46 protein-coding genes and 1 tRNA gene (2 of these 47 cut by a window edge) are annotated in these 57671 nt (G+C 66.7%); 15 read left to right on the top strand and 32 right to left on the bottom strand.

The genetic code is table 11. The features are described from left to right. From prfB to ACT2FV_RS27425, 3 genes are all read left to right on the top strand, one after another. Positions 1-435 (top strand): peptide chain release factor 2 gene (gene prfB / locus ACT2FV_RS27415; RefSeq protein ID WP_105787638.1) (it extends 670 nt beyond the left edge of the window). Within the gene, positions 1-435 belong to an annotated coding region that runs on past the window's edge; the region does not span the whole gene. A 75-nt stretch (positions 436-510) separates the two neighbouring features. After that, positions 511-2037, top strand: a complete 1527-nt coding sequence (gene lysS, locus ACT2FV_RS27420; protein ID WP_124622328.1) for a lysine--tRNA ligase — start codon at positions 511-513, stop codon at positions 2035-2037. Positions 2038-2377: 340 nt separating this feature from the next. After that, positions 2378-3121: a glycine zipper 2TM domain-containing protein gene (locus ACT2FV_RS27425; RefSeq protein ID WP_124622326.1), complete on the top strand. Its 744-nt coding sequence runs from the start codon at positions 2378-2380 to the stop codon at positions 3119-3121. Between the two features lie 128 nt (positions 3122-3249). Here ACT2FV_RS27425 and iscX read toward each other — a convergent pair whose 3' ends face one another. The 12 genes from iscX to ACT2FV_RS27485 form a co-directional block, all read right to left on the bottom strand. Next, complete coding sequence (iscX, locus tag ACT2FV_RS27430) at positions 3250-3459, bottom strand: Fe-S cluster assembly protein IscX (protein WP_059608404.1); 210 nt, start codon at positions 3457-3459, stop codon at positions 3250-3252. Positions 3460-3503: 44 nt separating this feature from the next. Continuing rightward, positions 3504-3845 carry an ISC system 2Fe-2S type ferredoxin gene (fdx, locus tag ACT2FV_RS27435; protein WP_059464189.1) on the bottom strand — a complete coding sequence of 114 codons (342 nt, stop codon included), beginning with the start codon at positions 3843-3845 and terminating at the stop codon, positions 3504-3506. An 84-nt stretch (positions 3846-3929) separates the two neighbouring features. After that, positions 3930-5798, bottom strand: a complete 1869-nt coding sequence (gene hscA, locus ACT2FV_RS27440) for a Fe-S protein assembly chaperone HscA (protein WP_124903495.1) — start codon at positions 5796-5798, stop codon at positions 3930-3932. Between the two features lie 54 nt (positions 5799-5852). Continuing rightward, entirely contained in the window at positions 5853-6380 is a 528-nt protein-coding gene (gene hscB / locus ACT2FV_RS27445; RefSeq protein WP_034176899.1) for a Fe-S protein assembly co-chaperone HscB, read from the bottom strand. Positions 6381-6474: 94 nt separating this feature from the next. Further along, positions 6475-6798: an iron-sulfur cluster assembly protein IscA gene (iscA, locus tag ACT2FV_RS27450; protein ID WP_011885413.1), complete on the bottom strand. Its 324-nt coding sequence runs from the start codon at positions 6796-6798 to the stop codon at positions 6475-6477. A gap of 64 nt (positions 6799-6862) precedes the next feature. Next, on the bottom strand, positions 6863-7270 hold the full coding sequence (iscU, locus tag ACT2FV_RS27455) for a Fe-S cluster assembly scaffold IscU (protein WP_009691729.1): 408 nt from the start codon (positions 7268-7270) through the stop codon (positions 6863-6865). Between the two features lie 68 nt (positions 7271-7338). After that, complete coding sequence (locus ACT2FV_RS27460) at positions 7339-8562, bottom strand: IscS subfamily cysteine desulfurase (protein WP_124622322.1); 1224 nt, start codon at positions 8560-8562, stop codon at positions 7339-7341. Positions 8563-8625: 63 nt separating this feature from the next. Continuing rightward, positions 8626-9165 carry a Fe-S cluster assembly transcriptional regulator IscR gene (iscR, locus tag ACT2FV_RS27465; protein ID WP_009691731.1) on the bottom strand — a complete coding sequence of 180 codons (540 nt, stop codon included), beginning with the start codon at positions 9163-9165 and terminating at the stop codon, positions 8626-8628. Between the two features lie 117 nt (positions 9166-9282). Next, entirely contained in the window at positions 9283-9765 is a 483-nt protein-coding gene (locus ACT2FV_RS27470; protein WP_124903497.1) for a low molecular weight protein-tyrosine-phosphatase, read from the bottom strand. Positions 9766-9866: 101 nt separating this feature from the next. Further along, positions 9867-10094, bottom strand: a complete 228-nt coding sequence (locus ACT2FV_RS27475; RefSeq protein WP_059608408.1) for a hypothetical protein — start codon at positions 10092-10094, stop codon at positions 9867-9869. A 127-nt stretch (positions 10095-10221) separates the two neighbouring features. Then, positions 10222-11634, bottom strand: a complete 1413-nt coding sequence (locus ACT2FV_RS27480; RefSeq protein ID WP_444505167.1) for a lactate utilization protein B — start codon at positions 11632-11634, stop codon at positions 10222-10224. A gap of 34 nt (positions 11635-11668) precedes the next feature. Continuing rightward, positions 11669-12391: a (Fe-S)-binding protein gene (locus ACT2FV_RS27485; protein WP_059535864.1), complete on the bottom strand. Its 723-nt coding sequence runs from the start codon at positions 12389-12391 to the stop codon at positions 11669-11671. 183 nt (positions 12392-12574) lie between these two features. On the opposite strand from ACT2FV_RS27485, the gene ACT2FV_RS27490 reads away from it, so the two are divergent. Next, complete coding sequence (locus tag ACT2FV_RS27490) at positions 12575-13384, top strand: IclR family transcriptional regulator (protein WP_059608410.1); 810 nt, start codon at positions 12575-12577, stop codon at positions 13382-13384. Positions 13385-13485: 101 nt separating this feature from the next. Here the strand turns inward: ACT2FV_RS27490 and pbpG are convergent, their stop codons facing one another. Then, positions 13486-14634, bottom strand: coding sequence for a D-alanyl-D-alanine endopeptidase (gene pbpG / locus ACT2FV_RS27495; RefSeq protein ID WP_059608411.1), 1149 nt, complete (start codon positions 14632-14634; stop codon positions 13486-13488). 656 nt (positions 14635-15290) lie between these two features. On the opposite strand from pbpG, the gene ACT2FV_RS27500 reads away from it, so the two are divergent. Then, on the top strand, positions 15291-15857 hold the full coding sequence (locus ACT2FV_RS27500; RefSeq protein WP_059608412.1) for a phasin family protein: 567 nt from the start codon (positions 15291-15293) through the stop codon (positions 15855-15857). Positions 15858-16063: 206 nt separating this feature from the next. Here ACT2FV_RS27500 and lpdA read toward each other — a convergent pair whose 3' ends face one another. From lpdA to aceE, 3 genes are all read right to left on the bottom strand, one after another. Continuing rightward, positions 16064-17833 (bottom strand): dihydrolipoyl dehydrogenase, encoded by a 1770-nt coding sequence (lpdA, locus tag ACT2FV_RS27505; protein ID WP_444505168.1) that lies wholly within the window; start codon positions 17831-17833, stop codon positions 16064-16066. 272 nt (positions 17834-18105) lie between these two features. Next, positions 18106-19752 (bottom strand): dihydrolipoyllysine-residue acetyltransferase, encoded by a 1647-nt coding sequence (aceF, locus tag ACT2FV_RS27510; RefSeq protein ID WP_444505169.1) that lies wholly within the window; start codon positions 19750-19752, stop codon positions 18106-18108. Between the two features lie 70 nt (positions 19753-19822). Then, positions 19823-22519, bottom strand: coding sequence for a pyruvate dehydrogenase (acetyl-transferring), homodimeric type (gene aceE, locus ACT2FV_RS27515; protein ID WP_151051006.1), 2697 nt, complete (start codon positions 22517-22519; stop codon positions 19823-19825). A 273-nt stretch (positions 22520-22792) separates the two neighbouring features. Here aceE and fixL point away from each other — a divergent pair, with 273 nt between their 5' ends. The 4 genes from fixL to ACT2FV_RS27535 all read left to right on the top strand — a co-directional run bounded on the left by fixL (position 22793) and on the right by ACT2FV_RS27535 (position 29387). Next, a complete protein-coding gene (fixL, locus tag ACT2FV_RS27520) occupies positions 22793-25309 on the top strand; it encodes an oxygen sensor histidine kinase FixL (RefSeq protein ID WP_124903507.1) in 2517 nt (838 codons plus the stop codon). After that, on the top strand, positions 25306-25944 hold the full coding sequence (gene fixJ / locus ACT2FV_RS27525; protein ID WP_006493245.1) for an oxygen response regulator transcription factor FixJ: 639 nt from the start codon (positions 25306-25308) through the stop codon (positions 25942-25944). The genes fixL and fixJ overlap by 4 nt, the downstream gene beginning before the upstream one ends. Positions 25945-26187: 243 nt before the next feature. Then, positions 26188-27045 (top strand): bifunctional methylenetetrahydrofolate dehydrogenase/methenyltetrahydrofolate cyclohydrolase FolD, encoded by an 858-nt coding sequence (gene folD, locus ACT2FV_RS27530; RefSeq protein ID WP_124903509.1) that lies wholly within the window; start codon positions 26188-26190, stop codon positions 27043-27045. Positions 27046-27299: 254 nt separating this feature from the next. After that, the gene (locus ACT2FV_RS27535) at positions 27300-29387 is read left to right on the top strand and encodes a M3 family metallopeptidase (protein ID WP_444505170.1); all 2088 of its coding nucleotides are present in this window, start codon (positions 27300-27302) and stop codon (positions 29385-29387) included. Between the two features lie 63 nt (positions 29388-29450). Here ACT2FV_RS27535 and dinB read toward each other — a convergent pair whose 3' ends face one another. Further along, positions 29451-30656 carry a DNA polymerase IV gene (gene dinB / locus ACT2FV_RS27540; protein WP_444505171.1) on the bottom strand — a complete coding sequence of 402 codons (1206 nt, stop codon included), beginning with the start codon at positions 30654-30656 and terminating at the stop codon, positions 29451-29453. A gap of 166 nt (positions 30657-30822) precedes the next feature. Here dinB and ACT2FV_RS27545 point away from each other — a divergent pair, with 166 nt between their 5' ends. Further along, complete coding sequence (locus ACT2FV_RS27545) at positions 30823-31515, top strand: aspartate/glutamate racemase family protein (RefSeq protein ID WP_059608420.1); 693 nt, start codon at positions 30823-30825, stop codon at positions 31513-31515. Between the two features lie 82 nt (positions 31516-31597). Here the strand turns inward: ACT2FV_RS27545 and ACT2FV_RS27550 are convergent. After that, a tRNA-Met gene (locus ACT2FV_RS27550) sits at positions 31598-31674 on the bottom strand. Positions 31675-31855: 181 nt separating this feature from the next. Here ACT2FV_RS27550 and xth point away from each other — a divergent pair. Beyond that, complete coding sequence (xth, locus tag ACT2FV_RS27555) at positions 31856-32632, top strand: exodeoxyribonuclease III (RefSeq protein WP_203249536.1); 777 nt, start codon at positions 31856-31858, stop codon at positions 32630-32632. 26 nt (positions 32633-32658) lie between these two features. Here xth and ACT2FV_RS27560 read toward each other — a convergent pair whose 3' ends face one another. The 4 genes from ACT2FV_RS27560 to glnA all read right to left on the bottom strand — a co-directional run bounded on the left by ACT2FV_RS27560 (position 32659) and on the right by glnA (position 39160). Beyond that, a complete protein-coding gene (locus ACT2FV_RS27560) occupies positions 32659-34785 on the bottom strand; it encodes a prolyl oligopeptidase family serine peptidase (protein ID WP_444505172.1) in 2127 nt (708 codons plus the stop codon). A gap of 79 nt (positions 34786-34864) precedes the next feature. After that, positions 34865-36394, bottom strand: coding sequence for a nitrogen regulation protein NR(I) (ntrC, locus tag ACT2FV_RS27565; protein ID WP_226115670.1), 1530 nt, complete (start codon positions 36392-36394; stop codon positions 34865-34867). Between the two features lie 46 nt (positions 36395-36440). Continuing rightward, complete coding sequence (gene glnL, locus ACT2FV_RS27570; protein ID WP_059608424.1) at positions 36441-37583, bottom strand: nitrogen regulation protein NR(II); 1143 nt, start codon at positions 37581-37583, stop codon at positions 36441-36443. A 161-nt stretch (positions 37584-37744) separates the two neighbouring features. Continuing rightward, the gene (gene glnA / locus ACT2FV_RS27575) at positions 37745-39160 is read right to left on the bottom strand and encodes a type I glutamate--ammonia ligase (RefSeq protein WP_059608425.1); all 1416 of its coding nucleotides are present in this window, start codon (positions 39158-39160) and stop codon (positions 37745-37747) included. A 406-nt stretch (positions 39161-39566) separates the two neighbouring features. On the opposite strand from glnA, the gene ACT2FV_RS27580 reads away from it, so the two are divergent. Beyond that, complete coding sequence (locus ACT2FV_RS27580) at positions 39567-40031, top strand: rhodanese-like domain-containing protein (RefSeq protein ID WP_124622293.1); 465 nt, start codon at positions 39567-39569, stop codon at positions 40029-40031. Between the two features lie 137 nt (positions 40032-40168). On the opposite strand, the gene ACT2FV_RS27585 is transcribed toward ACT2FV_RS27580, so the two are convergent. From ACT2FV_RS27585 to hrpA, 5 genes are all read right to left on the bottom strand, one after another. Further along, entirely contained in the window at positions 40169-40984 is an 816-nt protein-coding gene (locus ACT2FV_RS27585) for a competence/damage-inducible protein A (RefSeq protein ID WP_124903519.1), read from the bottom strand. Next, positions 40981-41808, bottom strand: a complete 828-nt coding sequence (locus tag ACT2FV_RS27590) for an EI24 domain-containing protein (protein WP_059608428.1) — start codon at positions 41806-41808, stop codon at positions 40981-40983. Before ACT2FV_RS27590 ends, ACT2FV_RS27585 begins: the two co-directional genes overlap by 4 nt. 111 nt (positions 41809-41919) lie before the next feature. Then, positions 41920-42894, bottom strand: a complete 975-nt coding sequence (locus ACT2FV_RS27595; RefSeq protein ID WP_444505173.1) for a sterol desaturase family protein — start codon at positions 42892-42894, stop codon at positions 41920-41922. A 16-nt stretch (positions 42895-42910) separates the two neighbouring features. Then, complete coding sequence (locus ACT2FV_RS27600; RefSeq protein WP_059608430.1) at positions 42911-43900, bottom strand: YVTN family beta-propeller repeat protein; 990 nt, start codon at positions 43898-43900, stop codon at positions 42911-42913. A 169-nt stretch (positions 43901-44069) separates the two neighbouring features. After that, positions 44070-48254 (bottom strand): ATP-dependent RNA helicase HrpA, encoded by a 4185-nt coding sequence (gene hrpA / locus ACT2FV_RS27605; RefSeq protein WP_444505174.1) that lies wholly within the window; start codon positions 48252-48254, stop codon positions 44070-44072. Positions 48255-48277: 23 nt separating this feature from the next. Between hrpA and argA the strand changes: the two genes are divergently transcribed. Continuing rightward, positions 48278-49657, top strand: coding sequence for an amino-acid N-acetyltransferase (gene argA, locus ACT2FV_RS27610; RefSeq protein ID WP_044847668.1), 1380 nt, complete (start codon positions 48278-48280; stop codon positions 49655-49657). Positions 49658-49710: 53 nt separating this feature from the next. Next, positions 49711-49986: an oxidative damage protection protein gene (locus tag ACT2FV_RS27615; RefSeq protein ID WP_006478357.1), complete on the top strand. Its 276-nt coding sequence runs from the start codon at positions 49711-49713 to the stop codon at positions 49984-49986. A 170-nt stretch (positions 49987-50156) separates the two neighbouring features. Here ACT2FV_RS27615 and ACT2FV_RS27620 read toward each other — a convergent pair whose 3' ends face one another. From ACT2FV_RS27620 to ACT2FV_RS27630, 3 genes are all read right to left on the bottom strand, one after another. Further along, positions 50157-51569 carry an MFS transporter gene (locus ACT2FV_RS27620; RefSeq protein ID WP_124622283.1) on the bottom strand — a complete coding sequence of 471 codons (1413 nt, stop codon included), beginning with the start codon at positions 51567-51569 and terminating at the stop codon, positions 50157-50159. 176 nt (positions 51570-51745) lie between these two features. Then, complete coding sequence (locus tag ACT2FV_RS27625) at positions 51746-52948, bottom strand: CaiB/BaiF CoA transferase family protein (RefSeq protein ID WP_444505455.1); 1203 nt, start codon at positions 52946-52948, stop codon at positions 51746-51748. 14 nt (positions 52949-52962) lie between these two features. Further along, positions 52963-54717, bottom strand: coding sequence for an acyl-CoA dehydrogenase family protein (locus ACT2FV_RS27630; protein ID WP_444505175.1), 1755 nt, complete (start codon positions 54715-54717; stop codon positions 52963-52965). A gap of 173 nt (positions 54718-54890) precedes the next feature. Here ACT2FV_RS27630 and ACT2FV_RS27635 point away from each other — a divergent pair, with 173 nt between their 5' ends. After that, entirely contained in the window at positions 54891-55793 is a 903-nt protein-coding gene (locus ACT2FV_RS27635; protein WP_059608433.1) for a LysR family transcriptional regulator, read from the top strand. A 21-nt stretch (positions 55794-55814) separates the two neighbouring features. On the opposite strand, the gene ACT2FV_RS27640 is transcribed toward ACT2FV_RS27635, so the two are convergent. Continuing rightward, on the bottom strand, positions 55815-57233 hold the full coding sequence (locus tag ACT2FV_RS27640; protein WP_059608434.1) for an amino acid permease: 1419 nt from the start codon (positions 57231-57233) through the stop codon (positions 55815-55817). A gap of 92 nt (positions 57234-57325) precedes the next feature. Next, positions 57326-57671: the 3' portion of a porin gene (locus ACT2FV_RS27645; protein ID WP_425127077.1), read on the bottom strand. 725 nt of this gene lie beyond the right edge of the window; only the last 346 of its 1071 coding nucleotides appear in the window; its start codon lies beyond the right edge, outside the window; the stop codon is at positions 57326-57328.

Here is a 57671-nt window from a genome sequence, read left to right on the forward strand (position 1 = left end):
GTGTATCCGGAAATCGACGACTCGATCGAAGTCGAAGTCAACCCGGCCGACCTGCGCATCGACACGTACCGCGCCTCGGGCGCCGGCGGCCAGCACATCAACAAGACCGACTCGGCCGTGCGGATCACGCACATGCCGACCGGCATCGTCGTGCAGTGCCAGAACGACCGCTCGCAGCACCGCAACCGTGCCGAAGCGATGGCCATGCTGAAGTCGCGCCTGTACGAAGCCGAAATGCGCAAGCGCCAGGCCGAGCAGGACAAGCTCGAATCGAGCAAGACCGATGTGGGCTGGGGCCACCAGATCCGCTCGTACGTGCTCGACCAGAGCCGCGTGAAGGACCTCCGTACGAACGTCGAAATGAGCAACACGCGAGCCGTGCTCGACGGCGATCTCGACGACTTCATCAGCGCGAGCCTCAAACAGGGCGTGTAAGCGCCGCGGCGCGGCCTCTCCGGTCGCGTCGCCCTTCCCGTTGCGTTGCCGCACCCACTCCGAATTCCGACCATCATGACCGAACCGACCCAAACGCAGCCCGCCGTCGCGGCGGACGAAAACCAGATCATCGCCGAGCGCCGCGAGAAGCTGCGCGCATTGCGCGAGCAAGGCGTCGCCTATCCGAACGATTTCCGGCCGACGCATCACGCCGCCGATCTCCAGGCGAAATTCGCCGACTCGGACAAGGCCGCGCTCGAGGCGAACCCGGTCGAGGTGTCGGTCGCCGGCCGCATGATGCTCAAGCGCGTGATGGGCAAGGCGAGCTTCGCGACGGTGCAGGACGGTTCGGGCCAGATCCAGTTCTTCGTGACGCCGAACGACGTCGGCACGGAAACCTACGACGCATTCAAGAAGTGGGACCTCGGCGACATCGTCGCCGCACGCGGCGTGCTGTTCCGCACCAACAAGGGCGAGCTGTCGGTCCAGTGCAAGGAGCTGCGCCTGCTGTCGAAGGCGCTGCGTCCGCTGCCGGACAAGTTCCACGGCCTCGCCGACCAGGAAATGCGCTACCGCCAGCGCTACGTCGACCTGATCGTCACGCCGGAAACGCGCGACACGTTCCGTGCGCGCACCAAGACCATTGCGTCGATCCGCAAGTTCATGGACAACGCCGACTTCATGGAAGTCGAAACGCCGATGCTGCACCCGATCCCGGGCGGTGCCGCGGCGAAGCCGTTCGTCACGCACCACAACGCGCTCGACATGCAGATGTTCCTGCGTATCGCGCCGGAGCTGTACCTGAAGCGCCTGATCGTCGGCGGCTTCGAACGCGTGTTCGAGATCAACCGCAACTTCCGGAATGAAGGCGTGTCGCCGCGCCACAACCCGGAATTCACGATGATGGAGTTCTACGCCGCGTACACCGACTACCGCTGGCTGATGGACTTCACCGAGCAACTGATCCGCCAGGCGGCGATCGATGCGCTCGGCACCGCGACGATCCAGTACCAGGGTCGCGAGCTCGACCTCGCGAAGCCGTTCCACCGCCTGACGATCACGCAGGCGATCCAGAAGTACGCGCCGCAGTACACCGACGGCCAGCTGTCGGACGACGCGTTCCTGCGCTCCGAACTGAAGCGCCTCGGCGTGGACGTGTCGCAGCCGGCCTTCCTGAATGCCGGCATCGGCGCGCTGCAGCTCGCGCTGTTCGAGGAAACCGCCGAATCGCAGCTGTGGGAGCCGACCTACATCATCGACTACCCGGTCGAGGTGTCGCCGCTCGCACGCGCATCGGATACGGTGCCGGGCATTACCGAGCGTTTCGAACTGTTCATGACCGGCCGCGAGATCGCGAACGGCTTCTCGGAGCTGAACGATCCGGAAGATCAGGCCGCGCGCTTCAAGAAGCAGGTCGAGCAGAAGGATGCAGGCGACGAGGAAGCGATGTTCTTCGACGCCGACTACATCCGCGCGCTCGAACACGGAATGCCGCCGACGGGTGGTTGCGGGATTGGCATCGACCGTCTCGTGATGCTGCTGACCGACAGCCCGACGATTCGCGACGTGCTGCTGTTCCCGCACCTGCGCCGCGAGGACTGACGGCCCCCCGCGTGCGCCGCGCCCCGCGGCGCACGCGTCAGCTTTGTAACCACGCGTAAATCCCGCTCGCCGGCGTTCGCCGGCTTTCGATCCTCCCCCGTTTTATCCCCTCGTCGCGACGGCCCTCTCCGGGTTTTCCCGATAACGCCCGCCTGCTTCCCGCTGCAATTCGTTACACCTTGATACGGTGCGACCCTCGCCCGTGGACGACACTCCTGTTGCGTCACCACGCATGACCACGGGACCAGAACGCGGCGCCGGAACGCCAAGTCTGCTCGCTCCCGAGCGTGGGATCCGGCCAGCGCCAACGTGCGAAGCTGGGTCGACACCGGAGAACAAAATGGACAACCAGAATCAAACCACCCCGCAAAAGCAACGCCTCCACCCGCTTATCGCGACCGCGGCAGGCGCCGTGATCGTCGCGAGCCTCGCGGCCACTGCAGCGATCACGGGCATCTTCCCGAAGGCCAACAGCAATAACGCGCAGAACGGCCAGACCCAGGCCGCGCTGATCGCGTCGCAGCCGGCCGTCGATACGGCCGCTGCAGCCAGCGCCGCGCTCGCCGCGCAGGCGCAACAGCAGGCAGCCGAACAGGCCGCGCAGCAGAAGGCGGCTGCCGAGAAGGCCGCGGCAGCCCAGGTCGAACCGAAGCCCGCGCCGCGCCCGGCAGCCACGCACCGCCGCCATACGCCGGCGCCGCAACCGCCGCAATACGCGCAGCAGCCGTCCGCGCCCGCGCAGCCGGCCTATTGCCAGACCTGCGGCACGGTCGTCGCGATCACGCAGACGCGTACGCCGGGTCAGAGTTCGGGGATCGGTGCGGTCGGCGGCGCAGCGGCCGGCGGCCTGCTCGGCAACCAGTTCGGTCACGGCAACGGCCGCACCGCGATGACGATCATCGGCGCGCTCGGCGGCGGTCTCGCCGGCAACCAGGTCGAGAAGCAGGTGCGCGCGGAAACCGACTACCAGGTACAGGTCCAGATGGAAAGCGGCGCGACGCGCACGTTCACGTACCACAACCCGCCGCCGTTCGGCCAGGGTCAGCGCGTGCGGATCGAGAACGGGACGCTGGTCGGCGCCTGACGCCTGACGCATCGCCGGACAGCCCTTGCGCCGTGCCGGAAATGAAAAAGGCTCGTGAAGCATCACGAGCCTTTTCTTTTTGCGGGAGCCTTGCCGGAGCCACATGGCGCGGGGCGCCAGCGCGAACCTCAGTCTTCGTCGTCGAAGTCGGATTCATCGATCCAGTGGGCCTGGATCGCTTCGAGGATCTTCTCGCCCGAGTGCGCCGGGTCGTCGGTGAAGCCATCCAGATCGATGACCCATTGGCGCAGGTCGACGAAATTGATCTTCTGCGGATCGACGTCCGGATGCTTGTCTGCCAGCGCGATGGCAATTTCACGCGAATCGGTCCATTTCATGACTTGCTCTCCCGTGTACGCGGCGAGTCCGCCCCGCCGGTCCGTCAGTGATTTTCCTTCGCGTGGTTGATCGAGTACTTCGGGATCTCGACCACCAGGTCCGAATCTTCCTTCACGATTGCCTGGCACGACAGGCGCGACGTCGGCTCGAGGCCCCATGCCTTGTCGAGCAGGTCGTCTTCGTCCTCGTCGGACGGATCGAGATCGTTGAAGCCCTCGCGGATCACCACGTGGCAGGTCGTGCATGCGCACGACTTCTCGCATGCATGCTCGATCTCGATCCCGTTGTCGAGCAGGTTGTCGCAAATACTCTTGCCGGGCGTCGCGTCGATCACTGCGCCGTCCGGGCACAGTTCGACGTGAGGCAGCACCACCAGTTGAGGCATGTCCGTTCCGTCAGTCAGAGTGCGGCGGCTGGCGCCGCACGGTTCAATATCGCGCGGGCCGTCGCCGGCCCGCGTGCATTTCGTTCAGATCTCGTCGAGCCGTCGGCCCGACAGTGCGCGCTTGATGCTCTTGTCCATCCGGCGCGCCGCGAATTCGTCGGTGCCGTCGGCCAGCGTCTTGGTCGCGGTTTCGATCGCGTCCGTGTCGTCGCCCTGCGCGATCGTGCGCAGCGCCGCGACGAGCGCGTCGACCTGCGTGCGTTCGGCGTCATCGAGCAATTCGCCGTCGGTCGCCAGCGCCGCCTGCGTCGCCTCGATCATCCGCTCGGCCTCGACCTGCGCTTCGCGCAGCGCGCGCGCGCGCATGTCGATCTCGGCGGTCTTGAAGCTGTCTTCGAGCATCTTCGCGATGTCGTCGTCGGCGAGGCCGTACGACGGCTTCACGACGACCGACGCCTCGACGCCCGAATGTTGCTCGCGCGCGAACACCGACAGCAACCCGTCCGCATCGACCTGATAGGTCACACGGATGCGCGCCGCGCCGGCCGTCATCGGCGGGATGCCGCGCAGCTCGAAGCGCGCGAGCGACCGGCAGTCGGCGACGAGCTCGCGCTCGCCTTGCACGACGTGGATCGCCATCGCGGTCTGGCCATCCTTGAAGGTCGTGAATTCCTGCGCACGCGCGATCGGAATCGTCGAATTGCGCGGAATGATCTTCTCGACGAGACCGCCCATCGTCTCGACGCCGAGCGACAGCGGGATCACGTCGAGCAGCAGCCAGTCGTCGCCGCTGCCGCGATTGCCGGCGAGCAGGTCGGCCTGGATCGCCGCGCCGAGCGCGACGACCTGGTCGGGATCGAGATTGACGAGCGGCGGCTGGCCGAAATGCTTCGCGACCGCCTCGCGGATCACCGGCATGCGCGTCGCGCCGCCGACCAGCACGACACCCTTGATGTCGGCCGGCGTTACCTGCGCGTCGCGCAATGCCTTGCGGGTCGGCGTCAGCGTACGCTGCACGAGCGGCTCGACGAGGGCGGCGAACGTGTCGTGCGAGATCGTCTGCTCGAGCCGGGCACCGTTCGACAGCGTCACGTCGAGCGACGCCTGCGGCGCGGACGACAGCGCTTCCTTCAGCACGCGCACGCGATCGAGCAGCAGGCGCACGTCCTCGGGCGCAAGCGCCTTCGCATCGATCCCGGCATGCGCGAGCACGTGGCCGAACAGCGCGTGGTCGAAATCGTCGCCGCCGAGCGCGGAATCGCCGCCCGCGGCCAGCACTTCGAACACGCCCTTGGTCAGCTTCAGGATCGACAGGTCGAACGTGCCGCCGCCGAGGTCGTACACCGCGTAGAGGCCTTCGGCCGCGTTGTCGAGACCATAGGCGATCGCGGCCGCGGTCGGTTCGTTCAGCAGGCGCAGGACGTTGATGCCCGCGAGACGCGCGGCGTCCTTCGTCGCCTGGCGCTGAGCGTCATCGAAGTATGCGGGCACCGTGATCACCGCGCCGACCAGTTCGTCGCCGAGCGTGTCTTCCGCGCGGTAACGCAGCGTCGCGAGAATCTCGGCCGACACTTCGACCGGACTCTTCACGCCGTCGATCGTGCGGATCTGCACCATGCCCGGTGCATCGACGAATTCGTAAGGCGCGTTTGCCGCGCCTTCGACCTCGGCCTTGCCGCGGCCCATGAAGCGCTTGACCGACACGATCGTGTTGCGCGGATCGGTCGCGGCCTGCTCCTTCGCTTCGTGACCGATGCGGCGGCCGCCCTTCTCCAGATAACGGACCACCGACGGCAGCAGCACGCGGCCCGCCTCGTCCGGCAGCACTTCGGGCACGCTGTTGCGCACGGCCGCGACGAGCGAGTTCGTCGTGCCGAGATCGATCCCGACAGCGAGTCGCCGCTGGTGCGGCGCCGGCGCCATGCCCGGTTCGGAAATTTGCAGTAAAGCCATCTTGGTTCGTTCGGGCGCTCGGCCCGTTTGCTGCGCGTGCCGCGAGGCACGCGGTTAAGTTTCGAGGCGCTCGATCTGCGCGCCCACTTCCGACGCGACCCGTTCGATGAACATCAGCTGGCGCACGGCTTCGGCTGCGGCCTGGTCGGCTGCGCTATCGAGCAGCGTGCCGAGGCGCTCGAGGCGCACGCGCTTTTCGTCGCGCAATTCGGCGAGCAGCGCATCGAGCGCATCGACGTTGCGGGCGGCAGCGGCATCCTCGATGCCTTCGCGCCACTCCATCTGCTGCATCAGGAACGCGGGCTCCATCGCGGTGTTGTTTTCGGCACCGATGTCGACGCCGCGCAGCGACAGCAGATAGGTCGCGCGTTTCAGCGGATCGCGCAGCGTGCGGTAGGCTTCGTTCGCACGGGTCGCCCATTGCATCGCGATGCGCTTTTGCGCGTCGCCGGCCGCCGCGAAGCGGTCCGGGTGGACCTGCGTCTGCACGGTGCGATACGCGCTGTCGAGCGCAGCCTCGTCGAGCGCGAATTGCGCCGGCAGGTGAAACAGATCGAAGTGGCTGTCTTTCAGCGAAACCATCGTCGCGTTCAATTCCGGTTCGTCGCGCGGCAAACGCCGCACATTAAAAAGGCGGCTCGTGCCGCCTCTTGCCCGCATCGCGCGGATACCCGCGTCACACGCGGAACGATTCGCCGCAACCGCACTCGTCCTTCACGTTCGGGTTGTTGAACTTGAACCCTTCGTTCAGGCCTTCGCGTGCAAAGTCGAGCTCGGTGCCGTCGATGTACGCGAGGCTTTTCGGGTCGACGACGACCTTCACGCCATGGCTCTCGAACACCTGATCCTCGGGGGCCAACTCGTCGACATACTCGAGCTTGTACGCGAGCCCCGAGCACCCGGTCGTGCGAACGCCAAGCCGCAGGCCCACACCCTTGCCGCGACGGACGAGGTATTTCTGGACGTGCTGTGCTGCTTTTTCGGTCAGTGTAATTGCCATGATGTCCTTGCCGCGGCGCGCCACCCGGGCCCGCCGCGTTCCTTCACAAGCCGCTCGATGGCGCTCAGGCCGCTGCCTGATCGCCTTCCTTCGTGTCGTGGCGCTTCTTGTAGTCGGCCACGGCTGCCTTGATCGCGTCTTCCGCGAGAATCGAGCAGTGAATCTTCACCGGCGGCAGGGCCAGCTCTTCGGCGATCTGCGTGTTCTTGATCGACAGCGCCTCGTCGAGGGTCTTGCCCTTCACCCATTCGGTCACGAGCGAGCTCGACGCGATCGCCGAACCGCAGCCGTACGTCTTGAACTTTGCGTCTTCGATCACGCCGTCCGCGCCGACGCGGATCTGCAGCTTCATCACGTCGCCGCAGGCCGGCGCGCCGACCATGCCCGTGCCGACCGCGTCGTCGTCTTTCGCGAACGAACCGACGTTACGCGGGTTTTCGTAGTGATCCAGAACCTTGTTGCTGTATGACATGACTCAGACTCCTTGACTCGTTACGTCTGCGTGCGCAAATCCGCCCGCGAATGTATTCAATGCGGTGTTCAGTGTGCAGCCCATTCGATCGTCGACAGATCGATGCCTTCCTGGTGCATTTCCCAGAGCGGCGACAGTTCGCGCAGCTTCGCGATCTTGCTGTTCAGCAGTGCGATCACGAAGTCGACTTCCTGCTCCGTCGTGAAGCGACCGACCGTGAAGCGGATCGAGCTGTGCGCGAGTTCGTCGTTGCGGCCGAGTGCACGCAGCACGTACGACGGCTCCAGCGACGCCGACGTGCACGCCGAGCCCGACGACACCGCGACGTCCTTGATCGCCATGATCAGTGACTCGCCTTCGACGAAGTTGAAACTGATGTTCAGGTTGTGCGGAACACGGTGCTCCATGTCGCCGTTCACGTACGTTTCCTCGATCTGCGACAGGCCGCGCAGCAGCTTGTCGCGCAGCATGCGGATGCGCTCGTTCTCGGTCGCCATTTCTTCACGCGCGATGCGGAACGCTTCACCCATGCCGACGATCTGGTGCGTCGCCAGCGTGCCCGAACGCATCCCGCGCTCGTGGCCGCCGCCGTGCATCTGCGCTTCGATGCGCACCCGCGGCTTGCGGCGCACGTACAGCGCGCCGATGCCCTTCGGGCCGTAGGTCTTGTGCGCCGAGAACGACATCAGGTCGACCTTCAGCTTCGCGAGGTCGATCTCGACCTTGCCGGTCGACTGTGCGGCGTCGACGTGGAACACGATGCCCTTCTCGCGGCAGATTTCACCGATCGTCTCGATGTCCTGGATCACGCCGATCTCGTTGTTCACGTGCATGACCGACACGAGGATCGTGTCCGGGCGCAGCGCGGCCTTGAACACGTCGAGGTCGATCAGGCCGTCTTCCTTCACGTCGAGATAGGTGACTTCGAAGCCGTCGCGCTCGAGCTCGCGGCAGGTATCGAGCACGGCCTTGTGCTCGGTCTTCACCGTGATGATGTGCTTGCCCTTGCCCTTGTAGAAGTTCGCGGCACCCTTGATGGCAAGGTTGTCCGATTCCGTCGCGCCGGACGTCCAGATGATCTCGCGCGGATCCGCGTTCACGAGCGCAGCCACCTGCTCGCGCGCTTCCTCGACCGCGCGTTCCGCGTCCCAGCCGTATGCGTGGCTGCGCGACGCCGGGTTGCCGAACTGCTCGCGCAGGTACGGCACCATCTTGTCGACCACGCGCGGGTCGACCGGCGTCGTCGCGCTGTAATCCATGTAGATGGGCAGGTGGAGAGTCTCTTGGGTCATCTGTCGCTCCGGGAATTCTGTGCAGGGACTATGTGCGTTATGGGGTGTGCGGCGCGTTCGCGCTCACGAACTCGCGATGTTGAACACCGAATTGGGACCGAGCGGCATCGTGCGCACCGGTTCGGCCGGTGCCGCGACGGGCTCCGGCGTGCGCCGGTCGCGCAGCACCGCGGGTGCGCCCTCGCGTGCGCGCTGCTGATCGACGAGATCCTGCAGCGATACCGAATCGAGGTACTCGACCATTTTCTGGTTCAGGGTCGACCACAGCTCGTGCGTCATGCAATGGCCGTCGGGCTGCTTCGAGCCGTCGCACGTGCCTTTGCCGCCGCACTGCGTGGCGTCGAGCGGTTCATCGACCGCGATGATGATGTCGGCGACGGTGACGTCCTGCGCGCGGCGCGCGAGGTTGTAGCCGCCGCCCGGACCGCGCACGGATTCGACGATTTCATGCCTGCGCAGCTTGCCGAACAGCTGTTCGAGATACGAGAGCGAAATCCGCTGGCGCTGGCTGATGCCTGCAAGCGTCACCGGGCCCTGCTCCTGGCGCAGTGCCAAGTCAATCATCGCCGTGACGGCGAAACGGCCTTTGGTGGTGAGTCTCATGGTGTCTAGGGGACTGCAATCTTGACGATTTTGGTCAAGTATAAATATTTGACGATTTTAGTCAAGTATCCATGTCTTCGACAGGGTATTCGCAGATCGCTGAATACCTCGCCGCGATCAGTGTGCGGCGCTGCTGCGGAGGGTATCGAGCAGGCCCGCGCACGCGCGCTCGACCTGGTCGAGCACCTGTTCGAAGCCCTGCGCGCCGCCGAAATAAGGATCCGCCACTTCGATCTCGGTCGCGCCCGGCGCGAATTCCATCAGGAGGCGCACCTTGTCGCGATGCTCGGGCGGGCAGCGCCGCCGCAATTCCGCGAAATTGGCCTCGTCCATCGCCAGCAGCAGATCGAACCGCTCGAAATCCACCGCGCTCACTTGCCGCGCCCGCAGCGCCGACAGGTCGTAGCCGCGCGTACGCGCCGCCGCCTGCGCGCGCGTGTCGGGCGGCTCGCCGACGTGCCAGTCGCCCGTCCCGGCCGAATCGATCGCGATCCGGTCGGCCAGCCCGGCCGCGTCGACCTGGTGGCGCATCACGCCTTCCGCCGTGGGCGAACGGCAGATGTTGCCGAGACAGACGAAACAGATCGCAACGCGGGACATCGCACTCTCGAAAAGCCGCGGTGAACCGCGTGGAAGAAGAACGCGCCATTATACAAAGGCGCCCGGAATCGCGCCGCCGCGCAAAGCGACGGCGGCGTGACTTACAGCGCCTTGGGTGCGGCGAGCGCGACGTCGCCGGATACGGCCGGCAACGGCTTCGCCGCGTCGCCGACCAGCCCGAACGACACCGCGCGCGCGAGTTCGGCCGATGCCTGATGAACGGCGATCGGGCCACGCGACGGCGCGTCGGCCATCGCGTGCAAATAAGCGACCGCGGCGAGCGGGACGACGATTGCCAGCGGCCAGTACATCGATATTGTCTTTCTCATGATGCGGCTCCTTGACCTCATGCCCCGAAACCCGATTCCGGGGACTACAGGCAGGATTCTATAGACCGCACCTATCGAGATAAATACATGAATAGCGAACGCACTGTTGTCGCTCGATGAACAGTGGTCAGCCGAGGTGGCTTTGGGACGCCGCGTACAGCTCGCGGAACGTGCGCCCGGTCGGCGTCGGCATGTCGCGCGTGTCCATCCAGCCGCCCATCGTTGGCAGGCGCCGCAGCGTGCCGCCATTGCCGCCCAGCCGCTCGAGGATGCGCACCGCGAGCTTGGTCGTCAGCGCATACAGCATCGGCCGGCGCGCGACGAAGCCCCACGCGGCGAGCGCGGCGCGCTCGCGCCACGGCCGCAGATGCCGCTCGACCTGTTTCTCGCGCAGCGTACGAAGCAAGTGCGACAACGGGATCCCGGCCGGGCACACGCTGTCGCATTCGCCGCACAGCGTCGCGGCCTGCGGCAAGTCGAGCGCTTGGTCGATCCCCACGTAGCTCGGTGTCAGCACCGAGCCCATCGGGCCCGGATAGACCCATCCGTACGCGTGCCCGCCGACCTTCTGATATACCGGGCAGTGGTTCATGCATGCGCCGCAGCGAATGCAGCGCAGCATCTCCTGGAATTCGCCGCCGATCAGGCCCGTCCGACCGCCGTCGACGAGCACCACGTAGTTGTGCTCCGGGCCGTCCTCGTCGCCGGGGCCGCGCGGCCCGGTGAGCAGCGAGAAATAGTTCGAGGTCTTCTGCCCGGTCGCCGAGCGCGGCAGCAGACGCATCGCGGTCGCGAGATCCTCGAGCGTCGGCAGCACCTTCTCGATGCCCGTCACCGCGACATGCACGCGCGGCATCACCGTGCACATCCCTTCGTTGCCTTCGTTCGTGACGACCGCGACCGACCCCGTCTCGGCGATCACGAAGTTGCCGCCCGTCACCCCCATGTCGGCCGACAGGAAATGCGGGCGCAGCACCTCACGCGCCTCGCGCGTCATGTCGGGGATCTCGGTCAGCCGCTCGCGGTGGTGCGTGCGCGCGAACAGGTCCGCGATCTCGTCCTTGTCCTTGTGCACGACGGGCGCGATGATGTGGCTCGGCGGCTCGTTGTCGTTGATCTGCAGGATGTATTCGCCCAGGTCCGTCTCGATCGACTGCACGCCCATCTCGGCGAGCACCGCGTTCAGGCGCATTTCCTCGGACACCATCGACTTCGTCTTGATGACCTTCTTCACGTCGTGGCGTCGCGCGATGTCGGCGACGAGCCGCGCGGCGTCGGCGGTCGTTTCCGCGAACAGCACCGTCGTACCGCGCCGCGTCGCCTCGCGTTCGAATGCCTCGAGCCACACGTCGAGATTCTCCAGTGCACGGTTGCGGCGCGCCTTCAGCGCGGCGCGCGTCGCCTGGAAGTCGATCTCGGTCATCGCGTCGGCGCGTGCGGACACGAACTTCGTCGACAGCTTCTTCAGGTTCTGCTGCAGGCGCTGGTCGGCCAGCTTCTGGCCGGCACGGGCCTTGAAATGCATCGATTGGACTTGCATCGCGGTATCGGGGAAAAGTGAGCGGAACCGGGCGTCAGACGTCGCCCGCCAGCACCTGCGCGACGTGCAGCACGCGCGTGTCGCGGTCGCCCGTGCGGCGCAACCGTCCTTCGATGTTCAGCATGCAGCCGAGATCGCCGAGCACGACGGCGCCCGCGCCGGATGCGCGGACATTCGCGCATTTCTCGTCCGCGATGGCCGCCGAAATGTCGCCGTACTTGACCGCGAACGTGCCGCCGAAGCCGCAGCAGTGCTCGCAATCCTTCATCTCGGTGACGGCCACGCCGCGCTGCGCGAGCAGCGCGCGCGGCTGCGCCTTCACGCCGAGCTCGCGCAGGCCCGAGCACGAGTCGTGATAGGTGACCGGCCCAGTGAATTCGCCGGGCGCGAGCGTCACCTTCGCGACGTTCGCGAGGAAATCGGTCAGTTCATAGACTTTCTGCTGAAATCGCGCATAGCGCCCCATCAGTTCGGGGTCGTCGCGGAACAGGTCGCCGTAGTGCGTGCGGATCATGCCGCCGCACGAGCCCGACGGCGCGACGACGTAGTCGAACTGCTCGAACTCGCGCAGCGTCTTTTCGGCGAGATCGCGTGCGAGCGCGCGATCGCCCGAGTTGTAGGCCGGCTGGCCACAGCAGGTTTGCGCGGGCGGCACGAATACCTCGTAGCCGGCTTCGCGAATCAGTTTCAGCGCGGAAAAACCGATTTCCGGACGCATCAGGTCGACCAGGCAGGTCACGAACAAACCGACTCGCATATGCGCTCCTTCGAGAAAACGGCTCTCATTATCCGCCGTTTGGCCGGCGAGACCAACGCCGGCGCGTATGCAAGCGCGCACGGCCGGAAACGAGGACTTCCTCGAACGGCGTTCGCTTTTTTCACGATACGAGATACAATCGACGCAACACCGCTTGATGCGTCAACCGATTCCCCCCCCGACATGAGCCAACCCACCCCGGATTCCAAAACGTCGATCCAGGTGATCGAACGCATGATGCGGCTGCTGGACGCGCTCGCCGCGCACAGCGACCCCGTCAGCCTGAAGGAGCTTGCGCAGCGCACCGAACTTCATCCGTCGACCGCGCACCGTATCCTCAACGACATGGTGACCTGCCGCTTGGTCGACCGCTCCGACCCCGGCACCTACCGGCTCGGCATGAGGCTGCTCGAGCTCGGCAACCTCGTGAAGGCGCGCCTGTCGGTACGCGACGCCGCGCTGATGCCGATGCGCGAACTGCATCGCCTGACCGGCCAGACCGTGAACCTGTCGGTACGCCAGGGCGACGAAATCGTCTATATCGAGCGCGCGTATTCGGAGCGCTCGGGGATGCAGGTCGTCCGCGCGATCGGCGGCCGCGCGCCGCTGCACCTGACATCGGTCGGCAAGCTGTTTCTCGCGGTCGACGAAACGTCGCGCGTGCGCGCCTACGCGACGCGCACCGGGCTGTCCGGCCATACGCAGAACAGCATTACCGACATCGCGAAGCTCGAGCGCGAACTGACGCTCGTGCGCCAGCAATCGTGCGCGCGCGACAACGAGGAACTGGAGCTGGGCGTGCGCTGTATCGCGGCCGGCATCTACGACGACTCGGGCAAGCTCGTCGCGGGCCTGTCGCTGTCGGCACCGGCCGATCGCCTGCAGGACGCGTGGCTCGGCCAGTTGAGCCGCACCGCCCTCACCATTTCGGAATCGCTCGGCTACCGGCCGGAGCCCACGAAGGACGCCGAAGGGCTGCAACGGCACGCATGACCCGCACCGCCCGCCGTTCGACGGCCGGACGAAAAAAAGCCCCGCGATTGCGGGGCTTTTTGTTTGCGGCGACGGCACGGCGGCGAACCGCCGTGGCGCGATCAGGTACCGCCGTTCGCCGTATTGGCCGCCGTCAGGCGCTCGCCGCCGCCGGCGTCGAGCCAGTTGCGCAGGCGCGCCGCGTCGGCGAAGCGCGAGTACTTGCCGAACGAATCCAGCAACACCATCACCATCGGCCGGCCGTGGATAGTCGCCTGCATCACGAGACATTCGCCGGCCTCGTTGATGAAGCCCGTTTTCTGCAGGCCGATGTCCCACGAGCCGTTGCCACGGATCAGCGCGTTCGTGCTGTTGTAGATCAGGTTGCGCTTGCCCGTATTGACTTCGTACGTGCGATCGGTCGAGAACTGGCGAATCATCGGGTACTGGTACGCCGCATTGACCATCTTCACGAGGTCGCGCGCGCTCGACACGTTCGAGCTCGACAGGCCCGTCGAATTCTCGAAGTGCGTGTCGTTCATGCCGAGCGACTTCGCCTTCGCGTTCATCGCGGCGATGAACGCCGGACGGCCGCCCGGGTAGTAGCGCGACAGCGCGGCAGCGGCACGGTTTTCCGACGCCATCAGCGCGATGTGCAGCATGTCCTCGCGCGACAGGACCGAGCCGACCGACAGGCGCGAGCCCGTGCCTTTCTCGTAGTCGCGGTCTTCGTCGGTGACTTCGATCTGGTCGGTCATCGGCGACTTCGAGTCGAGCACGACCATCGCCGTCATCAGCTTCGAGATCGACGCGATCGGCACGACGGCGTGCGAATTCTTGTCGAACAGCGGCTCGCCGGTGTTCTGGTCGACGACGTACGCGACGCTCGAGCGCAGCGCGAGCGCGTCCGGCGTGTCGTGCAGGCCGAATGCCTGGCCGACCGTCGGGCGACGCGGCTGGAACGCGACCTTGCGCACCGCACCACGGTGGCCGTGTACGTTCGACGCGAGCGTCGCGCGCTTGCGCGTGGCCTTCGGCGCATCGGCCGCGACGTTGGCGGATTTCGCGGAAGCGGCCTTCACCGTCTTCTTCTTCGCCGAGGAAGTGGAAGCGGCTTTCTTGGCGGCCTGGTGGGTCTTCGCAGTGGCGGCAAAGGCGTCAGCGGGTGCGACGGACGCAGCGGTCGCCAGCAAGGCGACGGCGACCGACACAGCCGTGCCGAGCGTCATGCTCTGCAACAATCTGCGCGGTGAAAACGATTCGGCTTTCATTGGGGTCTGGACAAAGCGGGCGGGAGTTTCCGCAAGTGTAGTTAAAGCTGAAAAAAAGAGCAATATTAGGCACTTACCGATCGTCGTTAAACCGGAATGTAAGAGTTGACCAACGACGAGTCGATCAACCCTCCCGCTCCCATCGAAAAAATTGATGAGATGCGCTGCCCGACAGCACCCGTCTCCCGATTACCACGCGGTTAATTGAGATAACGTCACTTTGGCGACGAAATAAAGCGGGGAAAGTACGTACCCGGCGCTCGGTGTGCCAGCGGCACCGGTGTCGACCGCGGCGGCGGCACGTCGCCACGGCACGCGCATTGAAACGGCGCGCTTTTCGACAGGAGCAGAAGCATAACGTTCCACATGCCTGTCAGGTTTACCTGTGCATGATCATTGTGCGCCGCGCCTTCCCCAGCCAGGTGCGCACCATGTGGGAACACGCCTGAAACCGATTCCGAATCGTCATGATAACTCGTTGTTTTATCGATAATTTGTCGCGATTGTGCAACGCACAAAAAATACTTGACAAGCGTTTTCTCTGCCCTAAAATACGACTCATTGCTGCGTTGCACAAAGCACGCGGCTCCGAGGTTCCCCAGCGTAGTGCCCCCTTACCCCCTGCGATCGACGCGATCGCTTTTCAGGAGCTTGACATGTCCTTGCTGACCCCCGAGCAAATCGCCGCCGCACAGAAAGCCAACCTCGAAAGCCTGTTCGGTCTGACGACCAAGGCGTTCGAAGGCGTCGAAAAGCTGATCGAACTCAACCTGCAGGTCGTGAAGTCGTCGCTGGCGGAAAGCCAGGAAAACGCGCAGCGCCTGCTGTCGGTGAAGGACGCGCAGGAACTGATCGCGCTGCAAGCGAGCCTGTCGCAGCCGGTCGCGGAAAAGGTGCTCTCGTACAGCCGTCACCTGTATGAAATCGCCTCGTCGACGCAAGCCGAGTTCGCGAAGGTTGCCGAAGCGCAATTCGATGAGCAGAACAAGAAGGTCCAGGCACTCGTCGACAACGTCGCGAAGAACGCCCCGGCCGGTTCGGAAACGGCTGTCGCCGCACTGAAGTCGGCACTGAACGCAGCGAACACGACGTACGAAACGGTCCAGAAGGCTGCCAAGCAAGCCGTCGAGATCGCCGAAACGAACTTCAACGCGGCTGCCGCTGTCGCGACGAAGGCTGCGAGCGCTGCTGCATCGCGCCGTTCGAGCAAGCCGGCCGCGTAAGCGTCCCCTGCTCCTGAAAAAGCCGCGCACTGCGCGGCTTTTTTCGTTTCCGGCGTCGGAACATCCGGGCATCCGGTCGTTGCCGTTGCGTTGGTGCATTGCCGTCGGTTGCGGGCAAAAGAAAACGCCGCCGTCCGGATATCCCGGGCGGCGGCGTTTTTCGTGGCCGGAACAAGGCCGACACAAGGCCTGCCATGCCGGTCGCGTTACTTCTTGCGTTGCGGCGGCAGGTCCGTGCAGACGCCTTCGTACAGCTCGGCGGCCATGCCGACCGATTCGCCGAGCGTCGGGTGCGGATGGATCGTCTTGCCGATGTCTTCCGCGTCCGCGCCCATCTCGACGGCGAGGCACACTTCGCTGATCAGGTCGCCCGCGTTCAGGCCGACGATGCCGCCGCCGATCACGCGATGGGTTTCCTCGTCGAAGATCAGCTTCGTGAAGCCTTCGTCGCGGCCGTTCGCGATCGCGCGACCCGATGCGGCCCACGGGAACACGGCCTTGCCGTACTTGATGCCTTCGGCCTTGCACTGGTCTTCCGTCTTGCCGGCCCAGGCCACTTCCGGATCCGTGTACGCCACCGACGGGATCTGCAGCGCATCGAAGTATGCCTTCTCGCCGTGCGCGGCTTCCGCTGCGACGTGGCCTTCATGCACGGCCTTGTGCGCGAGCATCGGCTGACCGACGACGTCGCCGATCGCGAAGATGTGCGGGACGTTCGTGCGCATCTGCTTGTCGACGTCGATGAAGCCGCGGTCGGTGACCGCGACGCCGGCCTTGTCGGCACCGATCTTCTTGCCGTTCGGGCTGCGGCCCACCGCGACGAGCACGAGGTCGTAGCGCTGCGCTTCCGCCGGCGCCTTCTCGCCCTCGAACTTGACGTAGATGCCGTCTTCCTTCGCTTCCGCGCCGACCGTCTTGGTCTTCAGCATCACGTTGCCGAAGCGCTTCGCGTTGTACTTTTCCCAGACCTTCACGAGATCGCGGTCCGCGCCCATCATCAGGCCGTCCATCATTTCGACCACATCGATCTCGGCGCCGAGCGTCGCGTACACCGTTGCCATTTCGAGGCCGATGATGCCGCCGCCGATCACGAGCATGCGCTTGGGCAGCTGGCGCAGTTCGAGCGCGCCCGTCGAATCGACGACGCGCGGGTCTTCCGGCATGAACGGCAGCTTCACGGCTTGCGAGCCCGCGGCGATGATCGCCTGCTTGAACTTGACGACCTTCTTGCCGTTTTCGCCCTGCACTTCCATGTGATACGGATCGACGAATGCGCCGACGCCCGTGACGACTTCGACCTTGCGCGCCTTCGCCATGCCGGCGAGGCCCGTCGTCAGCTTCTTGACGACGCCGCCCTTGAAGTCGCGAAGCTTGTCGAGATCGACCTCCGGCTTGCCGAACGTGATGCCGTGCGACGCCAGCGCCGCGGCTTCGTCGATGACGAGTGCCGTGTGCAGCAGCGCCTTCGACGGGATGCAACCGACGTTCAGGCACACGCCGCCGAGCGTCGAGTAGCGTTCGACCAGCACCGTCTTCATGCCGAGGTCGGCTGAGCGGAACGCGGCCGAGTAGCCGCCGGGGCCGGCGCCGAGCACGAGCATGTCGCACTCGATGTCGGCGGCACCTGCGTAGCTGCCGGCTTGCGGCGCGGGTGCAGGAGCGGCTGCGGGTGCAGCGGCCGGGGCCGGTGCTGCGGCCTTCGCGGGTTCGGCTGCTTTCGCGGGGGCGGCGGCGCCTGCCGTTGCTTCGACGATGGCGATGACCGTGCCTTGCGAGACTTTCTCGCCGGCCTTGACCTTGACTTCCTTGACCGTGCCGGCGACGTCGCTGGGCACTTCCATGGAGGCTTTGTCCGATTCGAGCGTGATGAGCGTTTGCTCTTTTTCGATCACGTCGCCCGGCTTCACGTTGACTTCGATGACATCGACGCCGCTGAAATCGCCGATATCCGGAACCTTGACTTCGATGAGACTCATTACTGTCCCCTTCTTGATTAGCTGCAGACAGAGAGGGAGCTGCTCGCGGAAGAACTACGGCCTGGCGAGAGAACGCGCACATGGGCAGGACCACCTTTGCCGTCCGCCCAAGGACGCGCCTTTCTTTTGGTTACTTTTCTTTGGAAGACAAAGAAAAGTGACCGCCGCCCCGCGCAGGGGCGACGCTAGCAGACCGTCAAGAAAGCCAGTTCAACGACGAGGCATGGATAACCGACAAAAAACCCACGCCCCGCGAGCAAACTCCCCGCTCATCAAAGAATGATGCGACGGAAATCGGCAAGCAACGCACCGAGATACGCATTGAACCGCGCGGCTTCCGCGCCATCGATGACACGATGGTCATACGACAGCGACAGCGGCAGCGTCAGACGCGGCACGAACTGCTTGCCGTCCCACACCGGCTTCATCTGGCCGCGCGACAACCCGAGGATCGCGACTTCCGGCGCGTTGATGATCGGCGTGAAGTTGGTGCCGCCGATCCCGCCGAGCGACGAGATCGAGAAGCAGCCGCCCTGCATCTGGTCCGGCTTGAGCTTGCCGTCGCGCGCGGCCTTCGACAGCTCGGCCATTTCCTTCGCGATGTCGACGAGGCCCTTTTTGTCCGCGTCGCGGATCACCGGCACGACGAGACCGTTCGGCGTGTCCGCGGCGAAACCGATGTGGTAGTACTGCTTGAACACCAGGTTGTCGCCGTCGAGGCTGGCGTTGAAGGTCGGGAACTTCTTCAGCGCGGCGACGACCGCCTTGATCACGAATGCGAGCATCGTGAATTTCACACCGGCCTTCTCGTGCTCCTTGTTCAGTTGCACGCGCAGCGCTTCGAGCTCGGTGATGTCCGCTTCGTCGTTGTTCGTGACGTGCGGGATCATCACCCAGTTGCGATGCAGGTTCGCGCCCGAGATCTTCTTGATGCGCGACAGCGGCTTCGCCTCGAACGGGCCGAACTTCGAGAAGTCGACCTTCGGCCACGGCAGCAGGTTCAGCTCGCCGCCGCCTGCCGGCGCGGCTGCTGCGCCCGGCGCTGCGCGCTGGCCCGTCATCACGCCCTTCACGAAGCCCGTGATGTCGTCCTTCGTGATACGGCCCTTCGGACCGCTACCCTGCACGCGTGCGACTTCGACGCCGAGTTCGCGCGCGAACTTGCGCACGGACGGCGATGCGTGGCTCGCGCGATACTCGCCCGACGGTGCAGCGGCCGGCGCGGCAGCAGCCGGAGCCGGCGCAGCCTTCGCGGGTGCCGGTGCGGCGGCGGGAGCCGGCGCGGCAGCGGCCGGTGCCGGTGCGCTCGCTTGCGGCGCGGCGGCAGGCGCTGCGCCGGCGGCGTCGAGCAGCACGATCAGCGTGCCTTCCGACACCGAATCGCCCACCTTGACCTTGATTTCCTTCACGACGCCGGCGGCCGGGCTCGGCACGTCCATCGTCGCCTTGTCCGATTCGAGCGTGACGAGCGATTGCTCCTTCTCGACCGTGTCGCCGACCTTCACGCCGATCTCGATCACCGGGACGTCCTTGTAGTCGCCGATGTCGGGTACCTTCACCTCGAGCGTGCCACCCGCAGCGGCGGGTGCGGCAGCCGGCGCTGCTGCAGCCGGTGCCGGCGCTGCCGCCGGTGCGGGAGCTGCTGCCGGCGCGGCCGCGCCGTTCACCTGCGCCGCGGCACCGCCTTCGAGCAGGATGATCAACGAGCCTTCCGACACGGAATCGCCCACCTTGATCTTCACTTCCTTGACCGTGCCGGCTGCCGGGCTCGGGACGTCCATCGTCGCCTTGTCCGATTCGAGCGTGACGAGCGACTGCTCGGGCTCGACCGTGTCGCCCACCTTCACGAGCACCTCGATGACGGGCACGTCCTTGTAATCGCCGATATCCGGCACCTTCACTTCGATCGCTTGACTCATCTTTTTGTGTCTCCATGGCCGCGCGCGCCCCTCCCGGAAGCGGCGCGCGGCATCACACGGCGCGTGTGCGTTAAACGGTCATCGGGTTGGGCTTCGACGGATCGAGGTTGTACTTGGCAATCGCATCCGCGACCACCTTGCGCTCGATCGTGCCTTCGTCGGCCAGTGCGTTCAGTGCGGCGACGGTGACCCAGTGACGGTCGACTTCGAAGAAGTGACGCAGCTTCTCGCGGGTGTCCGAACGACCGAAACCGTCCGTGCCCAGCACGACGAAGCGGCGATCGACCTGGCCGCGGATCTGGTCGACCAGCGCGCGCACGTAGTCGGTCGATGCGATGACCGGACCCTGCGTGTCCTTCAGGCACTTCTGCACGTGCGACAGGCGACGTTCCTCGGTCGGATGGAGCAGATTCCAGCGCTCGACTTCGTGGCCTTCACGCGCGAGTTCGGTGAAGCTCGGCACGCTCCACAGGTCGGCCGCGACGCCCCAGTCGTTCTTCAGCAGGTCGGCGGCAGCGATCACTTCGTTGAAGATCGTGCCTGCGCCAAGCAGCTGCACGCGCGGCGCCTTCTGGTCGGCGTCGGCCTTCTTGAACGCGTACATGCCCTTGATGATGTCGGCCGCCACGTGCTCGCCCTGCGGAATCGCCGGGTGCTCGTAGTTCTCGTTCATCACCGTGATGTAGTAGTACACGTCTTCCTGGTCCTGCACCATGCGGCGCAGACCGTCCTGGATGATCACCGCGAGTTCGTAGCCGAACGTCGGGTCGTAGCTCACGCAGTTCGGCACCGATGCCGCCCACAGGAGCGAGTGACCGTCTTCGTGCTGCAGGCCTTCGCCGTTCAGCGTCGTGCGGCCCGCGGTGCCACCGAGCAGGAAGCCGCGCGAGCGCATGTCGCCCGCCGCCCATGCCAGGTCGCCGATCCGCTGGAAGCCGAACATCGAATAGAAGATGTAGAACGGCACCATGATCTCGCCGTGCGTCGAATACGACGTCGCCGCCGCGATCCAGTCGCACATGCCGCCCGCTTCGTTGATGCCTTCCTGCAGGATCTGGCCGGTTTCCGATTCCTTGTAGAACATCAGCTGGTCGGAATCTTCCGGCACGTACTTCTGGCCTTCCTGGTTCCAGATACCGATCTGGCGGAACAGGCCTTCCATGCCGAACGTACGCGATTCGTCCGGGACGATCGGCACGACGCGCTTGCCCAGCGCCTTGTCCTTCAGCAGGATGTTCAGGATCCGCACGAACGCCATCGTCGTCGAGATCTCGCGGCCTTCGCCCGTGCCCTTCAGCAGCGGCTCGAATGCGTCGAGCGCCGGCACCGGCAGCGACGTCGCCTTCTCGCGGCGGTGCGGCAGGTAGCCGCCGAGGTCCATGCGCTTCTGGCGCATGTATTCGAGTTCCTTCGAGCCTTCCTCGAACTTCAGGTACGGCACGTCGGCGATCTGCTCGTCGGTGATCGGCAGGCGGAACTGGTCACGGAACTTCTTCAGTTGCTCGACCGGCAGCTTCTTCTGCTGGTGCGTGATGTTCATCGCCTGGCCCGACTCGCCCATCCCGTAGCCCTTGATGGTCTTCGCGAGGATGACGGTCGGCGCGCCCTTCGTGTTGCTGGCTTCGTGGAACGCCGCGTAGATCTTGTGCGGATCGTGGCCGCCGCGGTTCAGCGCCCAGATGTCGTCGTCCGACCAGTCGGCGACCAGCGCCTTCAGCTCGGGCGAGTTGAAGAAGTGCTCGCGAACGTACGCGCCCGACTCCGACTTGTACGTCTGGTATTCACCGTCGACGCATTCCATCATGCGGCGCATCAGCGCGCCCGTCTTGTCGCGTGCGAACAGCGCATCCCAGCGGCTGCCCCAGATGACCTTGATCACGTTCCAGCCGGCGCCGCGGAATTCCGATTCCAGTTCCTGGATGATCTTGCCGTTGCCGCGCACCGGGCCATCGAGACGCTGCAGGTTGCAGTTGATCACGAACACGAGGTTGTCGAGCTTCTCGCGGCTCGCCATGCCGATCGCGCCGAGCGATTCCGGCTCGTCCGTCTCGCCGTCGCCGAGGAACGCCCAGACCTTGCGGCCGGCGGTCTTCGCGATGCCGCGCGATTCCAGGTACTTCATGAAGCGCGCCTGGTAGATCGCCATGATCGGGCCGAGACCCATCGACACGGTCGGGAACTGCCAGAAGTCCGGCATCAGCCACGGGTGCGGGTACGACGAAATGCCGTTGCCGTCGACTTCCTGGCGGAAGTTGTCGAGCTGCTCTTCCTTCAGGCGGCCGAGCAGGAACGCGCGCGAATACACGCCCGGCGACGAGTGACCCTGAACGAACACGAGATCGCCGCCGTGCTGGTCGGACGCCGCGTGCCAGAAGTGGTTGTAGCCGACGTCATAGAGCGTCGCGGCCGACGCGAATGATGCGATGTGGCCGCCGACGTTCGTATCCTTGCCTGCGCGCAGCACCATCGCCAGCGCATTCCAGCGCGTGTACGAACGGATGCGGTGCTCGATATCCTGGTCGCCAGGAATCTTCGCCTGGGCTTCGACCGGGATCGTGTTGATGTACGGGGTGTTGGCAGAGAACGGGAGGTGTTCGCCGTGCATGCGGGCGAATTCGATCTGCTTTTCGATCAGGTAGTGCGCGCGGCCAGTGCCCACGGAGGAGATCACGCCGTCGAGCGACTCGAGCCATTCAACGGTTTCTTGCGGGTCGTCGTCACGATCGGCGGCGACATATTTCATCACTTCGTTCGGTACAGCGGACATTCTCGTCTCCTGGGTCCTGGAATGTGAGGATCGCTCTTGTGCAGACGCCGCGACGCGGCCGGCTGCGGGCAAGCTCCGACGGATTGTAATGAGCGTGTACGACCACGCGCAACAAAATTTTCGAATTATGAGATCTTTTCTCGTAATGCGGAATATTGCTGCGCTGCACCCTCGCTTCGGGCCTCTCCGGCACGCGCCGCAAGGACAAATCCGTTTCCGTTCAACATATCCGGTATGGGTTTTCCATGTATTGCGCTGCGCTACAATCCTGCCATGTTGACCGATCGGCTTTTCGCACGCTCGGCGCGACCGTCGGGCCCGCCGGCGGAGTCGCAGCCGTCCCGCTGGCACCACGGACCGTGGTGGTCCAACTCCTATTTGCTGACGCCGCTGCTGTCGATCCTCGTGTTCCTCGTGGTGATGAGCCTGATTCTATGGAGCCTCAATCGCCGCGAACAGCAGCAGCAGGAAGACACCCTGTTCCGTAACGTCGCGTGGGCGCAGCAGCAGATCCGTCTGTCGATGACGGGCGCGCAGGAGCAGTTGCAGGCGCTGTCGCGCGATCTCGCGTCCGGCCGCCTCGACCAGAATGCATTCCAGATGGCCGTCGCGGACGTGATGCAGACGCATCCGGAAATCCTCTACCTGAACTGGTACACCGCGCCCGGCGTGCAGCGCTGGCCGACCGTGCACCCGCCGCTGCTCGGCCAGCGGCTCGCGAAGCCCGGCGACGCCCAGATGCAGGACGCCGTGCGCGGCGCGTACGACGAAGCGCGCAGCACGCGCCGCCAGGCCTATTCGCCGCTGATCTACGACGACTTCGGCAACGGCTTCATCACGCTGCAGACGCCCGTGATGCGCGGCGACCGCGAATATCTCGGCTCGATCGCCGCGGTGTTCTCGGTCGAAGGGATCCTGAAGCACGACATCCCGCAGGAGCTGTCGTCGAAGTACAAGATCTCGATCACCGACTCGAACAACCGCGAGCTGTCGTCCACGTCGACGCGCCCGCGCCTGCCGCGCGACTCCCACTACGACCTGCCGCTCGATCCGCCCGGCCAGGGGCTCACCGTGCGCGTGTACGCATTCCCGCAGCTCACGAACCTGACCAACAATACGCTCGTGTGGCTCGTCGCGGGGCTGTCGTGCTTCGTGCTGTGGAGCCTCTGGAGCCTGTGGAAGCACACGCGCCAGCGTTTCGAGGCGCAGCAGGCGCTGTACGCGGAAGCGTTCTTCCGCCGCGCGATGGAAAACTCGGTGCTGATCGGCATGCGCGTGCTCGACATGCACGGCCGCATCACGCACGTGAACCCCGCGTTCTGCCGGATGACGGGCTGGGACGAAACCGACCTCGTCGGCAAGGTCGCGCCGTTCCCGTACTGGCCGCGCGACGCCTACCCGGAAATGCAGCGCCAGCTCGACATGACCCTGCGTGGCAAGGCACCGAGCTCGGGCTTCGAGTTGCGCGTGCGGCGCAAGAACGGCACGCTGTTCCATGCGCGCCTCTACGTGTCGCCGCTGATCGACAGCTCGGGCCGCCAGACCGGCTGGATGTCGTCGATGACCGACATCACCGAGCCGAAGCGCGCACGCGAGGAACTCGCGGCCGCGCACGAGCGCTTCACGACGGTGCTCGAAAGCCTCGACGCCGCCGTGTCGGTGCTCGCCGCCGACGAAGCCGAGCTGCTGTTCGCGAACCGCTACTACCGCCACCTGTTCGGCATCCGTCCGGACGGCCACCTCGAGCTGTCCGGCGGCGGCTTCGACCGCGCGCAGGCATCGTCCGACTCGATCGACATGGTCGACGCGTTCGCGGGCCTGCCGGCCGCCGCGCTGACGAGCAGCACGGCCGATGCGCAGGAGGTGTACGTCGAGAGCATCCAGAAGTGGTTCGAGGTGCGGCGCCAGTACATCCAGTGGGTGGACGGCCACCTCGCGCAGATGCAGATCGCGACCGACATCACGACCCGCAAGAAGGCGCAGGAACTCGCGCACCAGCAGGAAGAGAAGCTGCAGTTCACGAGCCGATTGATGACGATGGGTGAAATGGCGTCGTCGATTGCACACGAATTGAATCAGCCGCTCGCCGCGATCAACAACTACTGCTCGGGCACGCTCGCGCTCGTCAAGAGCGGCCGCGGCACGCCCGAGACGCTGCAGCCCGCGCTGGAAAAGACCGCGCAGCAGGCGCTGCGCGCGGGGATGATCGTCAAGCGGATCCGCGAATTCGTGAAGCGCAGCGAGCCGAAGCGCCAGCCGGCGCGCGTCGCGGACATCGTCGCCGACGCCGTCGGGCTCGCCGAAATCGAGGCCAGGAAGCGCAGGATCCGGATCGTCACGGAAATCCTCGCAAGAATGCCTATTATTTATGTCGACCCCGTGCTGATCGAGCAGGTGCTGATGAACCTGCTGAAGAACGCGGCCGAGGCGATGGCCGACGTGAAGCCGGCGTCGGCGGACGGCGTGATCCGCGTGGTCGCCGACATCGACGCGGGTTTCGTCGACATCCGCGTGATCGACCAGGGCCCGGGCGTCGACGAAGCGACCGCCGAGCGCCTGTTCGAACCGTTTTACAGCACCAAGTCCGATGGCATGGGCATGGGGCTGAACATCTGCCGTTCGATCATCGAATCGCATCGGGGGCGTCTGTGGGTGGTCAACAACGTCGAGCCGGATGGCCGCATTTCCGGCGCGACGTTCCACTGCAGCCTGCCCATTGGGGAACCCGCTGATCTCGGCCAAGGGGGGCGCGAGGCATCGGCATCACATACCGTTACGGGAGAACTATGAATAGCCCTGTCACCACCACTCAGGAAACTGTCTTCGTCGTCGACGACGACGAAGCCGTACGGGACTCGCTGCGCTGGCTGCTGGAGGCGAACGGCTATCGCGTGCAATGCTTCTCGAGCGCGGAGCAGTTCCTCGATGCCTATCAGCCGGCACAGCAGGCCGGCCAGATCGCCTGCCTGATCCTCGACGTGCGGATGTCGGGCATGAGCGGCCTCGAGCTGCAGGAGCGCCTGATCGCGGACAACGCCGCGCTGCCGATCATCTTCGTCACGGGCCACGGCGACGTGCCGATGGCGGTGTCGACGATGAAAAAGGGTGCGATGGACTTTATCGAGAAACCGTTCGACGAGGCCGAGCTGCGCAAGCTCGTCGAGCGGATGCTCGACAAGGCCCGAAGCGAAAGCAAGAGCGTCCAGGAACAGCGCGCCGCGAGCGAGCGTCTGTCGAAGCTGACCGCGCGCGAGCAGCAGGTGCTCGAGCGGATCATCGCCGGCCGGCTGAACAAGCAGATCGCCGACGATCTCGGGATCAGCATCAAGACGGTCGAAGCCCACCGCGCGAACATCATGGAAAAGCTCAACGTCAACACGGTCGCCGACCTGCTGCGCCTCGCCCTGTCGAAGAAGCAGGCCTGAACGTTGCGCGGCCGCGGGGCACCTGCCCCGCTGGCCGCACCACCGCACGACCGCGCCGCGCGATGCGGCCCGCTCGCACGGCACGTGCCCGGCGCCGCCTCCCGGAGCGCCGGCACTGCCGCCATGACGCTTTCCTTGTATTCGCTGTCGGACGACGGCAGGCGACCGGTATAATTGCGTGCTTTGCTGCGGCGTTTCGTGCGCCGCACGCCCGCATTCCAACTTCCCGGCAAAACCACCACCATGACAGCCCTCCTCATCGACGGCAACGCCCTTTCGAAGACCTTGCGCGCACAGGCCGCCGAACGCGCCGCCGCCCTGACCGCACGCGGCCACCAGCCTGGTCTCGCGGTGATCCTCGTCGGCGCGAACCCCGCGAGCGAAGTCTACGTGCGCAACAAGATCAAGGCGTGCGAGGACAACGGTTTCTTCTCGCAGAAGGATGCGTACCCGGACACCCTGTCGGAAGCCGACCTGCTCGCGCGCATCGACGAACTGAACCGCGACCCGAAGATCCACGGCATCCTGGTCCAGCTGCCGCTACCGAAACACATCGACAGCCACAAGGTGATCGAGGCGATCGCGCCGGAGAAGGACGTCGACGGCTTCCACGTCGCGAACGCCGGCGCGCTGATGACGGGCAAGCCGCTGTTCCGCCCGTGCACGCCGTACGGCGTGATGAAGATGTTCGAGGCGCATGACATCCCGCTGCAGGGCGCGAACGCGGTCGTGATCGGCCGCTCGAACATCGTCGGCAAGCCGATGGCGATGCTGCTGCTCGAAGCCGGCGCGACCGTGACGATCTGCCACAGCAAGACGCGCGACCTCGCCGCGCACACGCGCCAGGCCGACGTCGTGGTCGCCGCGGTCGGCAAGCGCAACATTCTGACCGCCGACATGGTCAAGCCCGGCGCGACCGTGATCGACGTCGGCATGAACCGCGACGATGCGGGCAAGCTGTGTGGCGACGTCGACTTCGCTGGTGTGAAGGAAGTTGCCGGTCACATCACGCCGGTGCCGGGCGGTGTCGGCCCGATGACCATCACGATGCTGCTGATCAACACGATCGAAGCCGCCGAGCGCGCTGCCGCGGCCGCCTGAGCGCCGCCCGATTGCTCTGCCCGCCCAGCCGGCGCGCATTCGCGCGCCGGCGTCTCGCCGGTCGCCCGCCGTGGCCGCGCCGTCGCACTGAATTCCCCCGTATCCGACCCCGTACCGAGCGCATCCAATCGCGTCGTTAGAAACTAACGATTGGAAAGCGCGCGATGCGCCCCAATAATGTCGGTATCGGGCGCCGCCGCATCGCGCCTCACCCTTTTCACCCCGGTTCATCCGGCAACAGACAGGGAGTCTTAATGTCCGCCAGCGCCAACACCAATCCGCTCCTCGATTTCTCCGGCCTGCCCCGCTTCGGCGAGATCCGTCCGGAACACGTGACGCCCGCGCTCGACACGCTGCTCGATGCCGCCAACCGCGCGGTCGACACCGCGAGCGCGCCAGCGACGCCGGCGACATGGGCCGCGATCGTCGAGACGGTCGAGCAGGCGACGGAGCCGCTCGGGCGTGCATGGGGCGTCGTCGGCCACCTGAACGCGGTCGCCGATACGCCGGAGCTGCGCGCCGCCTACGGCGAAAACCTGCCGCGCGTGACCGAGTTCTGGTCGAGCGTCGGCCAGAACCTCGCGCTGTACGAGAAGTACAAGGCGATCGCCGCGAGCGCCGAATACGCGACGCTGTCCGCCGAGCGCAAGAAGATCCTCGACAACGCGCTGCGCGATTTCCGCCTGTCGGGCGCCGAGTTGCCCGAGGACCAGAAGCCGCGCTTCGCGGAACTGCAGGAGCAGCAGGCCGCGCTGTCGAAGGCGTTCTCCGACCACGTGCTCGACGCAACCAACGCGTATGCGTATTTCGCGCACGACGAAGCCGAGCTGGCCGGCCTGCCGGGCGACGCGATCGAAGCGGCCCGCGAAGCCGCGCAGAAGGAAGGCAAGGAAGGCTGGAAGTTCACGCTGCACTTCCCGTCCTACTTCCCGGTACTGCAGTACGCCGAGAACCGCGCGATGCGCGAGACGCTGTACCGCGCGTATGCAACCCGCGCATCGGAACTCGGCCCGCAGTACGGCGGCGGCAAGGCCGAGTGGGACAACACGGCGATCGTCGCCGACGAACTGAAGCTGCGCCGCGAAGAAGCGCAGATGCTCGGCTACCGCAACTTCGCCGAAGTGTCGCTCGCGCCGAAGATGGCCGAATCGCCACAGCAGGTGATCGCGTTCCTCGAGGATCTCGCGACGCGCGCGCGACCGCACGCTGACAAGGACTGGGACGAACTGCGCGCGTTCGCCGCGAAGGAACTCGGTCTGGCCGAGCTCGCGCCGTGGGACGTCGCGTTCTCGGCCGAGCGGCTGCGCCAGCAGCGCTACGCGTTCTCGGAAAACGAGGTCAAGCAGTACTTCCCGGAACCGGCCGTGCTGAAGGGCCTGTTCACGGTCACCGAAACGCTGTTCGGCGTGCGGATCAAGCCGGACGACGCACCGGTGTGGCACAAGGACGTGCGCTTCTTCCGCGTGGAGAACCGCGACGGCTCGCTCGTCGCGCAGTTCTATCTCGACCTGTATGCACGCGAAGGCAAGCGCGGCGGCGCGTGGATGGACGATGCGCGTGCGCGCGCGAAGCGCGGCAACGCCGTGCAGACGCCGGTCGCGTACCTGACCTGCAACTTCTCGGCGCCGGTCGGCGGCAAGCCCGCATGCTTCACGCACGACGAAGTCATCACGCTGTTCCATGAATTCGGCCACGGGCTGCATCACATGCTTACGCGCGTCGACGAACTCGGCGTGTCGGGCATCAACGGCGTCGAATGGGATGCGGTCGAATTGCCGTCGCAGTTCATGGAAAACTTCTGCTGGGAATGGGACGTGCTGTCGTCGATGTCGTCGCACGTCGATACGGGCGCCGCGCTACCGCGCGAGCTGTTCGACAAGATGATCGCCGCGAAGAACTTCCAGAGCGGTCTCGGCACGCTCCGCCAGATCGTGTTCTCGATGTTTGACATGCTGCTGCACGTCGACTTCGACCCGGCCGGCACGACCGGCGTGAACGCGTTCGCGCGCGAGATCAACGAGCGTTACCACGTGATTCCGCAGGCGGCGTTCTCGCGCTGGCCGAATACGTTCAGCCACATCTTCGCGGGCGGCTATGCGGCCGGCTATTACAGCTACAAGTGGGCCGAGGTGCTGTCGGCCGACGCGTACGCGGCGTTCGAGGAAGCGGCTGCCGCGAGCGGCAGCGTGCTCGACGCGGCGACCGGCACGCGCTATCGCCGCGAGATCCTCGAAGTCGGCGGCAGCCGGCCGGCGATGGATTCGTTCAAGGCGTTCCGCGGCCGCGAGCCGGAAATCGACGCGCTGCTGCGCCACAACGGGATGGCGCCCCCCGCGCACTGAGCATGCCCTGCCCGGCTCGTCCGCCTGCATCGAAAGGCACCGCTTCGGCGGTGCCTTTTTTCATCATGGTGCCGGCGTTTCGCCGCCTGCTTCGTCCGTGTTGTCGGTGTTGAGGTCGGCCTCGTCGTCGAACAGCGAAAACTGCCCGTGACGCTCGGCCGTGTCCTCGTCGATGCGCACGCCGACGCCGAGCAGCCGCACCGCCTGCGCGCGCCGCTGCAGCCCCTTCGCGAGCAGCGTGACGGCCGTCTGCGCATTCGTCGCGTCGGCCACGCACTCGACCGTCGTGCGCTGGAAATCCGCGAAGCGGATCTTCACGTACAGCTTGCGGATCGTGCGGGCCGCGCCCGCGCGCGCGATCCGCGCGTCGAGCTGCACGACCAGGCGACGAATCTCGTCCGCGCATTGCTCGAGCGTCGTCAGGTCGGTCAAGTAGGTCGTCTCGACGCTGACCGACTTGCGCTCCTGGTCGGCCTGCACGGGCCGCTCGTCGATTCCGCGCGCGAGCTGATACAGCCGCCGGCCGAATGCGCCAAACTCGCGATGCAGATCGATCAGCGACCAGTCGCGCAGCTGAGCGCAGGTCTGGATGCCGAGCCGGTCGAGCCGCGCGGCCGTCACCTGCCCGACGCCGTGCAGCTTGCGCACCGGCAACGCCGCGACGAATGCATCGACCTCATGCGGGCGCACGACGAACAGGCCGTCGGGCTTGTTCCAGTCGGACGCGATCTTCGCGATGAACTTGTTCGGCGCGACGCCCGCCGACACCGTCACGCCGACCGTGTCGTACACGCGCCGGCGAATCTCCCGTGCAATCAGCGTCGCGCTGCCCTGGCACAGTTCGGAACCGCTGACGTCGAGGTACGCCTCGTCGAGCGACAGCGGCTCGACGTCACGCGTGTAGTCGCGATAGATCGCCATGATCTGCCGCGACGCCGCGCGGTACTTGTCCATCGCGGACGGCAGGATCAGCAGGTCCGGGCACTTGCGCATCGCCAGCGCCGACGACATCGCCGAATGCACGCCATACCGCCGCGCCTCGTAGTTGCAGGTCGCGATCACGCCGCGCTGGTCGGGCCGGCCGCCGACCGCGAGCGGCCGGTTGCGCAGCGACGGGTCGTCGCGCATCTCGACCGACGCGTAAAAGCAGTCGCAGTCGCAATGGATGATCTTGCGCACGCGTGACGGTGCGTCGCCGGGTGGCGGCACGCGCGGATCGGCAGGCGGGATGATGGTCGGATTCACGGTGTCAATACTGTACAAAAACACAGTTCCCGTTTCAACTGTCGCGTGAAGTCGCGTTCGGTCGCCTCCGCGCAGTTCCGGCACGTTCCGGCGGCACCGTACCGGTCCGCTTCGCGCGGATCGTACCGCCGCGCGCAAGGACCGCCCCCTATACTCGTCTGCCACAGTTCAAGAAACGCACGGGTGACGGATGAAGACGATCGGACTGATCGGCGGGATGAGCTGGGAATCGTCGGCGGAGTACTACCGGATGATCAATCGCCATTCGAAGGCGCTGCACGGCGGCCATCACAATGCGAAGAGCGTGCTGGTCACGGTGGATTTCGCGGAGATCGAAGCTTTGCAGCGCGCGCAGGACTGGGCCGCGCTCGGTGAACGGATGGCCGATGCCGCGCGCCGGCTCGAAGCGGCCGGCGCCGATCTCGTCGTGCTGACGACCAACACGATGCACCGCGTGCACGACGCGATCGAGGCTGCGGTGGCGCTGCCTTTCCTGCACATCGCCGATCCGACCGGCACCGCACTGCGAGCAGCGGGCGTCGAGCGCGTCGCGCTGCTCGGCACGCGCTACACGATGGAACTGCCGTTCTATACGGAGCGTCTGCGCGACAAATTCGGCCTCGACGTGCTGGTGCCGGACGAATCCGCGCGTAGCGACGTGCACCGGATCATCTACGACGAGCTGTGTCATGGCGTCATCGATGCCGAGTCGCGCGCGACCTACGTAGCGATCATCGACGAACTGGCGAAACGCGGCGCGCAGGCGGTGATACTCGGCTGTACGGAAATCACGCTGCTGATCGGCGCAGACGATTCGCCGCTGCCGGTATTTGATACGACCGCGCTGCATGCGAAGGCGGCGGTCGAGTGGGCGGCGGGCTGAAAACAAAAAACCCGGCACGAGGCCGGGTTCCTGTCGACGAAGCGCGCATCGGTCACTTGCGCTGCACATCGTCTGGTGTGCTTGGTTGCGGGGGTAGGATTTGAACCTACGACCTTCGGGTTATGAGCCCGACGAGCTGCCAGACTGCTCCACCCCGCGTCAGAGAAATAAATTATAGGGTGATGAAGTACTCACGTCAACACTTTTGTCACAATTTCTTTGCAGGTCGTCGATCACGCGATGCATCGCCCCTGCTTCGCGTCGCGTGTCGCGCGCGTTCGCGCCCCTTGCTCGCGGTAAGATGGCGGCCTTCGCATTCACCCCGCACGCATTCCCGTTCATGAAAATCGCCACCTGGAACGTCAACTCGCTCAACGTCCGCAAGCAGCATGTGCTCGACTGGCTCGCGCAAAGCGGAACCGACGTGCTGTGCCTGCAGGAACTGAAGCTGCCCGACGAGAAGTATCCGCGCGCCGATCTCGAGGCTGCCGGCTACCGCAGCTGGTTCGCGGGCCAGAAGACCTACAACGGCGTCGCGATCCTCGTGCGCGACACGCTCGCCGTCGACGAATCGGACGTCGTGCGCAACATCCCCGGCTTCGACGATCCGCAGCAGCGCGTGATCGCCGTGACGGTCGACGGTGTGCGCATCGTGTCCGCCTATTTCCCGAACGGCCAGGCGCCCGACTCCGACAAGTTCGTCTACAAGATGCAGTGGCTCGACGCGCTGCATGCGTGGCTGGCCACCGAGATGCAGCGCTACCCGAAGCTCGCGCTGCTCGGCGACTACAACATCGCGCCGGAAGACCGCGACGTGCACGACCCGGCGAAATGGGAAGGCCAGAACCTCGTGTCGCCGCAGGAGCGCGCGCACTTCGCGAAGCTGATCGAACTCGGCTTCGTCGATGCATTCCGCCGTTTCGAGCAGCCGGAGAAGACCTTCACGTGGTGGGACTACCGGATGTTCGCGTTCCGCCGCAACGCGGGGCTGCGCATCGACCACGTCCTGCTGTCGCCGGCGCTCGCCGCCACCTGCACGTCGTGCGAAGTCGACCGCGTGCCGCGCACGTGGGACCAGCCGTCCGACCACACACCCGTCGTCGCGATCGTCGGCTGAGCCCCTGCCCACTCTCACGCGCGCGCTCAATCGCGCGCGGGCGCGGGCCCGAGATGGGCCCATAGGAAACCGAACTCCGCCGCATCCGATTCGGCGCGCTCCAGATCGTCGGCGCTGCCGTGGCCGCCGTCGGTGTTCTCCCAGTACCACACCCGTTCGTGGCCGCGCGCATGCATGCGCGCGGCCATCTTGCGCGCATGCGCCGGATGCACGCGGTCGTCGCGCGTCGACGTCGTCAGCAGCAGCGGCGGATACACGACACCTTCGCGCACGCGGTGATACGGCGAGTACGCGGCGAGCGCCGCGCCCTCGCGCGAATCGTCCGGATCGCCATACTCGTCGAGCCACGCGGCGCCCGCGTGCAGTTTCGGATAGCGCCGCATGTCGAGCAGCGGCACGCGGCACAGCACCGCGCCGAACAGTTCCGGACGCTGCACCATGCAGGCGCCCACCAGCAGCCCGCCGTTGCTGCCGCCCTCGATGCCGAGTTGCGCGGCCGTCGTCACGCCGGTGCGGATCAGGTCCTCGGCCACCGCGATGAAGTCGTCGAACGAGCGCTGCCGATGTTCGCGCTGCGCGTCGACGTGCCAGCCCGGCCCGAATTCGCCGCCACCACGGATGTGCGCGAACGCCGCGACACCGCCGCGTTCGAGCCACGCAATGCCGAGTGCATCGCTGTAGCCGGGCAGGTTCGGAATCGCGAAGCCGCCATAGCCTGACAGCAGGCACGGGCGTGCGACGCGGGCGCTGCCGTCGGCGCGATCCGGCGCATCGCGCGCATCGAGCGCGTCACGCGGCCCGATCAGCGTGTACGGCACCACCGTGCCGTCGCGCGAACGGGCATTCGCGCGACGCACGACGAGCCCGGCCGCATCGAACCGCACCGGCGGCCGATCGAGCAGCACGCGGCGCGACGGCGCATCGGCCGCCCGATCGGCCAGGTCGGCGAGCCAGCATTCGGGCGGATCGAGATAGGTATCGACGTCCACGTACACGTCGTCGTTCAGCGTCGACTCGACCGGCTCGACGTCGATCTGCGCATCGCCCGGCCAGTCGAACGGCCGCGCGTCCCACGTCCACGTGCCGTCCTCGCCCTGGCGCGGCTGCCACAGCATCGTGCGGTTGTGCACGTCGTCGAGCCAGCTCGCGATCAGCATCGTGCGCGTGTGCGTCCACGTGCAGGCGGACGTCGACGGCCGCGGCGCGAACAGCGTCGTGAGCTCGCGCGACCCTGCCAGGAACGCCTGCTCGCGGATCGCGAGCAGCGAGCCGCCCGCGTGATGCACGCCGCCGCAGTCCCAGTCGAGCCGCGGCTCCAGCACGAGCCAGCCTTCCCAGAAGCCGACCTCGACATGCGTCGGCACGTCGTAGCGTGCCCACTCGCCTGCGTCGGTCAGCCAGTACGCGTGTGCGTCGAAGAAATCCACGCTGCGCCACGCGACGTGACGGCCATCGATCGGGTCGAACCACGCGCCGGCGCTGATGTCGTCGGGCTCGCCGCGAAACACGACCGGCGCATCGGCGAGCGGCGTGCCGCGTACCCAGCGGCGCGCTTCGTACGGATAGCCGGCCGCGGTCGCATGCGCTTCGCCGCGATCCCAGCTCACGTAGACGGTATCGCGGTCGATCCAGCCGAGCGTGTGATGCCCCGGCTCGTCGATCGTGAAACCGCCGTCGACGAAACGACGCTGCACGAGATCGAACTCGCGCACGACGACGGCGTCGGCACCGCCCGGCGACAGCGACAGCAGCGCGCGGTCACCGTCGGGATACAGGATTGCGTCCTGCTCGAACACCCACGACTCGCCCTCTTGCGCGCCGAGCGCGTCGACGTCGAGGAGCGTTTCCCACTCGGGCCGGCCGGCGCGCCAGTCGTCCCAGCGCGCGCGGCGCCACAGTCCCTTCGGATGGAGATCGTCCTGCCACAGGTCGTACGCCCAGTCGCGCCAGCGGGTCGGAATCACCGGGCGTTCGCGCGGCAGATACGCTTGCGCGAGCCGCGCGGTGAGCGCGCGATACGCATCGTCGTCGCGCAGCGCGATACGCGTGCGCGCGTTCTGCTCGTCGACCCACGCGCGGGCGCGCTTGCTGTCGAGCGCTTCGAGAAAACGGAAGGGATCGGCCCCGGCGGGCCAGCGGAAGGAATCGGACATGACGGAACGCACCTGACGGCAAACCGCGATTATGTCCGATCGCGGCATGCGCGACACCCGCGCATGCCGCGATAGAGGCTTACGGCTCCAGATGCAGTTCCTGGATCTTGCGCGTGATGGTGTTGCGGCCGATGCCGAGCCGCTCCGCCGCCTCGACCTTGCGGCCGCGCGTGAAATCGAGCGCCTCGCGAATCACGGCCGCCTCGAAGCGGCGCGCGAGCTCGTCCATCACGTCGGACGAATTCTCGCGCAGCAGCCGCGCGACTTCGGTGCGCAGCCCGCTTTCCCACATCGGATAGCCGGCCGGCGCACCGTTCGGTGCGGCCGCGACGGGCGCCGCCGTCAACGGCACGCCACCCGCCGCCAGCTGCGCGCGCGCCGCGTCGCCCGCAACGCCGCCGCTCACACCGCCGGGCGCATCCGCGCCATCGGCCATCGCGGTCACCGTTGCGCCTGCCGGCACGAGGTCGGGCGGCAAGTCCTTGATCTCGACCGTCTGCGCCGGCGCCATCACGGTCAGCCAGTTCGCGAGGTTCTCGAGCTGCCGCACATTGCCGGGAAACGGCAACGACGTCAGATACGCGAGCGCTTCGTCCGACACGCGCTTCGGCTCGACGCCGAGATCGCGCGCGCTCTTCTGCAGGAAGTGGCGCGTGAGGAGCGCGATGTCCTCGCTGCGTTCGCGTAGCGGCGGCAGCCGCAGCCGAATCACGTTGAGCCGGTGGTAAAGGTCCTCGCGGAACAGCCCCTGCCGCACGCGCGCCTCCAGATTCTGATGCGTCGCGGCGATCACGCGCACGTTCGCGCGCAGCGGGTTGTGGCCGCCGACCCGATAGAACTGGCCGTCCGACAGCACGCGCAACAGGCGAGTCTGCAGATCGAACGGCATGTCGCCGATTTCGTCAAGGAACAGCGTGCCGTTCTCGGCCTGCTCGAAGCGGCCCTGGCGGGTCGTCTGCGCGCCGGTGAACGCGCCGCGCTCGTGGCCGAACAGTTCGGACTCCAGCAGGTCCTTCGGAATCGCCGCGGTGTTCAGCGCGATGAACGGGCCGTTCGCCCGCGGGCTGTGACGGTGCAGCGCCCGCGCGACGAGTTCCTTGCCGGTGCCCGATTCGCCGGTGATCAGCACGGTCGCGGCCGAATGCGACAGGCGGCCGATCGCGCGAAACATGTCCTGCATCGCGGGTGCCTGGCCGAGCATCTCGGGCGCCTCGGCGATGCGCTCGTCCTGCGGCGCACCGCCGCGCAGGCTCTCCTCGACCGCGCGGCGAATCAGCTCGACGGCCTTGTCGACGTCGAACGGCTTCGCGAGATATTCGAACGCGCCGCCCTGGAACGCCGCGACGGCGCTGTCGAGATCGGAGAACGCCGTCATGATGATGACGGGCAGGCCCGGCAAGCGCTCGTGCATCGCCTGCAACAACTCGAGGCCGGAGCCGCCCGGCATCCGGATGTCGGACACGAGCACCTGCGGCGTCTCATGGTCGAGCGCGGCCAGCGCGTCGCGCACGTTCGCGAAGCTCTTCGTCGCGAAGCTGTCGCGGGCGAGTGCCTTTTCGAGCACCCAGCGGATCGATTGGTCGTCGTCTACTATCCAGATCGGCTTCATAGGTCGGTCAGGTATGGGTGAATCCGGTGAATCGCCATGCCGTCGCTCAGTGATCGAGCGGCAGCAGGATCTGAAATTCGGTACGGCCGGGCCGGCTCTCGACCTCGATCATCCCGTCGTGCTGCTGCACGAAGGTCTGCGCGAGCGTGAGGCCGAGGCCGCTGCCGTCGTCGCGCCCGGACACGAGCGGGTAGAAGATCCGGTCGCGGATCTCCTCCGGAATGCCGGGCCCGTTGTCGACGACGTGCAAGTCCAGTGCCAGCTTGTACAGGCGCTTCGCGATCGTCACCTTGCGCGCGACGCGCGTGCGCAGCTCGATCTTCGCGTCGCCCTGCGCGATCCGTTCGCGCAGCGCCTGCGCGGCGTTGCGCACGATGTTCAGCAGCGCCTGGATCAACTGCTCCTTGTCGCCGCGCAGGTCCGGCACGCTCACGTCGTAATCGCGCTCGATGGAGAGCCCGCGCGGAAATTCCGCGAGCATCACCGCGCGCACGCGTTCGCACACTTCATGAATGTTGACGTCGCCGACGATGTGCGGATGCCGATGCGGCTCCAGCAACCGGTCGACGAGCGTCTGCAGGCGGTCGGACTCCTTGATGATCACCTGCGTGTATTCGCGCAACTCGCCGCGCTCGCGCTCGCTCAGTTCGAATTCGAGCAGCTGGGCTGCGCCGCGAATGCCGCCGAGCGGGTTCTTGATTTCATGCGCGAGGTTGCGGATCAGTTGCTTGTTGACCGCGGTCAGGTCGTGGATGCGTTCCTCGCGATCGGTGCGCGACTGCCGTTCGTTCTCGAACAGCTCGACGAGCACGAAATCGGGCGCGGTCTCGAGGAAGCCGACGATCGCATGCACGTGCAGCGGTTCGCGGCCGGGCCGATCGAGCACGGTATCGAGATGCGTCGCGTGAAAGCGCTCCTCGCCGATCGCGGTGATCGTCGACGCGAGCTCGTTCGCGTTCGGGAAAATCTCGCCCCACGGCCGCTGCGCGAGCTGCCGGCGCGAGATGTCGAGCATCGCCTCCGCGGATGGGTTCGCGTACGCGACCCGCAGCGTCTTGCGGTCGAGCACGATCACGACCGTCGGCAGCGCTTCCAGCCCCGCAAGCAGGCCCGAGCGCGTGAGCCGCTCGTCTTCCGTCAGTCGCTCGGGCTGCCCCGTCTTCGCCTTGATCAGATTCTTCAGAGCCATCGTGCGTGTCGTCGCGCCTCACCGGGTCGAAAAATGGAAATGCTCGGAACAAAAAAGGGACGGCTGGACGCCGTCCCCTTTCAGACTCCGCGGTTCCCGCCGCAAGCCGCGCGACGGGAACGAACCGGCATGACGGCGCTGAATCGAAGCGCCATCGCCGATTACAGCGAGTAGTACATCTCGAACTCGATCGGATGCGTCGTCATGCGGAACTTCGCCAGCTCCTGCTCCTTCAGCGCGAGGTATGCATCGATCATGCCGTCGGTGAACACGCCACCGCGCGTCAGGAACTCGCGATCCTTGTCGAGCGCTTCCAGTGCCTGGTCGAGGCCTGCGCAGACGGTCGGGATCTTTGCATCCTCTTCCGGCGGCAGGTCGTACAGGTTCTTGTCCGCGGCTTCGCCCGGGTGGATCTTGTTCTGGATCCCGTCGAGGCCGGCCATCATCAGTGCCGTGAAGCACAGGTACGGGTTCGCCATCGGATCCGGGAAGCGCGTTTCGATACGGCGGCCCTTCGGGTTCGACACGTGCGGAATGCGGATCGATGCCGAACGGTTACGCGCCGAGTAAGCGAGCTTGACCGGTGCTTCGAAGTGCGGGACCAGACGCTTGTACGAGTTCGTCGTCGGGTTCGTGATCGCGTTCAGTGCACGGGCGTGCTTGATGATGCCGCCGATGTAGAACAGCGCCAGTTCCGACAGGCCGGCATAGCCGTTGCCCGCGAACAGGTTCTGGCCGTCCTTCCAGATCGACTGGTGAACGTGCATGCCCGAACCGTTGTCGCCGACGACCGGCTTCGGCATGAACGTCGCCGTCTTGCCGTACGAGTGCGCGACGTTATGGATGATGTACTTCGACCATTGCGTCCAGTCCGCGCGCTGCACCAGCGTCGAGAACTTCGTGCCGATTTCGTTCTGGCCCTGGCCCGCCACTTCGTGGTGGTGCACTTCGACCGGGATGCCGAGCTGTTCGAGCAGCAGGCACATTTCCGAACGCATGTCCTGGAACGTGTCGACCGGCGCGACCGGGAAGTAGCCGCCCTTCGTGCCCGGACGGTGGCCCGTGTTGCCGCCTTCGAATTCCTTGCCTGCCGACCACGGTGCTTCTTCCGAGTTGATCTTCACGAAGCAGCCCGACATGTCCGTGTTCCACTGGACCGAGTCGAAAATGAAGAATTCCGGTTCCGGACCGAAGTAGGCCGTGTCGCCGATGCCCGTGCTCTTCAGGTACGCTTCGCCGCGCTTCGCGAGCGAACGCGGATCGCGCTCGTAGCCCTTGCCGTCGGCCGGCTCGACCACGTCGCAGGTCAGCACGAGGGTCGACTCTTCGTAGAACGGGTCGATGAACGCAGCGCTCGGGTCCGGCATGAGCAGCATGTCCGACGCCTCGATGCCCTTCCAGCCGGCGATCGACGAGCCGTCGAATGCATGACCGCTTTCGAACTTGTCTTCGTCAAACGCCGAAACCGGCACCGACACGTGCTGTTCCTTGCCGCGCGTATCCGTGAAGCGGAAATCGATGAACTTGACGTCCTCGTCCTTCACGAGCTGCATGACGTCGGCGACGGTTTTACTCATAACCTCTTCTCCTGATTGAACAATTCCGGCGGACTGGGAACCGCCTCGTTTATCGAGCTGCCCGGAGTCTGGCTTTGGCGCAGCGCGCCCCGGGTCGACCGAATTCTATATAGCAGCAACCGTGCCAGCCATGCACAGAAGCGACATGAATCGCGCCAGCCCGCGCCACGGCAGGGCCCGGCTGCGCGATTCCGGGGCCGGGCGCCGCATCGGCGATCGCCTGACCGCACCTCCATGGTGCAAACGGCGAAGCGCGTCGATGCCATGGAATCATTCTGGTGCATGCGTGCCATTCTGCACTTTTTTGGTGAACACGTGGGCGGTGCATACCCTGCCGGGCAAGCGGACATCCGCGCGGCGGCACCGCGCTAGAATGATCGTTTGACCGATACGGAGACCTCCTGCCATGAGTACGCTCGACCAGCTTTACGCGAAGGCCGAAGAACGCCGCGCCCAGGGCGCGCTCCCCTATGCCGGCGCACTGCTGCCGGTCGAGGCATTCGAACTGCTGCAGCTCGACCCGTCGGCACGCCTCGTCGACGTGCGCACCCGCGCCGAGCTCGACTGGATCGGCCGCCCGCTCGTCGGCGACGGCCAGTACCTGCACCTCGAATGGACGCGCTACCCGGGCGGCGTGCCGAACGCCGAATTCGTCGATCAGCTGAAAGCGGCCCTCCCGGCCGATACGCCCATCCTGTTCCTGTGCCGCAGCGCCGCGCGCTCGAAGCTCGCCGCGGTCGCGTCGACGCAGGCCGGGTTCACGAAGGCCTTCGATCTGCTCGAAGGCTTCGAGGGCGGCAAGGATGCGGAAGGCCACCGCAAGACGGTCGACGGCTGGTGCTTCCGGAAACTGCCGTGGATCGGCGCCTGACGGCGCATCCGCCGAAGCACGCCCGATTGCGACATCGTCGAGGCGGGCGATGACACCCCGATGACGGGCCGCGTTGCGCGGCCCGTGGTTTTTGTGCGGCCTCTCCGCGGCCCGCATCGGTAACCGATGCGCGGCCCTCAGGCGCGCGGCACGTCCGGCTCGACCACGTCGCCACCGAGCAGGTGCACGCCTTCGCGCAGCTTCACGAACGCGGCCGCGACCGCCTCCGGCTCGCCCTTCACGCCGAGATCGATATGCCGGCGCGCGTAGATCCCGCCGCGCTCGGCGTCGCCCACGCTTGGCAGGCTGAACACGCGCACGCCCGGAAAATCGCGCTCGATCTTCTCCATCAGCGGCGTGAGCGTCGATTCCGGCAGCTCGAACACGTACAGCGAGCGCTCCGCGTGCGGCGTCGCGTGATGGAGATGCCCGTACTTCGTGTCGAGCACCCATTCGATCATCGGCCACGCCATCACCGGGAAGCCCGGCACGAAATGGAGATCGCCGACCGAGAACCCGGGAATCCGGTTGTAGCCGTTCGGGATGATCGTCGCGCCCGCCGGGAACACGCCCATGTTGAAGCGATGCTGGTTTTCCGGCGATTCGAAATCGACCGGCCTGGCCGGATCGGTGTGCGTCTCGCGGATACGCTCCGAGATCAGCGCCTTTGCTTCCGGGTGCAGCTCGAGCGGCACGCCGAGTGCGGCGGCCGCGCACTGGCGCGTGTGGTCGTCCGGTGTCGCGCCGATCCCGCCCGTGGAGAACACGATGTCGCCGGACGCGATCGCGCGAGCGAGCGTGGCGGTGATCCGCGCCGGATCGTCGCCGACGTATTCGGCCCAGTCGAGCGCGAGGCCGCGCGCGCCGAGGAGCTCGATGACCTTGGTCAGGTGCTTGTCCTGCCGGCGCCCCGAAAGGATTTCGTCGCCGATGATGATGATGCCGATGCTCATGCCTGCCCCATGTCGATTGCGGTGGCGCGCGAACTCGCGCGCAGGTCGTCCAGCGCGCGCAGGCAATAGTGCCCGAACCACAGCGCCGAGAAGACGAGGATGAAAGCGTAAACCCAGATCATGGCCGCCGCCACGAACGGAAACAGCACCATCATCCAGACCGACGACACCCACACGAAGGTGGGCACGGTACCGAGCAGCCCCGTCGCGACGCCGATGCCGATCAGCGGCCAACGATGCTGCCGCACCAGCGCACGGCGCTCGTCGCGGCTCGCGTGCTGCGCGAGCGCGTCGTAGGTCATCACGCGGTAGGTCAGCCAGCCCCAGATCACGGGCGGCAGCAGCGCGAAGAACGGCGGAATCAGCCACAGCGGGATCGTGACGACCAGCAGCACGACGCCGACGACGGCCGCGCCGAGCGAATTGAACACGCTGCCGAAGAACGTGCCGCCCCGCTTCGCCTCGAGCGTAGCGAACTGCCGGTTCGACAGGTGCTTGATCACGACCGGCATCGAGATCGTCGCGATCAGCAGCAGCACGGTCAGCACGATCAGCGGAATCGCGAGCGAGACGACGACGAACGGCGCGACGACCGCATGCAGCTGCGACATCCCGATCGCGTCGAACATGCGGTACAGCACGGCCGTGAGCACGAAGCCGTCGAGCGCGCCGCGCGCGGCATCGATCAGCGTCTGCCACGAGAACCACAGCACGACGCCCCACAGCAGCGCCGAGACGACGAACGGCATCAGGGTGAGCCACAGCATGCGCGGGTGCAGCGCGCTGACGAAGGCCCGGACGAAGGAGCGCAGCAAGTCGTTCATGCGAACCTGTATCGACGATGAAAAACGGGGAAAGGATAAACCACACGGCCCGCATGCGCCAAAGCGCATGCGGGCCGTGAAGGAGAGCCGTTCAACGGGAAAGCGACGAGGTCAGGCCGACGCCGCGCCACGCTTCGCGGGAACGAGGCGCCGGAAGATGCGCACGAACGCGAGGCCGTGCTGCGCCCAGAAGCCGTCGCCGTAGGACACGCCTTCGACCTGCTCGCGGATGCCGGTCGGCTCGACCGTGCGGTTCCACGATGCGGTGCCGAACATCATGTCCCACCACGGGAACAGCACGCCGAAGTTGCACCCGTACTTGGTGCCTTCGTGGCCGTAGCCGACCGCGTGGTGGCGCCGGTGGAAGGTCGGGCTCACGAGCAGGCGCTCGCCGAGCCAGCCGAACGACAGCCGCGCATTCGTATGCTGGATGCTCTGCATGAAGTTCGTGACGGCGGTCAACACGACGAACTGCGACGGCGTCACGCCGATCACGAGCGCGATCGCCGCGAAGAAGCACGACTGGATCACGTTGTCGAGCAGGTGGTTGCGGTCGTCGCACCACAGCGACATCTGCCGCTGGCTGTGATGTACCGCGTGCAGTTCCCACCAGATGCCGAACTTGTGCTGCCAGCGGTGATACCAGTAGCCGGCGAAGTCGAGCACGACGAGGTAGATCGCGAACGCGACGATCGGCTGCGAGGTCACGCCCGGCCACAGATAGTCGAGGTTGAAGTTCGCGACGCCGTGCAGGCGCAGCCATGCCTGGAAGTGGTCGAACACCGGCTGCAGCGCGAAGAAGAAGAACAGCGTATAGATGCCGAGCTTCGAGATCGCCGTATAGATCACGTCGACCCGCACCGCGCGGCGGTTCTGCCAGCGCTCGACCGGCAGCAGCGCCTCGAGCGGGCGCAGCAGCGCGAACATCAGCACCATCTGCAGCGCGCCGATGATCACCCAGTACAGCGCGTCGTAGGTGTCCTCGTCATAGCCCATCAGGTTGAACTTGAAGAGGAGCGGCTGCACGACATCGACGTACAGCCAGGTCTGGATGTCCGACACGAACGCATCGATCAGGTGCAGCATCGCTCGCCTCCGCCCGTCACGCGCCGTTCGCAGCCTTCCACGGCGCGCGGTCGTAGAAGTAGATCCCGTGCGGCGAACGGCCGACGGCGATCGTCTGCACCAGCTTGCGCGATGCGAGATCGATGATACCGACCTTCTTCGCGAAACGGAACGTCACCCACAGCGTCTTCTTGTCGGCGGACAATTCCATGTCGTCCGGCCCCGGCAGCAGGCCGGTGATGTCGCCGACGTTGGTCAGCGTGTTCTCGTCGATGATGCTGATCGTGTTCGCGACCCGGTTGGTGACCGCGACGTGCGTGCCGTCGGCAAGCGAGCGGAAGTTGTGCGCGCCGTTGCCCGTATGGATCTGCTTGACGACCTTCTGGTTGCGCCAGTCGACCACCGCGACGTAATCCGCGCCGGTCATCCCGACCAGCAGGAACTTGTCGTCCGGCGTGAGCCACAGGCCCGCCGGCACCTTGCCGACCTTCATCTTCCACTTGACCGTCTGCGTCGGCAGATCGATCGCCGCGATCTCGCCGGACACCTGCAGCGACACGAGCAGCGTCTTGCTGTCCTTCGTGAATGCGAGGTGGCTCGGCATCACCGCGAGCGGCACGCGCTTCGCGAGATGCACGTCGTGGCCGTCGTAGCTGTAGATGTCGACGCGGTCGAGCCGCAACCCCGCCGCCGCGAACCACTTGCGGTCGGGCGAGAAACCGAGCTGGTACGGATCGTCGATCCCCTCGACGGTGCGCTGCAGCTTGCCCGTCTTCGGATCGAGGAACATCAGGCTGTTCGAGACCGAATTCGCGACGATCAGCGACGAATTGTCCGGCGTCGCCATCAGATGGTGCGGTTCCTTGCCGGTCGGCAGCGTGGAAACGACTTCGCGGGTCTGCTGGTCGATCAGGGAAAGCGTCGCCTCGGCCGAATTGAGGATGATCACGTTATTCGCGTGTGCGGCGGGCGCCAGCACGGCGGCGGCCAGCGCAAGCGTGCGGCCGAAGGAAAGGAAAGTGCGCATGAAGACTCACGTCGTGGAACAGCAGTCATTGTAGAACGCTCGGCAGGCCCCACCGGTTGACCTAAGGCGGCATTGCGCCACTTCGACGCAGGTCGCGGCTGCCATGCGGCCGGCGCCTTGGAGCGGCCGGGACCTGCAACCGGTGCGGGCCCGGCCGATCGCCGTTGCACTAGCGCTGCATCGACTCCCACACCTTGTGCAGACGCTTGACAGAGACAGGCATCGGCGTGCGCAGTTCCTGCGCGAACAGCGAAATTCGCAGCTCCTCCAGCAGCCAGCGGAATTCCGCGAGGCGCGGATCGGCGACGCCGCCGCGCTGCGACACCGCGCGCTGATACTGCTGGACGAGCGGCAGCAGCTCGCCGGACTGCTTCGCGTCGCGCGCCGGGTCGGCCTTCAGCTTGTCGATCCGCAGCGCGATGCCCTTCAGGTAGCGCGGGAAGTGTGCAAGCTGCACGTAAGGCGTGTCGATCACGAAGCGCTTGCCGACCAGCGCAGCGAGCTGCTGCTGCAGATCGGCGTGGGCCTGCGCGAACGGCTTCGCCTGCGCGAGCTTCTTCGCAAGCCCCGCATACTCGGCGAGGATCTGCCCGACGAGCCGCGCGATCTCCTGCGCGAGCAGGTTCAGGCGGCTCCTACCCTCGTCGCGGCGCGCGTGGAAGCTCGCGTCGTCGTCGGGCAGCGGATCCTGAAGGCACGCGCGGTCGAGCGCCGTGTCGATCAGCTGGTCGCGCAGCTCGTCCTGCGTGCCGAGCGACATGTACTGCATCGCCATCTCGCGCAGCCCCGGCAGGTTCTTCTCGAGGAACTTGATCGGCTCCTTCAACTGCAGCGCGAACAGTCGCCGCAAACCGGCCCGGTGGATCCGCGCGGCCTCCTCCGGCGAGTCGAACACCTCGACGTCGCAATGCGTGCCGCGATCGACGAGCGCGGGATAGCCGTACAGTGTCTGGCCACGGCGGCGGATCTCCAGCAGTTCGGGGAGCTTGCCGAAGTTCCACGTCGTCAGGTTCTCGTACAGCGCGGTCGCGCCGGCTTCCGCCGGGGCGGCCGTGTGCGGCGCCGCGCCCTTGCCCGGCTTGCCGCCCTTCGCCGCCGAACCCGGCACCGCGGCGAGCGCGGGCGCGTCACCCGCATCGCCCTCGCCCGCTTCGCCGCCAGGCGCGATCGTCGATGCCGCCGCGATCTTCTGGAACTGCTGCTGCGCCTGCGCGCCGAGCTCCTGGCGCAGTTGCGCGAGATTGCGCCCCATCGCGAGCTGGCGGCCGTGCTCGTCGATCACCTTGAAGTTCATGAACAGGTGCGCGGGCAACGTCTCGAGCTTGAAGTCGGCCGTCTTCATCGCGACCTGGGTCTCGCCGCGCACGTCGGCGATCAGCGCCTCGACGAGGCCGCCCGCGCCGAAGCGCTCGCGGCCCGTCCGCTCGACGAAGCCGGCCGCGTATTCGGGCAGCGGCACGCAGTGCCGGCGCAGCTTCTGCGGCAGCGACTTCAGGAGCAACTGCACCTTTTCCTTCAGCATCCCCGGCACAAGCCATTCGCAGCGGCGCGCGTCGACCTGGTTCAGTGCGTACAGCGGCACCGCGAGCGTCACGCCGTCGCGCGGCGTGCCGGGCTCGAAATGGTACGTGAGCGCCATCTCGACACCGGCCATCGTCGCGCGCTTCGGGAACAGCTCGGTCGTCACGCCGGCCGCCTCGTGGCGCATCAGGTCGTCGCGCGACAGGTACAGCAGGCGCTGCTTCTCCTCTGCCTGACCGCTCTTCTTCACCTCGTCGCGATACCAGCGCTCGAACGCGGCGCCCGTGTGGATTCCCTCCGGAATCGCCTGGTCGTAGTACGCGTAGATCAGCTCGTCGTCGACCAGCACGTCCTGGCGGCGCGACTTGTGCTCGAGCTGCTCGATGTCGGCGAGCAGCTTGCGGTTGTGTGCGAAGAACGGCAGCTTCGTGTCGAACTCGCCCTCGACCAGCGCGCCGCGGATGAACAGCTCTCGCGCCCGCGCCGGATCCTGCTTGCCGAACGCGACGCGCCGGCGGTGGTAGATCGGCAGCCCGTACAGCGTCGCGCGCTCGAACGCGCTGACCTGCGCGGGACGCTTTTCCCAGTGCGGCTCCGACAGCGATTTCTTCAAGAGGTGCGCGCCGATCTTCTCGACCCACTCCGGCTCGATCTTCGCGAGACAGCGCGCATACAGCCGGCTCGTCTCGACGAGTTCGGCCGCCATCACCCAGCGGCCGGCCTTCTTCGCGAGCGCCGAACCCGGCCACAGGTAGAACTTGATCCCGCGCGCACCGAGGTAGTGCGGATCGTCGTCGGCCTTCATGCCGAGGTTGCCGAGCAGGCCCGTCAACAGGGCCAGATGGACCTGTTCATAGGTCGCTTCGACCTCGTTGAGCCGCCAGCCGTGCTCACGCACGACCGTCAGCAGCTGCGAATGGACATCGCGCCATTCGCGCAGCCGCAGGTGCGACAGGAAGTTCTGCCGGCACGCGTCGACCAGCTGGCGGTTCGACTTCTTGTGCGCGACGGCTTCTTCGAACCACGCCCAGATCTTCAGCCACTGCAGGAATTCGGAGCGCTCGTCGGCGAACCGGCGGTGCGCCTGGTCGGCCTGCTCCTGCGCCTCGATCGGACGGTCGCGCGGGTCCTGCACGGACAGCGCGCTCGCGATGATCAGCACCTCGCGCAGCGACTGCTGGTCGCGCGCGGCGAGAATCATCCGGCCGACGCGCGGATCGAGCGGCAGCCGCGCGAGTTCGCGGCCGAGCGGCGTCAGCGCGTTGTCGTCGTCGACCGCGCCGAGTTCGTTGAGCAGCTGGTAGCCGTCCGCGATCGCGCGGCCGGGCGGCGGCTCGAGGAACGGGAACGATTCGATCGCCGTCAGGTGCAGCGACTTCATCCGCAGGATCACCGACGCGAGCGACGAGCGCAGGATTTCCGGATCCGTGAAACGCGCGCGCGCCTGGTAGTCGCTTTCCTCGTACAAGCGGATGCAGACGCCGTCGGCCACCCGGCCGCAGCGGCCCGCGCGCTGATTCGCGGCGGCCTGCGAGATCGACTCCACCTGCAACTGCTCGACCTTGTTCCGGTACGAATAGCGCTTCACCCGCGCGAGACCGGTGTCGACGACGTAGCGGATGCCCGGCACCGTCAGCGACGTTTCGGCGACGTTGGTCGCGAGCACGATGCGGCGTGCGTTCGACGCCTTGAACACCTTGTCCTGGTCGGCCGCCGACAGCCGCGCGAACAGCGGCAGGATCTCGGTATGCGGCGGATGATGCTTGCGCAGCGCCTCGGCCGCCTCGCGGATCTCGCGCTCGCCGGGCAGGAACACCAGCACGTCGCCGGGGCCTTCGCGGCACAGTTCGTCGACCGCGTCGACGATCGCGTCCATCAGGTCGCGTTCGGCCTCGCGCGCGGTCTTCACGCGATCGCGGCCGCCCGTGCCTTCGGCGTTCTTCACGGCGGGGCGATCCTCGGCCACCGGCCGGTAGCGCATCTCGACCGGATACAGCCGCCCGCTCACCTCGATCACGGGCGCCGGGCGCTCGTCGGTGCCGAAATGGCGCGCGAAGCGGTCGGCGTCGATCGTCGCGGACGTGACGATCAGCTTCAGGTCCGGCCGCCTCGGCAGGATTTCCTTCAGGTAGCCGAGCAGGAAGTCGATGTTCAGGCTGCGCTCGTGCGCCTCGTCGATGATCAGCGTGTCGTACGCCTTCAACAGCGGATCGGTCTGCGTCTCGGCGAGCAGGATGCCGTCCGTCATCAGCTTGACGGACGCGCCCGGCGCGAGATTGTCGGTGAAGCGCACCTTGTAGCCGACCACCTCGCCGAACGGCGTGCCGAGCTCCTCGGCGATCCGCCGGCCGGTCGACGACGCGGCCAGGCGCCGCGGCTGCGTATGGCCGATCAGGCCGGTGCCGCCGGCGCCGAGGCCGCGGCCGAGATCGAGACAGATCTTCGGCAGCTGGGTGGTCTTGCCCGAACCCGTTTCACCGCAGACGATGACGACCTGATGACCGGCGATCGCGCGCGCGATTTCGTCGCGCTTGCCCGACACGGGCAGGCTTTCGGGGTAGGTGATCGGCGGAACGGGATTGGGCGCGATGGCGGCGCGCGGCGGACGTTCGCGGCGCGGCGCGCGCTCGCCGGCGGCCTGTGGTGCGCCCTGCGCGGCCGGCTGACCCGGTTCGCGGCGCCGCTCGTCGCCGCGCGGCGGCTGCCCCGCCCGCTGTTGCTGCTGGCGCGCCGGCTGGCCCTGCTGCTGACGCGCATCGGCCGCACCCTCAGGGTGCCGGGCCGACGGCGCTTTGGCCCGCGTCGGCGCGGGACTTTTAGGTACATTCGACATGGGGGCGCATTATAATCCCGCCCATGAATTCCCAAACCGACCTCCCACCCGCCCAGACCGGCGCCGCGACGCCGCCGGCCGCCGACGATTCGGCCGCCAGCCACGCGCAGTTCGTCGACTGGATGCGCTCCGTCGCGCCCTATATCCACAAGTTCCGCAACAGCACGTTCGTCGTGGGGTTCGGCGGCGAGGTGGTGCAGCAGGGGCTGCTGAATGCGCTCGTGTCCGACATCGCGCTCTTGCAGGCGATGGGCATCCAGATCGTGCTCGTGCACGGCTCGCGGCCGCAGGTCGAGGAGCAGCTGAGCCTGCACGGTGTCGAATCCGAGTTTTCGCACGGGCTGCGCATCACCGATGCGCGCGCGCTCGAATCCGCGAAGGAAGCGGCCGGCGAAGTGCGTCTCGACATCGAGGCAGCGATCAGCCAGGGTCTGCCGAACTCGCCGATGGCGCACGCGCACATCAGCGTCGTGTCCGGCAACTTCGTGACCGCACGGCCAGTGGGGATTCTCGACGGGGTCGATTTCGCGCACACGGGCATCGTGCGCAAGATCGACGCCGAATCGATCCGTCATTCGCTCGCGAGCCGCAAGCTCGTGCTGCTGTCGCCGCTCGGCTTCTCGCCGACCGGCGAGGCGTTCAACCTGTCGATGGAAGACGTCGCGTCGGCCGCCGCGATCGCGCTGCGCGCCGACAAGATCATCTTCCTGACCGAAGCACCCGGCATCGTCGACGACGAAGGCGGGCTGATCCGCGAAATGTCGCTCGACGCGGCCGCCGAGCTGCTCGATTCCGGCAACATCCAGGGCGACGATGCGTTCTTCCTGAAGCACTCGATCCGCGCATGCCGCGGCGGCGTGACCCGCGCCCACCTGATTCCGCAGTCGCTCGACGGCAGCATGCTGCTCGAACTGTTCCTGCACGACGGCGTCGGCACGATGATCTCGTACGAGAACCTCGAGAGCCTGCGCGAAGCGACGCCGGACGACGTCGGCGGCATCCTGTCGCTGATCGAGCCGCTCGAGTCGGACGGCACGCTGGTGCGGCGCGGCCGCCACCAGATCGAACGCGACATCGACCACTTCTCGGTGATCGAGCACGATGGCGTGCTGTTCGGCTGCGCGGCGCTGTACCCGTACCAGCAGGAGAAGATCGGCGAGATGGCGTGCCTGACGGTCGCGCCGGAAGCACAGGGCTCGGGCGACGGCGAACGCCTGCTCAAGCGCATCGAGCAGCGCGCCCGCGCGCGCGGCCTCACGCACATCTTCGTGCTCACGACGCGCACCGAGCACTGGTTCCTCAAGCGCGGCTTCGTGAAGGTCAGCGTCGACGACCTGCCGGAAGACCGTCGCAAACTCTATAACTGGCAGCGCAAGTCGCTCGTGCTGATGAAGCAGCTCTGAGCGCAGGCACGACTGCCCTTCCCCCCAGACACCGATTACAGGAGAAGTACACGATGGCTCGAATGATCCAATGCGCGAAGCTCGGCAAGGAAGCCGAAGGCCTCGATTTCCCGCCGCTGCCGGGCGAACTCGGCAAGCGCATTTACGAGAGCGTCTCGAAGGAAGCGTGGCAAGGCTGGCTGAAGCAGCAGACGATGCTGATCAACGAAAACCGCCTGAACATGGCCGACCCGCGCGCGCGCCAGTACCTGATGAAGCAGACCGAGAAGTACTTCTTCGGCGACGGCGCGGACCAGGCGTCCGGCTACGTGCCGCCGACGGAAGGCTGAAGCACCGCGAATCGCGCAGGCCGGTCGCACCGGCAGCGACGAGAAGCCAAGCAAACGGCACCGTGTATCGCACGGTGCCGTTTGCTTTTGGGAGGGCAGAATCGGGTCGATGCGATCCGGCCGGCGCGTTCGCTGCCGCCGAATCGGCACGTCACGCCGGCCCGGCGGATTCAACCCGCCGGTTTCAACGCACTGCGGTCGCCCGCCTGCGCGGTCTCGCCGGCCGGACTTTCAGCGCTCGCGCCTTCGGTGCCCCATTCGGCCGCATCGCTGCGCTCGGCGCTCGACAGCTCGTCCGCGCGATACCCGGTGCGATTCAGCAGCGCCAGCATGCACGCGAGCGACACGAGCGCGTACAGCCCCGATGCGATCGCGACGCCGACGATGCTGCCCGTCGCATTGAGGATCGCCTGCGCGAGCACCGGCGTGCCGCCGCCGACGACGAGCGCGCTCAACTGATACGCGAGAGACAGGCCCGTATAGCGGATGTTGGCCGGAAACACGCGCGCGAGCACGCCGCCGACCGCGCCGTAGAACATCGCCGACGGAATCGTCGAGATGCACATGCCCGCGACGGCGACCCAGTACGAACGCGTCGCGAGCGCATGGAACATCACGGGCATCAGCACGATCTCGGGAATCAGGATCCAGCACATCGCGCGCCGCATGTCGACCTTCGACACGAACCACGCGCCGACCGGCTGCATCAGGAACTGCACGACGAGCGAGATCGACAGGATGCCGAGGAACGTGCCCTGCGCGTAGCCGAGCTCCTTCGTCGCCCACGACAGCGCGAACGTGCTGCGGAAATACGTGACGTTGATCACCGGCAGCGTGCCGGCCGCGAGCAGCACGACGGGCCAGTGGTCGCGCACGACGTCGCGCAGCGGCAGCTTCACCGTGCGCTTGCGTGCGAGCACGCGCTGCATGTCGATCGACTCCTCGAGCCGCAGCCGGATCACCATGCCGATGATCACGAGCACGGCCGACAGCAGGAACGGAATGCGCCAGCCCCACATCAGGAACGACGGCGTCGGCAGCGCGCTCAGCGCGAAGAACGCGGCGGTGGCGAGCAGGTTGCCGGTGGGCGAGCCCTGCTGCGCGAACGCCGCATAGAGGATGCTGCGATGCTTCGGCGCATTCTCGCTCGCGATCAGCACCGCGCCGCCCCACTCGCCGCCGACCGCGATGCCCTGCAGCACGCGCAGCACGACGAGGCCCGCGGGCGCCCACACGCCGATCGACGCATAGCCGGGCAACAGGCCGATGCCCGTCGTCGCGAGCCCCATCATCACCAGCGTGATCACGAGCGCCGTCTTGCGGCCGACGCGGTCGCCGAGATGCCCGAACACGATGCCGCCGAGTGGCCGCGCGGCGAAGCCGGCCCAGAACGTGACGAACGCGAGCAGCGTCGCGACGCCCGGATCCATCGTGCGGGAAAAGAACACCTTGCCGAACACGAGCGCCGCGGCCGTGCCGTAGATGTAGAAGTCGTACCACTCGATCGTGGTGCCGACGAACGCCGCGAGGGCGGCACGGCCGGGCCGCGGCTGCGCGGCGGATGGGGATTGCGGACGGCTCATCGATGTCTCCATGTTCGTGATCGGCGGCGCGACTGTCGCGCGCCTTGCCGGATGGCCGGCCTTGCGCCGCCGGCTGGCGGTGGTGCTTTACTGCGCTTTGAGTTGCCTTGCGTTGCGCTGCTTTTCCCTGCGATGCGTCGGCCGAGGATGCTGGCGTGCGAGCACCACCCGGCCGGTCACGCCGGGTCCGGCGCGACCTTCAGCACGCCGGCGTCGAGCAGTTGCTGCTGGAGCGCGGGATCGACGCCGAGGCGGTCGAGCACCGCGCGCGTGTCGCGGCCGAGCGCGGGTGGCGGCGAACGATAGGTCGCCGGCGTGCGCGACAGCTTCACCGGCGAGGCGGTGCCGCGATATGCGCCGATCTCGACGAACAACGCGCGGTGCAGCGCATGCGGGTCGCGCGCGACATCGGCGACCGTGCGCACCGGCCCGCACGGTACGCCAGCCGCCATCAGGTCGCGCGCCAGCGGCTCGCACGGATGGGCGGCGAGCCGTGCCTCGAGCTCGACCTTCAGCTCGAGCCGGTGCGCGCAGCGGCTGCGGTTGTCGGCGAAGCGCGGATCGCCCGCGAGCGCCGGCGCGCCGAGATACGCGACGAGGCGCGCGAACTGCCGGTCGTTGCCGACCGCGAGAAAGATCGGCACCGTCGCCGTGCGGTAGCTGTCGTACGGCGCGATGTTCGGATGCGCGTTGCCGCTGCGCTCGGGCACGCGCCCCGATCCGAAGAAGTTCGGCAGGTGCGGATGCAGCAGCGACACGCCGCAGTCGTACAGCGCGATGTCGATCGACTGCCCCAGCCCGCTCTTCTCGCGCTCCGCGAGCGCCAGCAGGATGCCGGCAAGCGCGTTGAGCCCCGTGACCATGTCGACGATCGGCAACCCGATGCGCATCGCGTCGCCGTCGCGCTCGCCATTGACGCTCATCAGCCCGGCCATCGCCTGGATCACCGCGTCGTAGCCGGGCAACCCGCCGAGCGGCCCATCCTCGCCGAAGCCCGTCACCGCGCAGTGGATCAGGCGCGGGAAACGCGGCTGCAGGTCGCGCGCATAGTCCATCCCCCAGCGCGCGAGCGTGCCTGGCTTGAAGTTCTCGACGAGCACGTCGGCGTCCTCCAGCAGGCGCCACAGGATCGCGCGCCCTTCGTTGCGGGACAGGTCGAGCGCGAGCCCTTCCTTGTTGCGGTTCACGCCCATGAAGTACCACGCGGTGTCGCCGAGGAAAGGCGGCCCCCAGCCGCGCGTCTCGTCGCCGCCCGGCGGCTCGATCTTGATCACCGTCGCGCCGTGATCGGCGAGCGCCTGCGTGCAGTACGGACCGCCGAGCACGCGGCTCAAGTCGACTATCTTCAGGCCGTCAAGGGCGCCGCGCGGCGCGTTCATCGCTTCCGTCGCGCTCATCGTTCGACCTCCGGCAGCAAGTCGAGCGCCATGTCGAGCGGCACCGTCGTGCCGCGCAGCAGCGCGTCGAACGCCGCCGCTTCGTCGTCGCGCGACGCCGGTGCGAGCGGGTCGACCGGCAGCAGCTTGTGACGCACGATCAAGTGCGCGAGCGCGAGGCGCCGGTAATCGGGTGCGAGCTCTGCGCCCTCGCACGCCATCAGCACGGCCGCGCTCGCGTAGTAAAGCGCCGACGCAGCCTGCCGCACGCGCGCGTCGTCGCCTTCAGCCGCAACCCGTGCAAGCGCATCGCACGCGCGCACGAGAATGCGCCGCAGCGCCGCGCGGCTCGCGTCGGGCAGCGGCGCCGCGCCGAGCCGGTCGCCGAGGAACGTGCGCAGCGCGTCGAGCGCCTGCTCGCGCTGCGCGGCGCGCGCGACGTCGAGCGCCACGATGTTGCTGGTGCCTTCCCAGATCGAGCCGAGATGCGCGTCGCGCACGAGACGCGCATCGCTCCATTCCTCGATGTAGCCGGTGCCGCCGCGCACCTCCATCGCGTCGCCCGTCACGCGACGCGCATCGCGGCACGCGCGGAACTTGATCAGCGGCGTCAGGATGCGCACGCAGCGCGCGGCCTGCTCGTCGCCTGCATCCGCCTGCGGCAGCAGCATCGCGATCTGCATGAACATCGCGCGCGCGGCCTCGGCGGGCAGCAGCATCTTCATCAGCTGACGCTGCATCAGCGGCATCTCGATCAGCTTGCGGCCGAACGCCTCGCGATGCGCGGCGACGTGCAGCGCCTCGTTCAGCGCGCGCCGCATCAGCCCGGCCGCGCGCACGCCGTTCGACAGCCGCGACATGTTGATCATGTCGGCCATCTGGTGGAAACCGCGGCCGATCTCGCCGATCAGGTAAGCCTGCGCGCCTTCGAGCGCGATCTCGCCGCTCGCCATCGAACGGCTGCCGAGCTTGTCCTTCAGTCGTACGATCCGGTAGCGGTTGCGCGAGCCGTCCGGCAGCGTCTTCGGCAACAGGAACAACGCGAGGCCCTTGATGCCGTCCGGCGCGCCGTCGGGCCGCGCGAGCACCATCGCCAGGTCGGCGTCCGCGTTCGAGCAGAACCACTTGTCGCCGTACAGACGCCACACCGCCCCGCCCTGCGCGTCGGTTTCGCGCACCGCGCGCGTCGCGATGCGGCCGACGTCAGAACCGGCCGCCTGCTCGGTCATGAACATCGCGCCCTGGAACAGCGTGTCGAAATCGCGCGACGCGAGCATCGGCAGATACTGCTCGACGAGCGCCCGATCCCCGAAACGGCGCAGCGTGCGCGTCAGCGAATCGGTCATGCTGACCGGGCAGCACAGCCCGAATTCCGCCTGGACGAACAGGAACGTCAGCGCGTACTTGACGAGCGGCGCCACCGCCTCGGGCTGGTGGCTCAGCGCCGCGAGCCCGAGTTCCGAATAGGCGACCCGTTCGAGCGCGACATACGCGGGATCCTTGTCGATCCGCTGCACGGCTTCGCCGCGCCGGTTGCGATGCTCGAGCACGGGCGGATGCTTGTCCGCGCGCGACGCCCACGCGTCGAGTTCGCCCGCCACGCGCGCGCCGAGCGCGTGCAGCTGCGGTTCGAGTTCCGCGTATCGGGTCGCACCGAGATGCAGCTTCAGCAACGCGCCGAGGTCGGGATCGGCCGTGAAGAAATTGATGCCCCGGCTATCGGGGATGTTGTTGGCCGCGCCGGTGTCCGGCGTGCGAGCGGTGTCGTTCATGCATGCGTCTCCATGGTGGCCCGGCTGCCGGCCGGTGCCCGCGCCGTGGCGGCGCGGCCGGCGGGTGCCAGGCGTTCAGCAGAGCGTAGGCGCGCGATCGATAAGCGTCCAATACAGGATTTATCCGGTACGATAGACGACGCTTATCGATGCCGATGCGGGGAGGAGACACCATGGAACTGAGGCAGTTGCGCTACTTCGTGGCGGTCGCCGAGGAACTGCATTTCGGGCGCGCGGCGAAGCGCCTGTTCATCTCGCAGCCGGCGCTGAGCTTCGACATCCGCAAGTTCGAGGATGCGCTCGGCGTGCAGCTTTTTTCCCGCACCAACAAGACGGTCGCACTGACCAACGCGGGCGCCGTGCTGCTCGGCGAAGCGCGCCGGCTGCTGCTGCAGGCGGCCGAGGCCGAGCGTCTCACGGTGCGCTCGGCGTCCGGTCTCGCCGGCCGGCTGCGGATCGGCTTCGTCCATTCGATGCTGTATCGCGGGCTGCCCGATGCCGTGCGGCGCTTCGAGGCCGACTATCCGAGCGTCGAGATCGTGCTGAGCGAGATGAACACGCAGGCGCAGGTGCAGGCGATCCAGCGCGGCCAGATCGATCTCGGCTACGCGCACTGGGGCCACTGCCCGCCCGAGGTCGAATCGGCGCCCGTCTACGCCGAACCGTTCGTGTGCTGCCTGCCGGCCGCGCATCCGCTCGCGCGGCGCCGGCAGGTCACACTCGCCGCGCTGGCCGCGGAACCGTTCATCCTGTTTCCGCGCGACGCGGCGCCGCATTATCACGACCTGATCATCGCGCAATGCGTGAACGCGGGATTCAGCCCGCTGATCCGTCATGAGGCGCGGCTGTGGCAGACGATCCTGTCGATGATCGAATTCGGGATGGGCATCGCGCTCGTGCCGCGCGTGCTGCAGCAGGTGAAGAGCGACCGGCTCGTGTTCCGGCCGCTGAAGGATGCGTCGCTCGAATCGCGCACGCTGGAGTTGAAGCGCAGCGGCACCGCCGAACCGGTCGCGCTGCGCTTCGCCGACTACGTGCGCGCGTCGATCGACGCGCTGCCCGCGCTCGCGGGCTGAGCAGGCGCCGGCACTCCTGCGCTACTTCGCTTCCGGCTGCAGCACCGGCTGCGCGCGCCGATACCACACCGCGTACACGACGGACAGCGCGAAAAGGAACGGAATGCCGAAGATCAGCGTCATGTGGAATTCGGCCGTGAAGTAGGTCGTCACCATCACCGCGAGCATCAGCGCGGCGCCGAGCAGCGTCAGCAGCGGAAAGCCGCGCATCCGGAACGCGGGCGCCGGCAGGCCGAGCGCCGCGCGACGCCGCCGGAAGCAGTAATGCGTGACGAAGATCATCATCCACGTGAACAGCGCGCCGAACATCGACACCGACATCATGATCGTGAACGACGCGTCCGGATACAGCACGCTCAGGACCGTCGCGAGCGCGATGCCAAGCGTCGAGAGCATCAGCGCGCCGAACGGCACGCCGCGCGCGTTCACCTCGCCGAGCGCCTTCGGCGCGTGACCCGCGCGCGACAGGCTGAACATCATCCGCGTCGTGATGTAGAGCTGGCTGTTCATCGCGGACAGCGCGGCGATCAGTACGACGAAGTTGATCAGCCCGGCCGCTCCCGGCAGGTGGATCGCCTCCATCACCTTCACGAACGGGCTCTCGTCGCGCCCCGCCGCCGTCCACGGCACGATCGCGAGCATCAGCGCGAGCGTGACGAGGTAGAACAGCACGAGCCGCACGATCGTCGAGCGGAACGCGCGCGTCACCGCGCGCTCGGGATCTTCCGCCTCGCCCGCCGCGACCGCGATCATCTCGATGCTCAGGTAGCTGAAGATCGACACGATCACCGCGACCCACATTCCCCACATCCCCTTCGGGAAGAAGCCGCCATGCTCGGTGTAATGGTGGAAGCCTGCGCCGGCCGCGCCGTCGCCGACCAGCGCCGGATTACCGAACACGACGTAAGCGCCCAGCACGATGAAGCCGACGATCGCCGCGATCTTCACGACCGAGAAGCCGTATTCGACCGCGCCGAACACGTCGACGCTGCGCGCGTTGACGAACACGAGCAGCGCCGAGAAGCCGACGATCCACAGCCAGCCCGGTACGCCCGGGAACCAGTACTTCATGTACAGCGCGATCGCGGTGACTTCGGTGCCGACCGCAAGCACGATGCACGCCCAGTACGCATAGCGCACGAGGAACCCGGCCCACGGGCTCACGTAATGTTCGGCGTACGCGCCGAACGACCCGGAGGTCGGGTGCGCGACCGTCATCTCCGCGAGACAGCCCATCAGCAACAGCGAGATGAACGCGCCGATCGCGTAGCTGACGAGCACGCTCGGGCCGGCAAAGCCGATCGCGAACCCGCTGCCGAGAAAGAGACCCGTGCCGATCGCACCGCCGATCGCGATCATCGCCATCTGCCGTGCGGAAAGCGTGCGGCGCAGACCCTGCTCGCGCGCCGCGATGTGCTGGAATTGCCCTTCTGGTTGCATCGAATGACCTCGTTCGAAAGCGTGTGTCCGGTCGAAACGTCGACGGCGCACGGACCGGTGCCGGACCGCACCGGCCACCGCGCGCCGCGTGCTCAGAACATGTGGCGCAAGCCGGCCGCGATACCCGTCTGGTTGCCGCGTCCGGGCATTTCGGTGAACGCGCCGCCGGTCACGCGGTTGTAGTCGACCGTCGCGTAGACCTGCGTTGCCTTCGACAGAGCGTACTCGGCCTCGAGCACGCCCGTATAGCGCTTGCCGCCGTTACCTGCGATGCCGTTGACGTTGCGGATGTCGTCGTAGTACGCGACGCCGGTCACCGACACCGCTGGCGTGACCTTCACGCTCGCACCGGTATAGAAGATCGCGTCGCGGCGCGGATTGTCGGCGAACGAACCGTAGGTCACGTCGCGGCCCGGCGCGTTCAGCAGTTGCCGGTCG

Origin of the sequence: Burkholderia sp. PR2, from assembly GCF_052372875.1 — a bacterium.
In the GTDB taxonomy this organism is placed as follows: Bacteria; Pseudomonadota; Gammaproteobacteria; order Burkholderiales; family Burkholderiaceae; genus Burkholderia; species Burkholderia diffusa.

What these genes read in the sequence shown, in the direction of transcription:
- ACT2FV_RS27625 (WP_444505455.1), bottom strand. Translation starts at nt 52,948, where the DNA reads ATGAACGCGCCGCGCGGCGCCCTTGACGGCCTGAAGATAGTCGACTTG.
- lpdA (WP_444505168.1), bottom strand. Translation starts at nt 17,833, where the DNA reads ATGAGTCTCATCGAAGTCAAGGTTCCGGATATCGGCGATTTCAGCGGC.
- glnA (WP_059608425.1), bottom strand. Translation starts at nt 39,160, where the DNA reads ATGAGTAAAACCGTCGCCGACGTCATGCAGCTCGTGAAGGACGAGGAC.
- hscB (WP_034176899.1), bottom strand. Translation starts at nt 6,380, where the DNA reads ATGGTTTCGCTGAAAGACAGCCACTTCGATCTGTTTCACCTGCCGGCG.
- ACT2FV_RS27480 (WP_444505167.1), bottom strand. Translation starts at nt 11,634, where the DNA reads ATGCAAGTCCAATCGATGCATTTCAAGGCCCGTGCCGGCCAGAAGCTG.
- xth (WP_203249536.1), top strand. Translation starts at nt 31,856, where the DNA reads ATGAAAATCGCCACCTGGAACGTCAACTCGCTCAACGTCCGCAAGCAG.
- ACT2FV_RS27535 (WP_444505170.1), top strand. Translation starts at nt 27,300, where the DNA reads ATGTCCGCCAGCGCCAACACCAATCCGCTCCTCGATTTCTCCGGCCTG.
- ACT2FV_RS27460 (WP_124622322.1), bottom strand. Translation starts at nt 8,562, where the DNA reads ATGACCCAAGAGACTCTCCACCTGCCCATCTACATGGATTACAGCGCG.
- hrpA (WP_444505174.1), bottom strand. Translation starts at nt 48,254, where the DNA reads ATGTCGAATGTACCTAAAAGTCCCGCGCCGACGCGGGCCAAAGCGCCG.
- fixL (WP_124903507.1), top strand. Translation starts at nt 22,793, where the DNA reads ATGTTGACCGATCGGCTTTTCGCACGCTCGGCGCGACCGTCGGGCCCG.
- iscA (WP_011885413.1), bottom strand. Translation starts at nt 6,798, where the DNA reads ATGGCAATTACACTGACCGAAAAAGCAGCACAGCACGTCCAGAAATAC.
- fdx (WP_059464189.1), bottom strand. Translation starts at nt 3,845, where the DNA reads ATGCCTCAACTGGTGGTGCTGCCTCACGTCGAACTGTGCCCGGACGGC.
- ACT2FV_RS27425 (WP_124622326.1), top strand. Translation starts at nt 2,378, where the DNA reads ATGGACAACCAGAATCAAACCACCCCGCAAAAGCAACGCCTCCACCCG.
- hscA (WP_124903495.1), bottom strand. Translation starts at nt 5,798, where the DNA reads ATGGCTTTACTGCAAATTTCCGAACCGGGCATGGCGCCGGCGCCGCAC.
- ACT2FV_RS27475 (WP_059608408.1), bottom strand. Translation starts at nt 10,094, where the DNA reads ATGAGAAAGACAATATCGATGTACTGGCCGCTGGCAATCGTCGTCCCG.
- glnL (WP_059608424.1), bottom strand. Translation starts at nt 37,583, where the DNA reads ATGGCTCTGAAGAATCTGATCAAGGCGAAGACGGGGCAGCCCGAGCGA.
- ACT2FV_RS27560 (WP_444505172.1), bottom strand. Translation starts at nt 34,785, where the DNA reads ATGTCCGATTCCTTCCGCTGGCCCGCCGGGGCCGATCCCTTCCGTTTT.
- ACT2FV_RS27485 (WP_059535864.1), bottom strand. Translation starts at nt 12,391, where the DNA reads ATGCGAGTCGGTTTGTTCGTGACCTGCCTGGTCGACCTGATGCGTCCG.
- aceF (WP_444505169.1), bottom strand. Translation starts at nt 19,752, where the DNA reads ATGAGTCAAGCGATCGAAGTGAAGGTGCCGGATATCGGCGATTACAAG.
- iscR (WP_009691731.1), bottom strand. Translation starts at nt 9,165, where the DNA reads ATGAGACTCACCACCAAAGGCCGTTTCGCCGTCACGGCGATGATTGAC.
- folD (WP_124903509.1), top strand. Translation starts at nt 26,188, where the DNA reads ATGACAGCCCTCCTCATCGACGGCAACGCCCTTTCGAAGACCTTGCGC.
- argA (WP_044847668.1), top strand. Translation starts at nt 48,278, where the DNA reads ATGAATTCCCAAACCGACCTCCCACCCGCCCAGACCGGCGCCGCGACG.
- iscX (WP_059608404.1), bottom strand. Translation starts at nt 3,459, where the DNA reads ATGAAATGGACCGATTCGCGTGAAATTGCCATCGCGCTGGCAGACAAG.
- ACT2FV_RS27635 (WP_059608433.1), top strand. Translation starts at nt 54,891, where the DNA reads ATGGAACTGAGGCAGTTGCGCTACTTCGTGGCGGTCGCCGAGGAACTG.
- iscU (WP_009691729.1), bottom strand. Translation starts at nt 7,270, where the DNA reads ATGTCATACAGCAACAAGGTTCTGGATCACTACGAAAACCCGCGTAAC.
- ntrC (WP_226115670.1), bottom strand. Translation starts at nt 36,394, where the DNA reads ATGAAGCCGATCTGGATAGTAGACGACGACCAATCGATCCGCTGGGTG.
- aceE (WP_151051006.1), bottom strand. Translation starts at nt 22,519, where the DNA reads ATGTCCGCTGTACCGAACGAAGTGATGAAATATGTCGCCGCCGATCGT.
- ACT2FV_RS27470 (WP_124903497.1), bottom strand. Translation starts at nt 9,765, where the DNA reads ATGTCCCGCGTTGCGATCTGTTTCGTCTGTCTCGGCAACATCTGCCGT.
- ACT2FV_RS27615 (WP_006478357.1), top strand. Translation starts at nt 49,711, where the DNA reads ATGGCTCGAATGATCCAATGCGCGAAGCTCGGCAAGGAAGCCGAAGGC.
- fixJ (WP_006493245.1), top strand. Translation starts at nt 25,306, where the DNA reads ATGAATAGCCCTGTCACCACCACTCAGGAAACTGTCTTCGTCGTCGAC.
- ACT2FV_RS27630 (WP_444505175.1), bottom strand. Translation starts at nt 54,717, where the DNA reads ATGAACGACACCGCTCGCACGCCGGACACCGGCGCGGCCAACAACATC.
- ACT2FV_RS27620 (WP_124622283.1), bottom strand. Translation starts at nt 51,569, where the DNA reads ATGAGCCGTCCGCAATCCCCATCCGCCGCGCAGCCGCGGCCCGGCCGT.
- ACT2FV_RS27500 (WP_059608412.1), top strand. Translation starts at nt 15,291, where the DNA reads ATGTCCTTGCTGACCCCCGAGCAAATCGCCGCCGCACAGAAAGCCAAC.
- ACT2FV_RS27580 (WP_124622293.1), top strand. Translation starts at nt 39,567, where the DNA reads ATGAGTACGCTCGACCAGCTTTACGCGAAGGCCGAAGAACGCCGCGCC.
- ACT2FV_RS27490 (WP_059608410.1), top strand. Translation starts at nt 12,575, where the DNA reads ATGAGCCAACCCACCCCGGATTCCAAAACGTCGATCCAGGTGATCGAA.
- ACT2FV_RS27590 (WP_059608428.1), bottom strand. Translation starts at nt 41,808, where the DNA reads ATGAACGACTTGCTGCGCTCCTTCGTCCGGGCCTTCGTCAGCGCGCTG.
- ACT2FV_RS27585 (WP_124903519.1), bottom strand. Translation starts at nt 40,984, where the DNA reads ATGAGCATCGGCATCATCATCATCGGCGACGAAATCCTTTCGGGGCGC.
- ACT2FV_RS27595 (WP_444505173.1), bottom strand. Translation starts at nt 42,894, where the DNA reads ATGCTGCACCTGATCGATGCGTTCGTGTCGGACATCCAGACCTGGCTG.
- lysS (WP_124622328.1), top strand. Translation starts at nt 511, where the DNA reads ATGACCGAACCGACCCAAACGCAGCCCGCCGTCGCGGCGGACGAAAAC.
- ACT2FV_RS27640 (WP_059608434.1), bottom strand. Translation starts at nt 57,233, where the DNA reads ATGCAACCAGAAGGGCAATTCCAGCACATCGCGGCGCGCGAGCAGGGT.
- ACT2FV_RS27545 (WP_059608420.1), top strand. Translation starts at nt 30,823, where the DNA reads ATGAAGACGATCGGACTGATCGGCGGGATGAGCTGGGAATCGTCGGCG.
- pbpG (WP_059608411.1), bottom strand. Translation starts at nt 14,634, where the DNA reads ATGAAAGCCGAATCGTTTTCACCGCGCAGATTGTTGCAGAGCATGACG.
- ACT2FV_RS27600 (WP_059608430.1), bottom strand. Translation starts at nt 43,900, where the DNA reads ATGCGCACTTTCCTTTCCTTCGGCCGCACGCTTGCGCTGGCCGCCGCC.